The 57,671-nt window shown below is 44.2% G+C and carries 57 protein-coding genes, 1 tRNA gene and 1 riboswitch (1 of these 59 running past the window's edge); of the genes, 3 read left to right on the top strand and 55 right to left on the bottom strand.

Annotated features, from left to right (window positions below; translation table 11 throughout):
* Positions 1-336: 336 nt before the first annotated feature.
* From ftsA to PHV44_03405, 32 genes are all read right to left on the bottom strand, one after another.
* Positions 337-1,587 (bottom strand): cell division protein FtsA, encoded by a 1,251-nt coding sequence (gene ftsA / locus PHV44_03250; GenBank protein ID MDD5592301.1) that lies wholly within the window; start codon positions 1,585-1,587, stop codon positions 337-339.
* Positions 1,577-2,371: a cell division protein FtsQ/DivIB gene (locus PHV44_03255; GenBank protein MDD5592302.1), complete on the bottom strand. Its 795-nt coding sequence runs from the start codon at positions 2,369-2,371 to the stop codon at positions 1,577-1,579. Before PHV44_03255 ends, ftsA begins: the two co-directional genes overlap by 11 nt.
* Positions 2,340-3,314, bottom strand: coding sequence for a D-alanine--D-alanine ligase (locus tag PHV44_03260; protein MDD5592303.1), 975 nt, complete (start codon positions 3,312-3,314; stop codon positions 2,340-2,342). Before PHV44_03260 ends, PHV44_03255 begins: the two co-directional genes overlap by 32 nt.
* Positions 3,305-4,228 (bottom strand): UDP-N-acetylmuramate dehydrogenase, encoded by a 924-nt coding sequence (gene murB / locus PHV44_03265; protein MDD5592304.1) that lies wholly within the window; start codon positions 4,226-4,228, stop codon positions 3,305-3,307. Before murB ends, PHV44_03260 begins: the two co-directional genes overlap by 10 nt.
* A complete protein-coding gene (gene murC, locus PHV44_03270) occupies positions 4,194-5,582 on the bottom strand; it encodes a UDP-N-acetylmuramate--L-alanine ligase (GenBank protein ID MDD5592305.1) in 1,389 nt (462 codons plus the stop codon). Before murC ends, murB begins: the two co-directional genes overlap by 35 nt.
* A complete protein-coding gene (murG, locus tag PHV44_03275; protein MDD5592306.1) occupies positions 5,582-6,667 on the bottom strand; it encodes an undecaprenyldiphospho-muramoylpentapeptide beta-N-acetylglucosaminyltransferase in 1,086 nt (361 codons plus the stop codon). Before murG ends, murC begins: the two co-directional genes overlap by 1 nt.
* Positions 6,664-7,758: a putative lipid II flippase FtsW gene (gene ftsW, locus PHV44_03280; GenBank protein MDD5592307.1), complete on the bottom strand. Its 1,095-nt coding sequence runs from the start codon at positions 7,756-7,758 to the stop codon at positions 6,664-6,666. The genes murG and ftsW overlap by 4 nt, the downstream gene beginning before the upstream one ends.
* Positions 7,748-9,022 carry a UDP-N-acetylmuramoyl-L-alanine--D-glutamate ligase gene (gene murD / locus PHV44_03285; GenBank protein MDD5592308.1) on the bottom strand — a complete coding sequence of 425 codons (1,275 nt, stop codon included), beginning with the start codon at positions 9,020-9,022 and terminating at the stop codon, positions 7,748-7,750. Before murD ends, ftsW begins: the two co-directional genes overlap by 11 nt.
* 9 nt (positions 9,023-9,031) lie before the next feature.
* Positions 9,032-10,120 carry a phospho-N-acetylmuramoyl-pentapeptide-transferase gene (gene mraY / locus PHV44_03290; protein ID MDD5592309.1) on the bottom strand — a complete coding sequence of 363 codons (1,089 nt, stop codon included), beginning with the start codon at positions 10,118-10,120 and terminating at the stop codon, positions 9,032-9,034.
* Positions 10,121-10,122: 2 nt separating this feature from the next.
* The gene (locus tag PHV44_03295) at positions 10,123-11,520 is read right to left on the bottom strand and encodes a UDP-N-acetylmuramoyl-tripeptide--D-alanyl-D-alanine ligase (protein ID MDD5592310.1); all 1,398 of its coding nucleotides are present in this window, start codon (positions 11,518-11,520) and stop codon (positions 10,123-10,125) included.
* Positions 11,496-12,965 (bottom strand): UDP-N-acetylmuramoyl-L-alanyl-D-glutamate--2,6-diaminopimelate ligase, encoded by a 1,470-nt coding sequence (locus PHV44_03300; protein MDD5592311.1) that lies wholly within the window; start codon positions 12,963-12,965, stop codon positions 11,496-11,498. The genes PHV44_03295 and PHV44_03300 overlap by 25 nt, the downstream gene beginning before the upstream one ends.
* Positions 12,943-14,667, bottom strand: a complete 1,725-nt coding sequence (locus tag PHV44_03305; GenBank protein ID MDD5592312.1) for a penicillin-binding transpeptidase domain-containing protein — start codon at positions 14,665-14,667, stop codon at positions 12,943-12,945. Before PHV44_03305 ends, PHV44_03300 begins: the two co-directional genes overlap by 23 nt.
* A 68-nt stretch (positions 14,668-14,735) precedes the next feature.
* Positions 14,736-15,149 (bottom strand): hypothetical protein, encoded by a 414-nt coding sequence (locus tag PHV44_03310; protein ID MDD5592313.1) that lies wholly within the window; start codon positions 15,147-15,149, stop codon positions 14,736-14,738.
* Position 15,150: 1 nt separating this feature from the next.
* On the bottom strand, positions 15,151-16,047 hold the full coding sequence (gene rsmH / locus PHV44_03315) for a 16S rRNA (cytosine(1402)-N(4))-methyltransferase RsmH (protein ID MDD5592314.1): 897 nt from the start codon (positions 16,045-16,047) through the stop codon (positions 15,151-15,153).
* A gap of 18 nt (positions 16,048-16,065) precedes the next feature.
* Positions 16,066-16,503: a division/cell wall cluster transcriptional repressor MraZ gene (gene mraZ / locus PHV44_03320; GenBank protein ID MDD5592315.1), complete on the bottom strand. Its 438-nt coding sequence runs from the start codon at positions 16,501-16,503 to the stop codon at positions 16,066-16,068.
* Between the two features lie 129 nt (positions 16,504-16,632).
* Positions 16,633-17,565, bottom strand: a complete 933-nt coding sequence (locus PHV44_03325; GenBank protein ID MDD5592316.1) for a bifunctional riboflavin kinase/FAD synthetase — start codon at positions 17,563-17,565, stop codon at positions 16,633-16,635.
* Between the two features lie 148 nt (positions 17,566-17,713).
* Positions 17,714-18,346: a hypothetical protein gene (locus tag PHV44_03330; protein MDD5592317.1), complete on the bottom strand. Its 633-nt coding sequence runs from the start codon at positions 18,344-18,346 to the stop codon at positions 17,714-17,716.
* A gap of 226 nt (positions 18,347-18,572) precedes the next feature.
* Entirely contained in the window at positions 18,573-19,562 is a 990-nt protein-coding gene (locus tag PHV44_03335; protein ID MDD5592318.1) for a bifunctional oligoribonuclease/PAP phosphatase NrnA, read from the bottom strand.
* Entirely contained in the window at positions 19,522-19,899 is a 378-nt protein-coding gene (gene rbfA, locus PHV44_03340; protein MDD5592319.1) for a 30S ribosome-binding factor RbfA, read from the bottom strand. The genes PHV44_03335 and rbfA overlap by 41 nt, the downstream gene beginning before the upstream one ends.
* 66 nt (positions 19,900-19,965) lie before the next feature.
* On the bottom strand, positions 19,966-21,285 hold the full coding sequence (locus tag PHV44_03345) for a CCA tRNA nucleotidyltransferase (protein MDD5592320.1): 1,320 nt from the start codon (positions 21,283-21,285) through the stop codon (positions 19,966-19,968).
* 68 nt (positions 21,286-21,353) lie between these two features.
* Positions 21,354-22,241, bottom strand: coding sequence for a site-specific tyrosine recombinase XerD (gene xerD, locus PHV44_03350; protein ID MDD5592321.1), 888 nt, complete (start codon positions 22,239-22,241; stop codon positions 21,354-21,356).
* A gap of 1 nt (position 22,242) precedes the next feature.
* Positions 22,243-22,863: an MBL fold metallo-hydrolase gene (locus tag PHV44_03355; GenBank protein MDD5592322.1), complete on the bottom strand. Its 621-nt coding sequence runs from the start codon at positions 22,861-22,863 to the stop codon at positions 22,243-22,245.
* A complete protein-coding gene (locus PHV44_03360; protein ID MDD5592323.1) occupies positions 22,860-23,363 on the bottom strand; it encodes a hypothetical protein in 504 nt (167 codons plus the stop codon). Before PHV44_03360 ends, PHV44_03355 begins: the two co-directional genes overlap by 4 nt.
* Positions 23,360-25,354, bottom strand: a complete 1,995-nt coding sequence (ligA, locus tag PHV44_03365) for an NAD-dependent DNA ligase LigA (GenBank protein ID MDD5592324.1) — start codon at positions 25,352-25,354, stop codon at positions 23,360-23,362. Before ligA ends, PHV44_03360 begins: the two co-directional genes overlap by 4 nt.
* Positions 25,355-25,390: 36 nt before the next feature.
* On the bottom strand, positions 25,391-25,663 hold the full coding sequence (locus PHV44_03370; protein MDD5592325.1) for an acylphosphatase: 273 nt from the start codon (positions 25,661-25,663) through the stop codon (positions 25,391-25,393).
* Between the two features lie 8 nt (positions 25,664-25,671).
* A tRNA-Pro gene (locus PHV44_03375) sits at positions 25,672-25,746 on the bottom strand.
* Positions 25,747-25,859: 113 nt separating this feature from the next.
* Complete coding sequence (locus PHV44_03380; GenBank protein ID MDD5592326.1) at positions 25,860-26,447, bottom strand: riboflavin synthase; 588 nt, start codon at positions 26,445-26,447, stop codon at positions 25,860-25,862.
* Positions 26,448-26,613: 166 nt separating this feature from the next.
* On the bottom strand, positions 26,614-27,705 hold the full coding sequence (gene ribD, locus PHV44_03385) for a bifunctional diaminohydroxyphosphoribosylaminopyrimidine deaminase/5-amino-6-(5-phosphoribosylamino)uracil reductase RibD (GenBank protein ID MDD5592327.1): 1,092 nt from the start codon (positions 27,703-27,705) through the stop codon (positions 26,614-26,616).
* Positions 27,706-27,784: 79 nt separating this feature from the next.
* Positions 27,785-28,615 (bottom strand): PHP domain-containing protein, encoded by an 831-nt coding sequence (locus PHV44_03390; protein MDD5592328.1) that lies wholly within the window; start codon positions 28,613-28,615, stop codon positions 27,785-27,787.
* Entirely contained in the window at positions 28,612-29,028 is a 417-nt protein-coding gene (gene nusB / locus PHV44_03395) for a transcription antitermination factor NusB (GenBank protein MDD5592329.1), read from the bottom strand. Before nusB ends, PHV44_03390 begins: the two co-directional genes overlap by 4 nt.
* Before the next feature lie 17 nt (positions 29,029-29,045).
* Positions 29,046-29,513: a 6,7-dimethyl-8-ribityllumazine synthase gene (gene ribE / locus PHV44_03400; GenBank protein ID MDD5592330.1), complete on the bottom strand. Its 468-nt coding sequence runs from the start codon at positions 29,511-29,513 to the stop codon at positions 29,046-29,048.
* Between the two features lie 24 nt (positions 29,514-29,537).
* Entirely contained in the window at positions 29,538-30,749 is a 1,212-nt protein-coding gene (locus PHV44_03405; protein ID MDD5592331.1) for a bifunctional 3,4-dihydroxy-2-butanone-4-phosphate synthase/GTP cyclohydrolase II, read from the bottom strand.
* Positions 30,750-30,950: 201 nt separating this feature from the next.
* A riboswitch (FMN riboswitch) is annotated at positions 30,951-31,121 on the bottom strand.
* Between the two features lie 159 nt (positions 31,122-31,280).
* Here PHV44_03405 and PHV44_03410 point away from each other — a divergent pair.
* The gene (locus PHV44_03410) at positions 31,281-31,757 is read left to right on the top strand and encodes a CinA family protein (GenBank protein MDD5592332.1); all 477 of its coding nucleotides are present in this window, start codon (positions 31,281-31,283) and stop codon (positions 31,755-31,757) included.
* 86 nt (positions 31,758-31,843) lie between these two features.
* Positions 31,844-32,464 carry an RNA 2',3'-cyclic phosphodiesterase gene (gene thpR / locus PHV44_03415; protein ID MDD5592333.1) on the top strand — a complete coding sequence of 207 codons (621 nt, stop codon included), beginning with the start codon at positions 31,844-31,846 and terminating at the stop codon, positions 32,462-32,464.
* On the opposite strand, the gene PHV44_03420 is transcribed toward thpR, so the two are convergent.
* The 10 genes from PHV44_03420 to PHV44_03465 form a co-directional block, all read right to left on the bottom strand.
* Entirely contained in the window at positions 32,425-32,892 is a 468-nt protein-coding gene (locus PHV44_03420) for a phosphatidylglycerophosphatase A (GenBank protein ID MDD5592334.1), read from the bottom strand. The genes thpR and PHV44_03420 overlap by 40 nt on opposite strands.
* A gap of 11 nt (positions 32,893-32,903) precedes the next feature.
* Positions 32,904-33,482, bottom strand: coding sequence for a CDP-diacylglycerol--glycerol-3-phosphate 3-phosphatidyltransferase (gene pgsA, locus PHV44_03425; protein ID MDD5592335.1), 579 nt, complete (start codon positions 33,480-33,482; stop codon positions 32,904-32,906).
* A gap of 1 nt (position 33,483) precedes the next feature.
* Positions 33,484-34,737 carry a MiaB/RimO family radical SAM methylthiotransferase gene (locus PHV44_03430; protein ID MDD5592336.1) on the bottom strand — a complete coding sequence of 418 codons (1,254 nt, stop codon included), beginning with the start codon at positions 34,735-34,737 and terminating at the stop codon, positions 33,484-33,486.
* On the bottom strand, positions 34,734-35,510 hold the full coding sequence (locus PHV44_03435; GenBank protein ID MDD5592337.1) for a DUF4115 domain-containing protein: 777 nt from the start codon (positions 35,508-35,510) through the stop codon (positions 34,734-34,736). The genes PHV44_03430 and PHV44_03435 overlap by 4 nt, the downstream gene beginning before the upstream one ends.
* On the bottom strand, positions 35,507-37,687 hold the full coding sequence (locus PHV44_03440) for a DNA translocase FtsK 4TM domain-containing protein (GenBank protein MDD5592338.1): 2,181 nt from the start codon (positions 37,685-37,687) through the stop codon (positions 35,507-35,509). The genes PHV44_03435 and PHV44_03440 overlap by 4 nt, the downstream gene beginning before the upstream one ends.
* Complete coding sequence (gene pnp, locus PHV44_03445) at positions 37,674-39,752, bottom strand: polyribonucleotide nucleotidyltransferase (protein MDD5592339.1); 2,079 nt, start codon at positions 39,750-39,752, stop codon at positions 37,674-37,676. Before pnp ends, PHV44_03440 begins: the two co-directional genes overlap by 14 nt.
* Before the next feature lie 55 nt (positions 39,753-39,807).
* On the bottom strand, positions 39,808-40,077 hold the full coding sequence (rpsO, locus tag PHV44_03450) for a 30S ribosomal protein S15 (protein MDD5592340.1): 270 nt from the start codon (positions 40,075-40,077) through the stop codon (positions 39,808-39,810).
* Positions 40,078-40,287: 210 nt separating this feature from the next.
* A complete protein-coding gene (locus tag PHV44_03455) occupies positions 40,288-41,253 on the bottom strand; it encodes an ExsB family transcriptional regulator (protein ID MDD5592341.1) in 966 nt (321 codons plus the stop codon).
* A 49-nt stretch (positions 41,254-41,302) separates the two neighbouring features.
* A complete protein-coding gene (locus PHV44_03460; GenBank protein ID MDD5592342.1) occupies positions 41,303-41,440 on the bottom strand; it encodes a hypothetical protein in 138 nt (45 codons plus the stop codon).
* Between the two features lie 572 nt (positions 41,441-42,012).
* Positions 42,013-44,922, bottom strand: a complete 2,910-nt coding sequence (locus tag PHV44_03465) for a UvrD-helicase domain-containing protein (protein MDD5592343.1) — start codon at positions 44,920-44,922, stop codon at positions 42,013-42,015.
* Between the two features lie 452 nt (positions 44,923-45,374).
* Between PHV44_03465 and rpmB the strand changes: the two genes are divergently transcribed.
* Complete coding sequence (gene rpmB / locus PHV44_03470; GenBank protein ID MDD5592344.1) at positions 45,375-45,602, top strand: 50S ribosomal protein L28; 228 nt, start codon at positions 45,375-45,377, stop codon at positions 45,600-45,602.
* Here the strand turns inward: rpmB and recJ are convergent.
* The 13 genes from recJ to murA all read right to left on the bottom strand — a co-directional run.
* A complete protein-coding gene (gene recJ / locus PHV44_03475) occupies positions 45,599-47,290 on the bottom strand; it encodes a single-stranded-DNA-specific exonuclease RecJ (protein ID MDD5592345.1) in 1,692 nt (563 codons plus the stop codon). The two genes, rpmB and recJ, sit on opposite strands and share 4 nt — an antisense overlap.
* 7 nt (positions 47,291-47,297) lie before the next feature.
* Entirely contained in the window at positions 47,298-48,938 is a 1,641-nt protein-coding gene (argS, locus tag PHV44_03480) for an arginine--tRNA ligase (GenBank protein MDD5592346.1), read from the bottom strand.
* Between the two features lie 77 nt (positions 48,939-49,015).
* Positions 49,016-49,348 carry a ribosome silencing factor gene (gene rsfS / locus PHV44_03485; GenBank protein ID MDD5592347.1) on the bottom strand — a complete coding sequence of 111 codons (333 nt, stop codon included), beginning with the start codon at positions 49,346-49,348 and terminating at the stop codon, positions 49,016-49,018.
* 59 nt (positions 49,349-49,407) lie between these two features.
* Complete coding sequence (locus tag PHV44_03490; GenBank protein MDD5592348.1) at positions 49,408-49,557, bottom strand: DUF5679 domain-containing protein; 150 nt, start codon at positions 49,555-49,557, stop codon at positions 49,408-49,410.
* Between the two features lie 216 nt (positions 49,558-49,773).
* On the bottom strand, positions 49,774-50,790 hold the full coding sequence (locus PHV44_03495) for a hemolysin family protein (GenBank protein MDD5592349.1): 1,017 nt from the start codon (positions 50,788-50,790) through the stop codon (positions 49,774-49,776).
* A 20-nt stretch (positions 50,791-50,810) separates the two neighbouring features.
* On the bottom strand, positions 50,811-52,082 hold the full coding sequence (locus tag PHV44_03500) for a pitrilysin family protein (GenBank protein ID MDD5592350.1): 1,272 nt from the start codon (positions 52,080-52,082) through the stop codon (positions 50,811-50,813).
* Positions 52,079-52,864, bottom strand: coding sequence for a tryptophan synthase subunit alpha (trpA, locus tag PHV44_03505; GenBank protein ID MDD5592351.1), 786 nt, complete (start codon positions 52,862-52,864; stop codon positions 52,079-52,081). Before trpA ends, PHV44_03500 begins: the two co-directional genes overlap by 4 nt.
* A gap of 73 nt (positions 52,865-52,937) precedes the next feature.
* Positions 52,938-54,119, bottom strand: a complete 1,182-nt coding sequence (trpB, locus tag PHV44_03510) for a tryptophan synthase subunit beta (GenBank protein MDD5592352.1) — start codon at positions 54,117-54,119, stop codon at positions 52,938-52,940.
* A 104-nt stretch (positions 54,120-54,223) separates the two neighbouring features.
* Positions 54,224-54,844, bottom strand: coding sequence for a phosphoribosylanthranilate isomerase (locus PHV44_03515; protein ID MDD5592353.1), 621 nt, complete (start codon positions 54,842-54,844; stop codon positions 54,224-54,226).
* A 43-nt stretch (positions 54,845-54,887) separates the two neighbouring features.
* A complete protein-coding gene (trpC, locus tag PHV44_03520) occupies positions 54,888-55,676 on the bottom strand; it encodes an indole-3-glycerol phosphate synthase TrpC (GenBank protein ID MDD5592354.1) in 789 nt (262 codons plus the stop codon).
* Positions 55,673-56,689 carry an anthranilate phosphoribosyltransferase gene (gene trpD, locus PHV44_03525; GenBank protein MDD5592355.1) on the bottom strand — a complete coding sequence of 339 codons (1,017 nt, stop codon included), beginning with the start codon at positions 56,687-56,689 and terminating at the stop codon, positions 55,673-55,675. Before trpD ends, trpC begins: the two co-directional genes overlap by 4 nt.
* A complete protein-coding gene (locus PHV44_03530; protein MDD5592356.1) occupies positions 56,686-57,249 on the bottom strand; it encodes an aminodeoxychorismate/anthranilate synthase component II in 564 nt (187 codons plus the stop codon). The genes trpD and PHV44_03530 overlap by 4 nt, the downstream gene beginning before the upstream one ends.
* Positions 57,246-57,671 carry the final stretch of a UDP-N-acetylglucosamine 1-carboxyvinyltransferase gene (gene murA, locus PHV44_03535; GenBank protein ID MDD5592357.1) on the bottom strand. The gene runs 837 nt beyond the window's last position, so 426 of the gene's 1,263 nt are visible here — the last part of the coding sequence; its start codon lies off the right edge, out of view; it ends in the stop codon at positions 57,246-57,248. The genes PHV44_03530 and murA overlap by 4 nt, the downstream gene beginning before the upstream one ends.

Here is a 57,671-nt window from a genome sequence, read left to right on the forward strand (position 1 = left end):
GTATACCGCGTGTGCTGACTTGATTAATCGCATGCATACAGTATATCACACTTCCTACGTTATGGAAGACGCAGGAAACAGGCTCTCACCCCCGCCTTCACAGGCGGGGAACTCCCGCAGAGTTAGAAATTGTTCGGCAAAGGTGCACGAGGAATTACGTCGAGCGAAAGCCGAGCAACCTACTCTTACCAGGGTAAGGCTCGAGCGACAGCGAGACGTAAACCGAAGTGCACGGCGAACAATTTCAGCGCTCGAGGACGAACCGCTGAATTATTACTTATGTTTATGGAGAATATAAATAATAACCTCTTCCACCTGCGAAGCGGAACGGGTGGCTTAAAAGTATTCCTGGTATATCTCTTTGAATTTATTTATGGTATTCAGGATGGGGTTACGCGTAGTCTGGTAGTCAGGCAGGAACTGGGGTTTTCGCCCTCCCAGCAAATGACAAATTATCCCCAAGGAAGTAGTGTGGGTTAAATATTTCTGGCCCAGGAGCTCGTTATTATTCGCCCAGGAAATAATATGGGGGTTAGTAATGCGGCCTAATTTTACGGAAGTGCCGATAGTATTCTCAAGCGTTTCCAGGAACCCCTCCAGGAGTACGGCCCTTCCCGTAGCTATGAAATGATTCACGTCATCAATGGGGCACATCTTTGTTAATGCCTCTTTAATATCCTGGCAGATTAATTTTGCCGCGGAGGTGAGGATCTCACAAGCCGCTTTCTGATTTATGGGTTTGTACATATTGTCCTGTTTGATCAGGACCTCCTTATCATGGCCTGTCTGGCTATAATCACCTATGGCGCCATGAGACCGCTTGATATCCTCCGCCAGATCAAAGGGTATCTTGAGCTTTTCGGACAATTGCAGGGTCAAATCATCTCCGCCTACGGATAATATCCTCATATCCTTAAACACCCCGTCTTTAAAGAGAAGCAGTTCGGTAATATCCGAACCGATATCGCAAAGTATGGCCTTGCCTTTTTTGAGGTCTTCGTTGAATACTGCCTCGCTCGTACAAAGGCCGGAAAAGAATACGTCTTTTATTTCATACCCTGCCTGATTCGTGGCCCGGATAAGGCTCTGTATAAAAGAAAGCTTAGCGCAAATCAGGTATAAATCCACTTCCAGCCTGTGGCTGTATAAGCCAAGGGGATTTGAGATATTATTATTCGAATCTATGGCATAATTGTGCGTTATCTGATGGATGATCTCTTCATCCATGCTTGAACCTAATATGCGCGCCTGCTCATTTACCTGCCGTATATCGCTAGTAGTTATCACCTTATTGCCTCTCTCGGCAAGAGGTATGATTGCGCCGCTATGTTTGGTAACTATATCCAACCCTGAGATGCTGGCATAGATGAACTTGATATTCATACCGGATTTTGCTTTAAGGCTCTTTAATGTATTGCCGATGGAACCGGTCAGGTCTATGGAATTTACTACCGCGCCTTTCTTTACCCCTTTTGATGAGGCCGTTTCAAAGAAGATATTAGCAATATGCCTGCTTTTGATTTCCGCAGCGACCGCAGAAATCTTACTAGAACTTATATCTAAGGCACAAATATAATTATTGAACATCTTTAAATTTTATCACCGGTTCTTTAAACCGCAGATCAATATATTTTATGTTGCCTGATTCTTTCTTTAACTGGTTAAGCAGGTCCGCTAAAACGCACATCCTGGCATTCACGCCGTTTTGGCCAATCCTCACTTCCAGGACCTGCGGCAGCGCCACGGTATGCGCCTGCGTATTGCCCGTAGGCCCTACAGGATAAACCATAAAACAGGTAGTATTGGCAGGATCCGCTACGTCGATTCTTTTGATTTTGTAATTTTTCAGCAAAATATTTGCCCTGGCTGCTCTTATTATATTTAAAGCTATGGCCAGTTCTTTGATATTATACCTCTTGCCGGGCTTAACCCCGCTAATTTTCTTCTCCAGGCCCGCAATAAGGGGAAGTTCTCCTGGAGCCTGCCCATTCGCTATATCAAACAGCACCATTTCGTTATCTACATAAAAATACCTGTACAGCTTTACATAGGCTAAGGGAAGGCGTTGCGTAAAAACAATACACAATCTGTCCGGTAAGAGCCTGACCAGGCTGATTTTTTTATAGTCCGGGTATAGTTCTGAAATATACCTTGATTCCTTCCTTAAGTCAAGGTTAAAGATATTCCGGCCTATCAGATAAGAAAAATCAAAATTTCCTTCCGATTTATTAAAAACAACCTCTTTTATTTTAAAATAGTCCAAAGACTTTAAAGTCGCGGCGAGGTAACTGATAATAAAAAATAAAACGGTAAAAATTACTAACCCTAAAATCAGTAATTTAACCGGAAGATTTATTTTTTGCTTTCTCATAGGCTAGTTTAATCAACTTAAGGCAAAGATGCGGGAAATCTATCCCCACTATCCTGGCTGCCTTGGGCAGGAGGCTAGTCTGCGTCAGGCCGGGGATAGTGTTTATCTCCAGGATGAAGGGCATATTATCCTCACTTAAAATCATATCCACCCTGGAACAGCCGAAGCATCCTAAAAGTTTATGCGCACATAAGGCTGCCTCCTGTATTTTTTTACTGAGCGCATTCTGCAGTTTAGCGGGTATTATATATTCTGTCATACCGGCCTGATATTTGGCCTGATAATCAAAGAAGCGTTTTTTAGGGACTATTTCTATCACCGGAAGTGCCTTTTCCTCCAATATACCCACCGTCAATTCTCTCCCCTCTATATATTCCTCAATGATTACCTTTTCATCAAAACTAAAGGCCTCACCTACTGCCTTATCCAGCTGGCTCTTTGTATCGATGATAGACAGGCCGATACTGGAGCCATGCGTGGCAGGTTTCACTACTAATGGCAGGGATAAGGCCATATTATGCATCTTCCAATTTCTATTGTAAGAAAATCTATCCTCTACTTTATAGCGGGGGACATACAGGCCGTGGGCTTCAAATATCTTACGCGAAGTAATCTTATCCATTGCCAGGCAGCTAGCCATAGCCCCTGAACCGGTATAGGGAATCTTAAGGCTATCCAGGAGTTCCTGAATTTGCCCGTCTTCTCCGAAGCGGCCGTGTAAGGCGACAAAGGCCAGGCCTATCCTATAGGATTTTATCAGGCGCGTATTCTTTTTTATATTATCTGTTTTTATATCTATGGCCGCTACTTTAAACCCGAGCTTACTTAAGCTATCGCAGACTGCCTGGCCTGACTTTAGCGAAATCTCTCTTTCGGTGGACGGCCCGCCCATAAGGACGCCAATCCTGCCAAATCTATTTTGTAATTTACGGCTCAATGCCATATTTTTATCTCAGGCTTTAAAATAATATTAAATCTATCCTTTACCTTTCTTCTGGCCAAATCCATCAATTTTAAAACATCGCCTGCTTTGCCATCGCCGAGATTCAAGATAAAATTGGCGTGCTTAGAAGAGATACATGCATCTTCAACCCGCCTGCCTTTTAAGCCGCACAAATCCATTAATCTACCCGCTGAATCTCCTTCGGGGTTTCTGAAAACGCAACCTGCCGAAGGCCCTGTTAAATCCTGCGTGCCTTTACGGTAATTGATGTATTTTTTTATCCTCTCCTGAATTTTGGTTTTATTTCCCCTCGCTAACTTCAAGCGCGCGCTTAAAATAATATATTTTGCTAAGCCGGATTCCCGATAACTGAATTTTATATCTTTTTTAGGCAAGGCCTTTATGTTACCGTTGTAATCCATAACTATAACATCCTCTACTAAGTCACCGATACTTCTGGTTTTTGTTTTTCGATTTGGGATTTGGGATTTGGGATTTGGGATTTTCTCTGATATCCCCGCATTCATGGCCAAAGCGCCGCCGAGCGTACCGGGTATGCCCGCTAAAAATTCCATACCGGATAAACCATGCCCACCAGCAAAAAGAAGAGCCTTAGTTAACAAAACGCCGCTTCCTGCCTCAAGATATTTCCCACAGCAGGAGAGTTTTTTAAAAGCAGGGGCGCTTAATCTTAAGACTATGCCGCTTGTCCCCTTATCGCTTGCCAGGATATTGCTGCCTTTACCGATTACGTAAAGCGGGATCTTATTTCTTAAACTCAAGAGAAGTTTTAAGTCATCAGTATCTTCGGGCTCGACAAAGAATCTAGCCTTCCCGCCGATTTTAAAAGTAGTATGCCTTTTTAGCGGTTCCCCTGACTTAATCTTTCCTTTGAAGCATCTGTGCCAATTCATCGCAGGTTTTTACGATATCGCCTGCCCCTAAAGTTACTAAGAGGTCATGCGGCCGGATATTCTCTAAAACATGCGCCGCTATTTCTTCTTTAGGCAGGAAATGTATCTGCTTTTGCGGCGAACGTTCTTTTATTTTATCATAAATAAGCCTGCCGTCTATACCGGCTTGCGGCTCTTCCCCTGCCGGATAGATATCCGTAACAATAATATAATCCGCCAGATCAAAGCTCTTCCCGAATTCCCCTGAAAGCAGCTTTGTGCGGGTATAACGGTGGGGCTGGAATATGGCGATCAACCTGTTACTCTTTAAATTTTTTAATGCCGCGAGCGTTGCCTTTATCTCGGTAGGATGATGCGCGTAATCATCCACCAATAAATATCCCTTATCGCTGAATTTGACTTCCAGCCTCCTCTTGGCCCCTTTGTAACCGGCCAGCGTATCTTTTATTACTTTTAAATCTATCCCCAGTTCAAGCCCTAAAGCAATAACCGAAAGGGCATTAGAGATATTATGCTCACCGCCTAAGGCTAGGTAAAACCTGTCCAAAAATTTATCCTGATAAAAACAATCAAACTGCGAAGATAGCTCTTTTATTTCAATGGCCTTCGGATATATCTCGGCGCCATCTTTGAGGCCAAAGAGCAGGTATCTATTTTTATAATCTTTTATCATCTCCCTTAAATTCATATCGTCGCTGCAGGCAAACACGCAGCCGTCTGCCCTGGTATTTGTTAAGAATTTTTTGAAAGCGGCCAGGGTATTCTTGAATTCCCCGTAGTAATCGAGGTGCTCGTAATCTATGTTGGTAATTATGGAGTATTTCGGGCGATAATATAAAAAGGAACCATCAGACTCATCTGCCTCTGCCACAAAAAACTTTCCGTCTCCCAGGCAAGCGTTAGTGTCTATATTTCTTAAGATCCCGCCTACTGCTATGGTAGGCGAAAACCCCGCCTGTAATAAAAGATAGGACACTAAAGAAGCAGTGGTAGTCTTACCGTGGCTTCCGGTGACAGTGACGACAACCTCATCTTCCATGAGGCCTGAGAGCGCCTCTGCCCTCTTTATTAAAGGGATGCGCTGTTTTTGTGCCTCCTGCATCTCAGGATTGCCCCGGCAAATCGCAGAAGAATAAATAATTATATCCGCACCCTTGATATTAGCAGGATCATGCCCGATAAAAACCTGCGCCCCTAAGTTTTTTAATTCCTGCGTAATCTTGGTCTCTTTTAAATCCGAACCGCTCACACCAAAGCCGCGGCGCAGGAGCAGCCGGGCAATGCCGCTCATGCCGATTCCAGCGATACCGATGAGATGATAATGTTTATGATGAGGGGAATGAGAATTTTTCATCAGTTTAAAGATAAGACACTCTGCGTAAATACCGTATTCGTATCCACCTTAGAGAATACGCTACAATAAGAATGTATAGTTTCTAACTTCCGGGGATTCTTGGCAAAGTCCTCGATATTCTTTTTTAAAATATCGCTGTTTAAATCCTTATCCTGAATTATAACCGCGCACCCCTTACTTTCCAGCGCCCGGGCATTGGCCATTTGATGTTCATAGGCAAAGGGATACGGGATGAGTATTGCCGCAAGCCCAAAGAACATTATCTCCGCGATAGTGCTGGCGCCGGCACGCGAAATGACCAGATCAGAAACACTATAGGCATATTGCATCTCTTTTAAAAAAGCAAAGAGGCGAATATCCACGCCGGTATTCCTATAATCTTCCTCCAACGCGCTAAAATCTTTTGGTCCGGCAAGATGAATAACCTGGAATTTCGATTTATCGGACAGGGCAGAAACCGCCCCCAGGAATTCCAGGTTAATCCTGCTGCTGCCCTGGCTGCCGCCCATAACCAGCATCGTAAATTTCTCAGCGCTGAATCCGAAAAAATCCAGGGCCTCTTTTTTATTTATACGGGCCAGCTGCCTGCGCATAGGATTACCGGTAACGACCGTTTTATTTTCATATTTTTTTAAATAATCCCTGCTTTCGGCAAAAGAAAGAGCAATCTTATCGCTGAATATAGCCAGGAGCCTGTTGGCGCGGCCGGGGATTACATTTTGCTCGTGTATCAATGTTTTTATCCTGAATAGCCAGGCGAAGGTTACCGCAGGTACGCTCGCTAAGCTGCCGAATCCGACTACGATATCGGGCCGGAATGTCAAAAGCATAACCATGCTTTTCAGGGAGGCCCGGAAAAAATTAAATATAGCAAATAAATTCCTGAAATCAAGGGTTAGTTTTATGGAGGAAAACGGGATATAACACACATTATAACCGGTTTTCTCTATTTGCCCTGCTATATTACTTACCGGTAAAATTAATAGCGTCTCTATATCCTTATGATTTTCCCTTAACGTATCTAAAAAACCCAGCGCAGGAAAGATGTGCCCGCCGCTGGAACCGGTAACCGCCAGGATCCTCATGGATATTCTCCTGTGCGCGCGATATTCATCAGCATGCCCACGCTGACCATATCAAAGATAAAAGAAGAGCCGCCGTAACTGATAAAAGGCAAAGGCAGGCCCTTAGTAGGTAAAACGCCGCAGGAAACACCGATATTTATCGTGGCCTTCAGGGAAATCATTAAAACCAGGCCTAAGCTTAAAAAATAACTGAACCTATCCGGCGCGTTTTTGATTATCTTAAGGCCCTGCTGTATAAAAACCATCAATAATACTATTACGCCTACCGTACCCAAAAAACCCAATTCTTCCCCGATTATGGAAAAAATAAAATCAGTATGCGCTGCCGGCAGATAAAATAATTTTTGCCGGGAATGGCCCAGGCCTACTCCGAATATCCCTCCTGAGCCCAAGGCAACCTGCGACTGGATGACCTGAAAACCGCTGCCTCTGGGGTCCATCCAGGGGTTTAAAAATGACATAATACGCATCCTGCGGTAAGGGACATTAAATATCAATATATAAAGTAAAGGCAGGCTTCCCAGGGCTAATGACACAAGATAAGATACCCGCACCCCCGCGACAAAAAGCATGATAAATACTACCATACCCAATGCTAAGACCGTCCCTAAATCCGGCTGCGCAAGGATCAACAACGCCGTAGCCCCTAAAACGGCTATCGCAGGCGCAAACCCGTGCCAGAATGTTTTTATATCGCTGCTTTTTCTGGCGATGAAATCTGCTATGTAAATAATCACCGCCAGGTTAGCAAACTCCGAGGGCTGGAAACTGATAAATTTAAACCTGAACCACCTGCGTGCCCCTGCCACTTCCCTGCCTAATCCCGGGATTAATACCAAAACAAGCGATACAAACGATAATACCAAAGCAGGCTTGGCCCATTTGCGAAAATTCTTGTAATCGATAACCATTGCCAATAACATAAGGAATGCCCCGATAATAATAAAACTGACGTGCCTTTTTAAAAAGAAAAAACTGTCTTTGTACCTCTCCCAGGCATAGATGCTGGAAGCGCTGTAAATCATCACCACGCCGATACAGATGAGGATAAAGGTAGTAATAAAAAGATTGATTCTGGTATTACGGACCATCTTGATTTTGCGCTAAAGTAAAGACTGCTTTTTTAAAAGCCTTTCCTCTTTCTTCATAGTTAAGAAACATATCGAAACTTGAGCACATCGGCGAAAGCAAAACGCAATCACCGGGCTCTGCCCTGGAAAAGGCGAATCTGACCGCTTCTTCAAGGGTAGAAGACTCATGGATATCCGGAAATCCTTTTAAGGCATTCTTTATCTTCTCTTTCGCCTCTCCGATTAAGATAACTTCTTTTGCTTTTTTACGTATTAAGTCAGCGGCTATGCCATAATCAACGCCCTTGTGCCTGCCTCCAGCAATCAAGAGCACGGGCCGGGGAATATTGTTCAACGCCCAGATAGTAGAGTCTGCGGTCGTGCTCTTTGAATCATTGATAAAGGTAATGCCGTTTATCTGCGTTACCTCCTCCAGCCGATGTTCCAGGCCCTTAAAATCCCTGAATACCTTAAGGCAAGTTTCCTTATCTATGCCTAATATCGAGCCTACGGCTAAAACCGCAGCCTGATTGGGATTTAAATCTGGTGTTTGGGAAAAATATATCGCCCTGGCCTTTGCCTCTTTAGAAAAATCCTTAACTACCGGGTCGTCGTAATTTAAAACCAAAAAATCGGACTCATCCTGGTTCATAAATATGCGTTTTTTTGCCTTTAGGTATTCCTGCATATCCTTATGCCTGTCCAGATGATTACGGGAAAAATTTAGGATTACGGAAATTTTCGGTTTGAAATCCCGTATCTTCTCCAGCTGGAACGAACTCACCTCCAGGGACACAAAATCATCTGCCTGCATCTTCTGCACTTCGCCGCAAAAAGGATTACCGATATTGCCGCAGACAAAAACATTCCTCCTGCCTGCTTCCAATACCTTGCCGATTAAGGTAGTAACAGTACTCTTGCCGTTTGAGCCCGTAACCGCAATTACCGTCGCCGGGCATACCAGCCAAGCCAGCTCTATCTCGCTTATTATGGGTATTTGATATTGCCTTGCCAAAACGTGCGCCAATGAGGCATCGGGGATACCGGGCGAGGTAACAATCAAATCTTTATTCTTTATGAATTCCTGCGAGTGTTTACCTGTTTCAAATTTTATATCTTTTGATTTCAGCTGTGCGGCATTTGCGCGCGTAGAATCATTATCCTGGTTATCCGTGACGCTCACCCTCGCGCCCAGATCATAGAGTAGATTAGCGCAGGCAAGGCCGGAACGGGCAAGCCCGGCTACAGTAACCTTTTTATTCTTGAAATAACCTGTATCCCGCATGAAAAACAATCACCTTATCTTCAGGGTAATTATAGTCACTAGCGCCAGGAGGCTGGCGATAATCCAGAACCTTACGATGACCTTATTCTCCGGCCAGTTGAGAAATTCAAAATGATGGTGTAACGGGGCTATCTTAAAGATGCGTTTTTTAGTAAGGCGGAAGGAAAATATCTGCAAGATTACCGACAATGCCTCCAGGACAAATATGCCGCCCACGATAACTAGAAGTAACTCTTTCTTTATTAATAAGGCTACGGTCCCCAATGCGCCGCCTAAAGCCAGAGAGCCCACATCCCCCATAAAAATAGAGGCAGGGTAACAGTTAAACCATAAGAATCCCAGGCCCGCGCCTAGAATACTGGCGCAAAATACGGCCAGTTCGCCGCTGCCTTTGATATAAGGTATAAGCAGATAATTACTGAATCTCATATTACCGGATACGTAACTCAAGACGCAAAAAGCCAAAGCTACCATCACTACAATGCCTATGGCCAGGCCGTCTAACCCGTCTGTAAGATTGACGGCATTGGAAGAACCGGCTATCACTAGGACGACAAAGAGTATATACAGGCCGTCTAAATTCAAAGATACATTTTTTACGAAGGGCAGGTCCAGCCTGATATTACTGGGTGAGTCCAAGAACAAAAGGCTACCTAGTATTAAACCCAGGATAACCTGGCTGGTTAATTTTGCCGTGGCGCTTAGGCCCTTGGATTTCTTTTTTATCTGTTTTAAATAATCGTCGATAAACCCGGTTACGCCCAACCATAAAGTAACGGATAAAACAATAATAATATATTTACTCCCCACCTCCGCCCAGAGCAAGGTAGCGGAGAATATCGCCGCCAGGATAAGAATCCCTCCCATTGTCGGCGTATCCTTTTTATTTTGATGCAGGCCGTCAAGGCTTAGGCTATCTCCTTTAGCAATCTTCTCGCCTATTTTTAGTTCCTTCAGTTTCCTGATTAATATCGGGCCATAGATAAGGCTGATAATAAAAGCTGTCATAGCAGCCATTGCGGCGCGGAAGGTAATATAGCGGAATAGATTAAAGAAAGAAAATAAATCGTGCAGGGGATAAAGCAAATAATAGAGCATCTTTAGGCCTTAAAAACTTCCTCCATCTTCATTGAGCGCGAACCTTTGACCAAGACAATGTCATCCCTATTCAACGATACCCTCTTATAGAGGATGTCCCGCGCGCAAACGGCGCTCTCAGAGATAAATATATTCTTCTTATTTAATCCGGAATCTCTTGCTGCCCTAGCAGCGGCCCTGGATAATTTACCTGCCGTAATAAATATATCGCAGCATTTTGCCGCTTCCTCTCCTGCCTGATAGTGGAAGGTATCTGCGCGGCTACCCAGCTCTAACATATCTCCCATCACAAAAATCTTCCTGCCTTTAGCTTTAAAACTCTTGAGCGCATCCAGCGCCTGTTTTAAAGAAAGGGGATTGGAATTATACGTATCGTCAATGAACCTGATACTTTTTATCTCTATAAATTTCAGCCTGCCAGGAGGAAAATTAAAATCAGCCAACAACGGGGCGATATCATTATAGGCGATGCCAAAGAGCCGCGCCGTTATTATGGCAGAGAGGGCATTGTAAACATTATAATACCCTAATGTCTTTAATGTAAACCTATATTTTCCCTGGATACTAAACCTTAAACTCCGGCCTATACTTTGGATATCTAAGGCCCGGAAATCAGATTGCTTTTTTAAACTAAAACCAATAATAAAGGGTTTTTGGACGCGGCTTAATACCTTCTTTCTTAATAAGGCATCATCCGCGTTTAATATGGCAACACAGGGTTTTTCTAAGTTTTCTATCAGGCTGTATTTTTCCCTGAAGACCCTCTCTAGATTACGCAGGTATTCCAGGTGGCTGGGGCCTATGTTAGTAATTATGCCGATATTCGGCCGGCATATCCGGGTGAGATAATCCACTTCGCCGAAATGGTTCGTGCCTATTTCTAAAACAACGATATCATGGGAGTTATTCAGGCCTAATAGGGCCATGGGCAGCCCGATATGATTATTTTTTGTGCCTTCGTTCTTGAGGACGCGAAACTTTTTGGATAACAAACAACCGACCATCTCTTTGGTGGTGGTCTTGCCGTTTGAGCCGGTAACCGCAATCACGGGAATATGTAAGAATTTCTTACGCCAAAACCGGGCAATATCCCCCAGGGCCTTTGTGGTATCCTTCACTCTTATAACAGACACTCTCTTTTCACTGTGAACTGTGCCTGCCGTAGGCTGATCCGCCTGCGGCGGAAACTGTGAACCGTGAACTATTACAGCGCCTGCGCCTTTTTTAACCGCTTCATGAATAAAATCATGCCCATCAAAATTAGTTCCTTTTATGGCAATAAAGGCCTCCTGAGGTTTGATACTACGGGAATCTATGGAGATACCCTTAATATCTTTCCCCTCTAGCCGGTTGATAAGCTTACCGCCGGTAGCCTCTAATAATTCATTAATTCTAAGCATTCTTTCACTGCTTCGCAGTCGTCAAAATGAATCCTCTTGTCCTTTAATACCTGGTAATTCTCATGCCCTTTACCGGCTATCAAGACCATATCGCCTGCCTGAGCAAGAGATAAAGATTTTTTTATTGCCTCTTTACGGTCAGGAAGAATAAAATAATTATTTTTTCTTATGCCTTTTTTGATATCCCGGATTATCTTTTCCGGATCCTCGTTACGCGGGTTATCACTGGTGATAATTACGTAATCAGCTAACTCCGAAGCCGTATGGCCCATCTTTGGCCTCTTGGTTTTATCGCGTCCCCCGCCGCAGCCGAAAACTACGATGATTCTTTTATCGGATACTTCTCTTAAGGCATTAATCACGTTTTTGAGCGCATCTTCGGTATGGGCATAATCCACGAATATCGAGAAATCTCTATCGCGCCCTATCCTCTGTAACCTGCCCGGGACAGAATCAAAACCCTCCAGGCTGGATTTTATGGTTTCAGGATTCAGGCCTTCCTGAAAGGCCCAGGCATAGCTTGCCAATACGTTATATACGTTGTGCCGGCCGATGAGGCGGGTTTTAAAATGTATTTCTTTTTTAATGCCTTTTAGCATAAAGTCCGTATGCGCGATACCATATTTGATATCGCCGGCCATAATATCTGACGGCTCCTCTATGCCGTAAGTGACCACTTTGCAACCGCGGATTAATCCCTTGATTCTTCTGCCATAGGGGTCGTCGTTATTAATCACCGCGAATGCCCCGCGGCTTAATCCCTGAAAGAGCCTGGCTTTGGCCTGAAAATAATTCTCTAATGTTTTATGGTAATCCAGATGGTCCTGGGTTAAATTGGTAAAGATGGCAGAGTGAAAATCTATACCTTCAACCCTCTCTTGGGAAAGGGCGTGCGAGGAGACCTCCATCACCGCATAATTAATGCCTTCCTGCGCCATATCAGCCAGAAGCGGCTGAAGCTGACAAGGGCCCGGGGTGGTATTTCCGGAAGGGATGGTTTTATTTTTAAAACGGTAATTGACCGTGCCGATAACCGCAGGCTCAAAACCCGAATCTTTTAATAAGGATTCAAGGAGATAGGTTATCGTAGTCTTGCCGTTAGTCCCGGTAACCCCCACAACTTTTATTTTTGCAGAAGGGTTGCCGTAAAATTTCGCGGCTAATTTAGCCAGCGCCTTGCGCGTATCTTTAACTTTTATAAAAACTGCCCTTTCCTGGCCACTGGCCACTGGCCACTGGCTACTGACTATTACAGCCTTAGTCCCTCTCTTTATCGCTTCATCGATGAATTTATGGCCGTCGGCATCTTCTCCTTTTATAGCCACAAAAATAAAATTATCAGAAACACCTTGAGAATTACAGCTTATACCGCTAACCTCAAAATCCTTAAAGACAGTATAGGCTGTGTCGCTCCCTAACGATTCAATTAGCTGTTTTAGCCTCATTTAATGCCAGGTTTTCATTAAAAGGGTATTTTGTTTTCAGGTATCTTAAGGTATCTCCGGCTACATTTTTAAACACAGGCGCAGCCACCACCCCGCCGAAATAGTAGGGCCGTGGCTCATCAACCATTACAGCAATGGCAACGACGGGGTCTTCTGCGGGCGCAAAACCGATAAAAGAAGCAATAAATTTATTGTGGGAGTAGGCGCCGTTAGGCTCTAATTTCTGGGCGGTCCCTGTTTTACCGGCGGCGCTGGAACCTTCAATTCTGGCTGATTTACCCGTGCCTTCTTCTATTACGCCGGTGAGTATTTTTTTAACCCTGTTAGCAGTATCAGGCGAAATGGCCCTGCGCACCAAAACAGGGGAAGATGATTTTATTATTTCTCCATATTTATCGCGGACTTCCTTAACCACATAAGGTTTCATTAATTTACCGCCGTTAGCAATAACCGATATGCCGCAGGCTAACTGTAGCGTTGTCACTCCTACTTCCTGGCCTATGGGTATCGCGCCGATAGAGGTCCTAGACCAGAAACGCGGCTCTTTGATCGAACCAGTGATTTCTCCCGGCAGGTTAACGCCGGATTTCGCCCCAAAACCAAAGAGTTTCACGTACTTATAAACTGTATCCGGGCCCAGCATCTGCGCGACCTTGGTAGTACCGATGTTACTCGATTGCTCAATGACTTCCCTGAAGGTGAGCCAACCGTGCGGCCTGTGGTCATGCAATGTATGTGTGGCCACGCGGTAGGAACCATTTTCGCAAAAGAATTTATCCTCTTCAACTACTTTCTTCTCTTCCAGCGCTGCGGAAGCTGTAACAATCTTGAATACCGAACCGGGCTCAAATAAATCGCAGATGGAACGGTTACGCCTGGCATCCTTATCCGCGTTATTATATTCATTCAGGTCAAAGTTAGGCCTGTTGGCCATGGCCAAGATCGCTCCTGTATGCGGGTCCATGGCAACTATGCTGGCACCCTTGGCGTGATAAGCCTTATATGCTTTATCCAATTCCCTCTCGGCAATATATTGAATTACTTCATCAATAGTCAATACCAGATTATAACCGTCATATGGCAAAATCATCCTTTCTTCAAGATTTAGTTTTTTCTGGCGCGCATCCCGTAGAATCATGGCCCAGCCATTTTTACCTTTAAGATAATTGTTGTAATATAACTCCAAACCCTCCAGCCCCGTATTATCCAAACCCGAAAAACCGATGATATGGCCGGCGAGATAACCATTTGGATAACAACGTTTGCTCTCTTTCATAAAGTCTAGCCCTTTTATATTCAGCCTCCTGATTGCCTCGCTCTGTTCAGGGGTTATTTTTCTGGCCAGCCAGATAAAAGATTTCTTTCTGTACAGCCTCTCCTTTAAATAAGCGTAGTCTACCTGTAAAATAGGTAAAAGCTGCTTTATAATTATTTCCCTATCCTTATCGGCTATTACGGAGGGGCAGGCGTAGAGTGAATCTACCGAGATATTGACTGCCTGGGGTTTAAGATTGGAATCATAGATAGCGCCGCGGCGGGCTTCTAACTCTATAAAGAGGTTTTGCTGTTTTTTAGCGATCCCCGCGAAGTAACGAGAATGGAAAAACTGGATAAAGGAGAGGCGGGCTATGCAGAATAAGAGAAAGGCAATGAAGAACAAAAATACCGCATCGGTCCTGCGGCGGTAATTAACTATATACACAATTATATCTGTCGATGATGAGCTGGTTAGGTTTTACTTACAACCAACCCCTTTTTACCTAAAGCGCCTTATCTTTGCCGCTTCTGTTCTGGCTGGCCTGAATTTAACGCAGGGTTGATTGTCTTTGCTTGGGCCTCTCTCTTGATACCAAAGAGACGAAACACCAGATTTTCTTGTTTTAATGGACGGGGCTGCTTTACTACCTTAAAGACATCCTGAGGGTAAGTTAGCTTTACTAACCGGTAATTACCGGGAATTTCGAAATTAGCGTAGTTATAGACCTTGCCATCGATGCGTATTAAGGAAGTGTTTCGTTTGATATTATATCTTAAGATGGTATTCTTATCAAGACAATCTTGGAATAACACCATTTTTTTCTGGCCTACATAGGCAAGGCGGAAAATCTCTGACTGCTGATAAACGTATACCAGAGAAAAGAAGGTAATAAAAGCGGCTAATGATAAAAATTTAGGGAGTTTCATCTTATAATCTTTCTGCGACCCTTAATTTGCTGCTGCGGCTGGAAGGATTATCCTTTATTTCCTCCCCTTGCGGAGTCAAAGGTTTGGGCGTAATTATCTTTATCATGCCCTCGGCAGCAAATTTACGGAAACTGAATTTAGCTATACGGTCCTCCAGGGAATGAAAAGAAATAATACAAATCCTGCCTGACTTATCCAGAAACTCTACCGCCTTATCTATCGCCGCAGTGACAGTCTCCAATTCCCTGTTTACTGCTATACGTATCGCCTGGAAAGTCCTCGTTGCCGGATGTATACGGTAATGCCTGTATTTAGGAGGGATCGCCCTGACCACGATATCGCTTAATTGCCGCGTGGTGGTAATGGCATGCCTGGCCCTTTCCTGCACCAGGAACCTGGCAATACGGTTGTGCCATCTCTCCTGCCCGAAAGTCCAGAGCATAGCGGAGATCTCCTCCTCATTAAGGTTATTTATCAAGTCAGATGCAGAAATATAACTATTCCTGTCTAAACGCATATCTAACGGCCCGTCACCCTGAAAACTGAAACCTCGTTCGAAATCATCCAGCTGATATGAAGAAATCCCCAGGTCAAATAATATGCCGTCAATCCTGCTGATATTTAGCCCCTTCAGGATATTGTCAATAGCGATGAAATTACCGTATACGAATTCACAGGCGCCGGGATAATCGGATAGTCTCTGCCGGGCTACGGCTAAAGACTCCTCATCCCGGTCAATGCCGATAAGCTTGCCGCCCGGCATGATATGTTCGAGGATAGCCTTACTATGGCCGCCTGTACCTATCGTAGCGTCAACTATAACTTTACCCGGACCTAACCGAAGATAATCTATGACCTCTCTAAGCATAACTGGGGTATGAAATCTCTGTTGTGCCACGATAAACCCATTCAGTTTTTAGATATCTATTATTTTTTCGGCGATCTCTTCATAAGAGGGCCGCGAAGTACCGTAAAAATCATGCCACTTATCTTTCGCCCAGATCTCTATCCTGTTGGATACGCCGACGATAACGACGTCTCTTTTTATCTCTGCGAAATCCTTTAAATATTGGGGGATGAGAATCCTGCCCTGTTTGTCAGGCAAGACTTCTCCTGCCCCGGAAAAATAGAGCCGGTTAAACGTGCGCGCCTGCTGTTTGGTAAAAGATACCGCCTTGAATTTGTTCTCCTGCGTGCGCCACTCTTCTTCCGAAAACATAAAAAGGCATTTATCCAGGCCGCGCGTGACAAAAAACTTTTCTATAAAATGCGCCTTGGCAGTCTCGCGAAATTTGGCGGGTAAGATAAGGCGACCCTTGCGGTCTATGGAATGTAAATACTCCCCATAGAACATGGCTTTGTCCTTTCCACTTTACTCCACTTTTAACCACTTTGTAGCACAAGTATAGATAAATTATACAGGTTTGTCAAGTTAAAAATTTACCTAACTTAATTAAATACAAGGACTAGTGGATATGTGGGCTTAAGATGGGCACATCTTGTGGTAAAAATCGGGGTGGGAAAATAAACCTTTGGTGAGGATTATGTCTTTTTGCACCTGATTAGCCAGAGACTGCCAGGAATTAAATTTCTTTTCCTGCCTGATCTTTTTTATAAACTGTATCTCCAGATACCTGCCGTAAATATCCCGGTGGAAATTAAATATATATACCTCTATATGCTTTTCTATGCCGGATTTAAAAGTCGGCTTGGAGCCGATGTAACAGACACCCTTAAAACATTGATGATTTAAAATTACGCAAACAGCATATATGCCCGCAGGGGGTAAAACTTCATGGTGGGGATTTATATTTGCCGTCGGAAAACCTAACCGGGTGGCTAAAGAGCTGCCTTTGATTACCGTGCCGAGGATGCTCACGGGCCTAAAAAGTAATTTACGGGCCCAATCTATTCTTCCGGCGGTGATTAACCTGCGGATATAGGTGCTGCTGATGGATTGGTTATTTATCTTAACCAGCTCAAATACCTTTAATTTAAAATGGCAGGGGCCAGATAGTTTAGTTAAGATTTTAAAATCTCCTCTTCCCTGTTTTCCGAATCTGAAATTTTTCCCGACATATATATGCTTTGCGCCAATCTTTTTTGCTAAAATATCTTTTACGAAATCTTCTGCCGAAATCCAAGAAAATTTCTGATTGAATTTTATGACTATGCATACATCTATGCCAAGGCCCTCGATTAACCTTAAACGATGCTCCAGCGAATAAAGGCTTTTTTCTTTATGCGGGTCTGGCCAAAAGGTCACTACAATACTGGTACCTTTTATGCGCCTGGCCTTATCAACCGCAGCTTTCAATATACGCTGATGCCCGATGTGCACCCCATCAAACACCCCCAGCGCCACCACAGGCTTCCTGAATTTAATAATCTTATTAATGCCGTATATAATTTTCATAGTTCTGTTTTAGCGGGTCCTGCCGCGGGGGCGCCTCTCGTCAAATTTTCCTCGAGGCATCCCCCGCGTCACCCGCTAAAAATACACTCTTGCACTCCTAATAATCGTCTAGAAATGGTCTTTGAATTTTTAGGCTTAGTTTTATATTCTATACATCATTTGATTTTAAAATACTAGAGCTCTTTTTGTTAAAACGTATTAATGCTGAAGTGGAGTATTCTTTTAATGTAATAGCATCTAGATATTGGATATTGACATCTAATAACATATCTAACTTACCATCTTCAATTTCTTTTATAAGTTTTTCTTTTTGAACTGGATCTGTGGCTACGACTTCAAATCCTGCCGTGGGCCAAAATGTGTCTCCTGGCTTTATAAGAAAAGGGGTGCCAGGCATATCTACTTTCATATCTGCTTTATTCTCCGGAGCATTTAAGAATTCCGGCTTTATTGAAATTTTGTAAGCCATATTTTTGGCATCTGTTTTCCCAATATTTGTTACAGTAAGGTAACATTCCATCTTAAAACCACCATCATATCTTTCAATTTTAATTTTCGGGGGTCCTATCAAATTAATGTAAAGGTGTGCTCGTTGAGTTCCCATATTAAATTTTAGTGCCTCCTTACTAATTTTGATTGCCTCTCTTGATAATCGATTAGATTCTTTATTAAAGCTCCAATTAATAAAAATACCTATGCATGAAATAACTACTGCAGTAATCGCACTAATAAAAGCAGCTTGAATATTTCTAGATTTTAAGAAAGCTTTGATTTTAGTCATAATAGATCCTTTTTGCGGGTGGCTTGGGTGTTTTCGACAGCATGTAGTTTGTGCGAACGGCCAGGGTTCACCCGCTAATGCGGAGTCGGTGAGAGTGAGCACAAACTTCAAGCGACAAATTCCTCGGTGGGGAATTTGGAGCGGTGCTGGAGAAAATACCCAAGACAGGACCCGCAAAAATGTTATTTCGCGACTGTCAGGGACAGTCCCCTTGGTTTACTTCGGATTAGCTATCTGCGGGGACAGTCCCTTTTAGATTTTCTCTTATCTTGGCTAAGACTTTCCTGCGCACGTCGTCAATTCTGCCGTGAGTGGTCGCGCCGCTGGCAGTCTTATGTCCGCCGCCTCCGAAACATTGGGCGATCTTATTTACATCTACTTTGCCTTGCGAACGAAAGTTCATCCTGATTTCATCTTTAACCCCTAAATTTTCCTTAAATAATACTACGACCTCTGCGCCTTTTATAGCCCGGCCAAAACTCAGGATATACTCACTTATGTCAAAAGAAAAAGTTTTTCTTAACATCTTCTGCCTAACTTCAAACCAGATTAATTTACCTTCGGCCTCGCGCCTCATTCCGGGTAATATTTTACTAAGCAGCTTCATATCCTCGTAAGGTATATCCTCATAGATGTGCTTATAAATCCCCGGTATATCCAGCTTGAATTTTAAGAGCTTAGAAACTGCTTTATGCGTAAAGGCGCTGGTATTGCTATAACGGAATGAGCCGGTATCCGCAACTATACCTGTGTATAAGGCAGTGGCGGAATGCACATCCAAAGGAACGCGCATGGCTTGATAAAGTTTATAGACCATCTCCGAGCAGGAAGAGGCCTTTGGCTCTACCCAGTTTACCCCGCCGAAATTATTATTGCTGATATGGTGGTCAATATTCAGGATAGGTTTTTTTACCCTATTCAACCGGTAAACCTCTCCGGTACGGCTTAAATCCGAGCAGTCTAAGGTTACGAAACAATCAAAGCGTACCGGCGTAAGGTTATCTCTATATTTTATGATTTTTTCTTTGCGTGGCAGAAAAATATATTCTGGCGGGAGGTTGTCTTCGTTAACGATAACGGCGCTTTTGTTTAATTTTTTAAGCAGCTGATAAAAGGCCAATTCTGAGCCTAATGCATCCCCTTCCATATTCGTATGGCTGGTGATTAAAAAGGCCTTATTTCTTCTTATGCAGGCGATTACTTTTTTTAGGCTCATTTAGCTCCTTGATTTCGTTAAGGACTTCCTCTATCCTGACAGAATATTCGGCAGACCTGTCCTCATAAAAAATTATTTCGGGGACCAACCTCAATCTAATCCTTTGCCCGATTAACCTGCGGATAAACCCCAAGGCCGAATCCAGCGCTTCTTTGGATTTTTTACGCTCTTCTTCCTGGCCTAAGACGCTAAAAAATACCTTGGCGTATCTTAAATCCTCCGTCAACTCTACGCGCATAATAGTAACAAACCCCAAGCGGGGGTCATTTAATTCATCGTGTATTATAATACCGATTTCCCTCTTTAGCGCTTCACTGACTCTATCGTACCTGGCCATTTTAAATGAGCAGACAATTTACGGAGTGTAGCGACGTGAATTGTAGCTGCTTCGTTAACTAATCTATCAAGCGTCCTTACTTATCTTCCTGATTAATTCCAATTCCTCTTTTTTAGTCTTAACTATGTTGTCAAGCCTGGCGTTTAATACCCGATGGAATATCTTCTGATACTGCGGGCCGGGCACAAGGCCCAGGCGGCGCAGGTCTTCTCCGCAAATATACAGGCGCGTGCCGTTATAAGTAGTAAAGAAATCTGCGATATGTTTTCTTATATTCTTATTTTTTCCCGCATTTTGCGGGATCCCGCTTTGGCGGGAATATTTCGCCCTGATACAGATGATTATTTCGTAACTTAAGGGCTCAAGTAGGTTAAAAACCCGGGAGGCTTTAAGTTTATCCCGGCTCAATTCCGCGATAAAACCGGGCTTGATTTTTTTATAGTCCAATATCCTTTTTTCTTCGCCCCTGCGGAAAACAAATCTCCTGCAGACTGACTTAATCTTATCCATGGCCAGTGAATCTATCAGGCCGATAAAATAAATAAGCCAGCTGTCCAGTTGCCGGCGCCGGGGATAATTTTGTTTAAACCAGCTTATTTCTCTAGCGATGGCCTTCAAGAATAAAGCGGTATTCTTTTTTAAAGAAAGCCCCGGGCTGATAAATTTTAATCCGGATAATTCCTTAAGCCGCCTCAGTTGCCTGGAGGGATCTTTTTCCTTTAGCATCAAGATCAATTCATCGCGCAAACGCTGCGGCTGCACTTTTTCCAGCATTCTTAAGCTTACTGCCTCTTTTAAAAACTTAAGCGTCTTAGGTTCAATCTTAAAATTATATCTTTGTTCAAAACGGACAGCCCGTAATATCCGCGTGGGGTCATCAATAAAACTCAGGTCATGTAATACGCGTATCTTTTTAGCCTGTAAATCCTCTCTCCCTGCGAAGAAATCAATGAACCTGCCGAAATCCTGCCGGTTTATGCTTATGGCCATGGCATTTATGGTAAAGTCCCTCCTCGCCAGATCATCTCTAAGTTCTCCGCTTGTTACATCCGGCAACTCGGCAGGCTGCGGATAGCGTTCCTTTCTGGCGGTAGCGATATCTACCTTCAGATGGTTCTTCAGCACAATAGTGGCGGTTCCAAACCTCCTATGCCGGATCAATCTGGCTTTCAGCTTCCGGGTGAGCATCTCGGCGAATTTTATCCCGTCTGCCTCCACTACGATATCTAAATCCAAGTTCCTGACGTCTAAGATCAAATCCCGCACAAAACCGCCCACCAGATAAACAGGCATGTTACCAGAAGAAGCCAGCGTACCGGCTCTAGATATCAAATCCCTGATCTCCTGCGGTAGCTTATTCAAATATCTTTCAATGTGTATAAACATTATTATAAACTCCCTGAATCTTTAATAGTATATCGGATACTATCTGATACTGTTAAAGATAATTAACCCTAAGGCCGGGGGTGAAACATCTTATGTATTGCCTTAAGCCTTTCTTTACTGACGTGGGTATAAATCTGCGTGGTAGAAATATTAGCATGGCCCAGCATCTCCTGGACTGAACGCAGGTCCGCCCCCCTTTCCAACAGATGCGTAGCGAAAGAGTGCCTTAGGATGTGCGGTTTTATGCTTTTTTTAATCCGCGCCTGCCTGGCATATCTTTTAATTATCTTCCATAATGACTGCCGGGATATTTTTCTGCCGAAGCGGTTCAGGAACAAAAAATCGCTTTCTTTATTTTTTAACTGCTGCGGACGGCTGACCTCAAGATACCTTTTGATACTGCTTATCGCCTTTTTGCCTAAAGGTATAATGCGTTCTTTGCTGCCCTTGCCTAAACAACGCAAGAAACCTACGCTTAAATTAACATTATCTACTTTAAGATTCACCGCTTCAGAAACACGCATACCTGTGGCATAGAGCGCCTCTAAAACGGCCCTATCCCTTATGCCCTGTTTATCTCTGATATTAGGCTGGCTAAGCAACACATCCACTTCGTTGACCGAAAGCGTATCAGGGATCTTCTTCCATAACTTTGGTGATTCTATCAATCCGCTGGGATCGACTTTAAGAAATCTTTCCCTCACCAAAAATTTATAGAATGCCTTTATCGCTGCCAACCTGCGGGCCACGGAATTGGCGGCTAAGCCTTTGTCTTTCTGCGCAAGCATGAAGTCTGTGACATCACTCCTTGCGCCAGAAGACAAACTATCGATACGGGAAGCTTTAAGAAAATCCGCATAGGCATTAATATCCTCACGGTAGGAAATAATGGTGTTACGGGATAACCCGCGTTCAACCGATAAATAATTTAAAAAGGCCTCTACGAGTTCCTGCATCTTAATTCAGGAAAGGATTATTCTTCTTTTCTTCTCCTATGGTAGAAGACGCCCCGTGCCCGGGATAGATAACGGTATCATCGCTTAATTTGAGAAGCTTTTCTTTTATAGACCGTATAAGTAAATTTTCATCTGCACCGGGAAAATCCGTCCTGCCGATACCCCCGCAGAACAAGGTATCTCCGGTAAATAATATTTTTTCTTCCGGCTTCTTCATCAGTAACGCAATCCCTCCGGGGGTATGGCCGGGTGTATGGATTACTTCCAGCTGCATCTGCCCTAATTCTAACTTTTGTTTATCTTCCAATATCCTGATCTCTGATTTCAGGCTAAAAGAAGACATAAAGAAAGCAGATAGGTTACGCTTAGGATCTTTTAATAAGGCTGCATCCTGGCGGTGTATATATACCGGTATCCCGAACTCACCATCGCAGCCGATATGGTCAAAGTGGCCGTGGGTGTTAATAATAAATTCTGCCTGCAAATTATATTTTTTTAAAACCCGCTCTATTTTTTCTTTTTCAAAACCCGGGTCAATGATTATCGCCCGGCTGTCAGGGGCAGGGGCGAGAATATAACAATTGACCTCCATCGGCCCCAGGCAAAGAGTCTCTAAAATCATAGCAGGTAATTTTTGACCTTACTATAAGAAAAATCGCGCATGATCCCTCTTCTGATGCGTTCGGCGCTTAGGCGGTTTTGCGGCATATTGTTCCCGTATAAATCCTCTGCGATAGATTCTTTTAAGGCCTTCATCCGGTTAATATAAACGTCAAATTCCTTTTGTTTTTTTTCCTGCAGAGCCGCCCTCAGCAGCTCCAGGTTTTTTATGGCTTCGTTGGCGCAGCTTATTTGTTTCTTATGGTTTACGCTGCTTACGATAAATGAATTTATCAGTTCATCCTGCCAGCTTTTCCAGAAGATAAAATATTTACGGTAGACCTCTTCCTTAGTCATCGGCGGCGGCTTATATTCCTCGGGCATGAGGACCATTTCTGGCGCAGGTTTATCGCGTTTAGATTTACGCGTAAATTTACGCACAAAGGCATCGCAACCTAATAAATTACCTATTAAAAACAGAATAAGCGTATAGCGTATAGCGTATAGCGTATAGCCTTTCATTTCAACATACCCCCGAATTCTTTTTCATGAATAATTTTCACCCCTAATTTTTTGGCCTTATCATATTTTGACCCGGGGTTCTCTCCTGCTACTACTAAATCCGTATTTTTACTTACGCTAGAATTCGGAATCCCGCCAGAGCGGCGCACTAAATCTTCCGCGTCACTACGCGCATAACCTTTTAACTCCCCGGTAAAAACTACAGTCTTACCCGTAAAGACAGTTGCCTTGGTTTGTATATTCTCTTCTTTAAAATTTAGTCCGGTTTCCTTTAGCGCATCAATTAACCTTCGCGTATCGTCCTGCGAAAAATAATCTACGATTGATCCTGCCAATACTGCCCCTATCTCAAATATCTTATCCAAATCCTCTCTTTTTGCCCGCATTAAGTTATACATATCCTTAAACTTTCGGGCAAGCACATAAGCGGACTTCTCCCCTACGTGGCGTATACCCAAGGCATAGATAAGCCTGGAGAGGGGTTGTTTTTTGCTTTTTTGAATTGCCGAAAGCAGGTTCTCGGCCTTCTTATCCTTGAATAATTCTAATTTTAAGAGTTTTTCTTTATTTAAGGAATAAATATCCGCGAAATTCTTTACCCAGCCCTTACGGATCAACTGTTCTACTACTGCCTCGCCCATACCCTCGATATCCATGGCCAAGCGGCTGGAAAAATGAATTAACCCGCGTTCAAGCTGCGCCGGGCAAGACGGATTAATACAGCGGTAGGCGACATCTTCTTCTTTTTCCTTTATTACCTTGCCCTTACAGACAGGGCAATTTTTAGGAATTACAAAAACCCGCCTGCCCCTGTTCTGCACAACTTTGACTATCTTGGGGATGACCTCTCCTGCCCGCTCAATCAATACGCGGTCACCGATTTTGACCTTTAAACGTTTGATTTCATCGAAATTATGTAGCGTGGCATGTTTAATTATTACCCCCGCGCATTCAACAGGCCTGAGTTCTGCCACCGGAGTGATTACACCGGTCCTGCCTACCTGGAGATTAATATTTAAAACTTCGGTTGTTGCCTGCCGCGCAGGAAATTTATATGCCACGGCCCAACGCGGGCTCTTTAAGGTAAACCCTAATTTTTCCTGTTGGGATAAGTTATTTATTTTAATGACTATACCGTCTATATCATAGGTTATTTTTTCTCTCTTCTCCTGCCAGATCTTACAGTAATGAATTACTTCCTCCAAGTCCTTACAGAGCTTAGAACCCGGATTAGTACGCAGGCCCCAATTATTTAATTTCTCTAAGAATTCCCATTGAGTCAAAATATGCAAGCCCTTATGTTCTCCCAAGGAATGGGCAAAGAAGTTAAGCCTCCTCTTGGCGACCTCGCCTCTATCTAAAAGTTTTAAAGAGCCGCTGGTAGCGTTACGCGGGTTAGCAAATAATATCTCTCCTTCTTTTTCTCTCTCTTTATTCAAGGCAGCGAAATCTCTGCTTTCCATATAGACTTCCCCGCGTATCTCAATCAAATCAGGGGCATCTTCTCCCAGTAACCGCAAGGGAATAGCACGGATAGTCTTTAAGTTTTGCGTAATGTCTTCACCTGTCTCTCCGTCTCCCCTAGTGGCGCCAAAAGTTAATTTTCCTTTCTCATAAGTAAGGTTTGCGCTTACCCCGTCAATCTTAAGTTCGGCTACGTATTCTGTCTTTGCATCTATGCCTAACCCTTTATGTACACGCACATCCCAATCACGCAGTTCTTCAAAGGAATACGTATTATCCAGAGACAACATCTTCTGCCTGTGCCTTATGGTTTTGAACCCCTCCATTATGCCGCCGCTAACCCTGACTGCGGGAGAATCGTCCGTCTTAAACTGAGGATACGCATCTTCAAGGCCCTTTAACCGGCGCATCAAATCGTCGTATTCTTTATCCGAGACTTCAGGCGCAGATAATACGTAGTAAAGGTAATCGTGATGCCGTATCTGCTCCTTTAGCTTTTCTATTTCTTTTCTTATGCCGGTAGCCATTTTTTTACTGCTTACTAGGAGGGATACTGTCCTCTGTTAGAATTTTAAAGCGAATTCTTTGAATTCATCCGTAGCGGCGAGCCAATGCATTTCCGTATCCTGAATATACCTGGAGAAATAATGATTAATCTTTTCTAAAAAAATCTTGAGTATTTCTTCTTCGGCCTCAGCTACCAGTTCGACCCTTGCATCACTTAAATTTTTTACCCAACCGCAGACTCCTAATTCCCTGGCTATATCCTGGACAGTAAAACGAAAACCCACGCCTTGCACCCTGCCGCTGTAATAAACGCGGATTTGCTTTTTCATAAATTAAGTCGGGGCGAGTGGATTCGAACCACCGACCTCAGCGTCCCGAACGCTGCGCTCTAGCCAAACTGAGCCACGCCCCGTTAATCTAATAGATTAATTAGTATAACAAAAATTAAGCGGATTGGCAATAATTAGAAGTTAACATAACGTAAATCGGTAACTGGCAGGGACAGTCCCCTTGGTTTGCTTCGGATTAGCTTTCTGCGGGGACAGTCCCTACTTTAGCGAGGATGTCGAATTCGACATTCACTTTATCGGAAGGCCCCTTAAAACCTAAGGTAGTATTCTTAAGCGTATGGGGGATTATATAAACCCTAAAGGTATTGGATCTTTTATCCATAATGGTAAGGCTGATACCATCTACGGCTATAGAGCCTTTGGGAAGAATATAGGCTATGAATTCAATGGGTACGGCTATTTCAAAACAGAGATTGGCGTCTATATATTTCTTTTGCCTGATAATGCCGATACAATCGACATGGCCGGTAACAAAATGGCCCGAGAGCCTCTCCCCTATCTTCAAGGCACGCTCCAGGTTGACTTTATCTTTTATCTTCAAAGAGCCGAGATTAGTCGCCTTGAGGGTCTGCGGCATCGCCTCAAAACTCAAATCACTCTGTTCTTTTTTAACGACAGTAAGGCAGGCGCCGTTCACGGAAATACTCTCGCCTATCTTGGTATCCGGCGATATTACGGGGGCATGGATCTCCAATAAAGTAACATTACCCCGCCTGGATATTTCTTTTAATTCTCCCAACTCCTCGATAATTCCGCTAAACATAAGTGAGTGCACAATTTATGGAACGTTAGTGTCCGCCGTAGGACGGATCAGCCTTTGGCTGAAACATAAATTGTCTACACGAACTTACCCCGCTCTTTTGGGCAGGTTATGCTACGATTGCCTGCCTTGCCAAAAGGGCGGGGTTAATTCGCACACATAAGTTACGTCACTTCGTTCCGTAACTTATGTGCTCATTAACATATCCGTCTATTAAGAAATCTTCCCCTATTTTTTTCAACTGTATTCTCTTTAATTTAATCGCCTTATCTACGCGCGCTACGCCTTTTCCCATCACCGAACTGATCGCTTCTTTTCCGCCGATAATCTTGGGGCTGATAAAAAATAATACCCTATCGACCAACCCTTCATCAAAAAGAGAGCCGATTAACGTGCCCCCGCCTTCGACAAGGCAATTGCTTATCTCCATTTGCGCTAATTTCTTCAGCATATGTTTGAGATTAATCTGGCCTGCCTTTTCTCTTACTTCTAAAATTTTTGCTTTTTGGGCCAATGCCTTCCTGTTGGCCGTCTCCTGCCCGGGCTTAACCGGCAGCGTCACAATAACAACCTGGCCTTTACGGGAAAATATATTTGCCTCATCCGGAGTGCTCAACTGGCTGTCGACTATTATCTTTTTCGGCTGGCTCCCGGGAAACCAGGCATCGAGCTTAGGGTTATCCCTTAATACTGTATTGACGCCTACCATAATCGCGTCATAACCGCAACGTAAACGATGGGCGTAGCCGCGCGATTTGTCAGAGGTTATCCATTTGGAATCGCCGCTACGGCTGGCGATCTTACCGTCTAAAGACTCGCCGACCTTGACCGTTATAAAAGGCATCCTTCTGGTAATATATTTTATGAAGGCTTCGTTCAGTCTTCTTAGCTTATCTTCTAAAACCCCGGACTGGACTTTTATCCCCTGCTGCCTTAATATTTGCATACCCCTGCCATTATTTAAAGGGTTAGGATCAAGCATACCGACAATAACTTTTTTTATTCCGCTTTTGATTATTTTATCTACGCAGGGAGGAGTTTTGCCGAAATGCGCGCAGGGTTCCAGCGTAACATACAGGCTTGCGCCTTTGGCCTTTGCGCCCGCATCCTCTAAAGCCAGAACTTCTGCGTGGGCTAAGCCCGCCTTCTCGTGGTAACCTTTACCGATAATCCGGCCGTTCTTAACCACTAAAGCCCCGACCATGGGATTAGGCAGGGTTTTGCCCCGGCCTTTTACGGCTAACTTGAAAGCCAAATCCATAAAGTACTCGTGTCCTCTCAACATATTTTTTTAATACCTATGTAACAGCTGTGGGATATTCTAATGAAAGAGATGGCGCTTAGGGACGTAATGTATTCTGCTGCGCTTCTTTTAATTTATCTATCAAATCATAAGGTATTTTAATCGAACCTATTTTGGCCTCGGGTTTGGCATCGCCGTGGCAGTCTGAACCCCCGGTAACTACTAAATTATATTTCTTAGCCAACCCCAGATAAAAATTCACCATCGACTGCGAATGTTCCGGATAATATGCCTCTAAACCCATAATCCCCAAATCAATCAGGTTAAAGACGAGGTCGTCTTTATCGATAATATAGGGATGGGCCAAAACAGGCACACCCCCTGAATCTTTGATTAATCCTATCGCTTCATGCGGCGATAATCTAAAACCTAAGACATAAGCAGGGCATTTATCCCCTATGTATTTCCTGAATGCTTCAAAAATAGAACCTACCAGGCCTTCTTTGACCATGGCCCTGGCCACATGCAGCCTGCCTACTGTGCCGCCTGTGGCAATATCAAAAATACTACGGGGTTCTAATTTTATGCCTATATCCTTTAGCTTATCCGTTATTTTATAGATACGTTCTATGCGGTTTTTCTTTAAGACGGCCAATTTTTCCAATAACTGCTTTCTCTTGTAATCAATCAGATAACCTAAGATATGAATTTCGCTGCCTTCGTATTCGGCAGTAAGTTCTATGCCAGGCAGGACTTCGATATTTTGCTCCCTGGCTATCTGTAGTGTCGGCAGGATCGCCTCAACCGTATCATGGTCAACCACAGAAATAGCCGAGAGCCCGCACCTGGCAGCCTCTGAAATTAGCTTAGCGGGAGTATATGTGCCGTCGGAAAAAATGGTATGCAGATGCAAGTCGGCAAATTTCATTTTTTCTTCTCTGATTTTATTTTATCCAGTATCCCGTTGACGAATTTGCTTGCTTCTAACCCGGAATACCGCTTGGCCAGTTCTATCGCTTCATTGATAGAGACCTTAAGCGGTATATCATCCCGAAACAAAAGCTCAAAACTAGCCAACCGTAATATATTCCTATCCACTACCGCCATACGCTTGAGCTGCCAATTAGCGGCGTAGCGGGCGATATTGGCATCTATTGCCTGCAGATTAGCGATAGCCCCTTTAACTAGTTCGCTGGTAAATTTTTTTATATCTTCCTCTATATTTTCCTCGCTGTGGACCTGCCAGAAATTAGCCAAAGAAACATCGCTATCATCAGAAGTGATGTCTATCTGATAAAGGATCTGCAGGGCATATTCTCTGGCTATAGTACGTTTACGCATTCGTCGGGATTAGGTTATTATTTTATCTGTGTTAATAAATTCACCATCTCAATAGCAGAAAGGGCAGCGTCACGGCCTTTATTACCTTCCTTAGTCCCTGCGCGCTCCACTGCCTGTTCAATAGTGTCGGCAGTAATGATACCGAAGATTACCGGTAAACCCGTATCCAGCGAAACCTTAGCTATACCTTTGGCTGCCTCTGAAGCAATATACTCAAAATGAGGGGTTGAGCCGCGGATGACCGTGCCTAAACAGATTACGGCATCATATGACTTAGACTTTGCTAATCCTTGTGCTAAAAGCGGAATTTCAAATGCCCCGGGGACCCATGTAACTGTTAAACCTTCCTCACCTGCGCCGTGACGGATAAGGGTATCTAAACAACCGGCTACTAACTCCTTAGTTACAAAATCATTGAAACGCGAAGCGACGATAGCGAACTTCTTGCCTTTGGCAATCAAATTGCCTTCGATCCTCTTTGTCATTTCTTCCTCCTTCCTGTTATGCTTCTATTTTATATCCAGATTATGGCCTAGTTTTTCTTTTTTGGTCTTGAGATAATTGTAGTTTGATGAATTAGGCAGGATCTCTAAGGGGATACGCTCAACAACCTTCAGGCCATAACCTTCTAAGCCCACAATCTTACGGGGGTTATTCGTCAGAAGCCTGATATTCTTAAGGCCCAAGTCTGCCAAAACCTGTGCCCCTATCCCATAGTCCCTCAGGTCTGCTTTATGCCCCAGGGCCTCATTAGCCTCCACCGTATCAAGGCCCTTATCCTGCAAATTATAGGCCTTGATTTTATCCATCAACCCGATGCCGCGTCCTTCCTGGCTCATGTAAAGAATAACGCCTTTCTTTTCTTTGCCGATAATCTCCATGGCTTTTTTTAACTGCTTACCGCAATCACAACGTAAAGAGCCGAAGACATCGCCCGTGAGGCATTCGGAATGCACGCGCACAAGCGCGGGATTAGCGTCTAATTCACCTATGGTCAAGGCAATATGAAAATGCCTGCTGATTAAATCCCTGTATAAAATTAAACGGAATGCCCCGAATTCCGTAGGCAGAGCAGTTTCAGAAATCCTCTCCACTAATTTTTCAAACCTGCGGCGGTATTGGATGAGGCTGGCGATGGAACAAATCTTTAGGTTGTGCTGCTTGGCAAACTCTAATAATTGCGGCAACCTCGCCATGGCGCCGTTATCATCCATTATTTCGCAGATTACGCCAGCAGGATAAACCTCAGCTAACCTCATCAGGTCTACTGTCGCCTCAGTATGGCCTGCCCTGACCAAAACCCCGCCTTTAAGCGCTTTTAGCGGGAAGATGTGACCCGGACGGACTAAATCCCGGGGCTGGGTTTTGGGATCAATCAGGACTTCTATAGCGCGGGCGCGGTCATAAGCTGAAATCCCCGTAGTTATACCATAAGCCGCATCTACGGAAATCATCCAGGCAGTAGAAAATGGATCTCGCCCATTAGAGAAGCTTTTTTCTTCTAACATAGGCTGTAAATCCAGGGCCTTTAGTCTGTCTTCTTCCATAGGCACGCAGATAAGCCCCCGTCCGTATTTAGCCATAAAATTTATATCTTCCGGCTTAATAGAAGATGCGGCCATGACCAGGTCCCCTTCATTCTCGCGCTCTTCATCGTCAACGACAATGACCATGCGGCCGCGCTTTAACTCATCCAGTATTTCCGGAATTGTATTTAACATAAGTGAGTGCACCCTACCTCTAGCGGAGTCTACACGAACTTATCCGCCTTCGGCGGATTAATTCGCACACATAAATTATGTCGTAACAAACAAAAGCATTACTCTATAAGTTATGTGCTCATTAATAAAATACCCGAAGCTAATCTTCGGGTGAGAATTCTTCTCGCCATACTGCATGGCGAGTCCGCCACGCCTTGTGGCGGAAATCTTCTCCCATCTGGACTATACACCCAATCCTATTTGTTGGATTGGCCTCCGCCTGTGCGGAACCATCGGCTCTGGAATATCACCAGATCTGTCCGCCAAAGTTTTATGGCGGACTCGCGGGCTTAACCGCCGGTCGGGACTTACGCCCTTACCCCGAAGATTAATGTAGGGTTATTATAACAAGAAAACTTATCTTGTCAACACATTCGTATACAAATATTTATTTCTATGTTATACTCAGTGTTGACACTGAAGCCGTTGCGTTAAAGGTATAGCGGCTGAATGTGTCAATACATTTAAAACCGCTATAATAATATATTAACTATGCTACATATCGTAAAAAAGATACATAATCTCCTGATAAAAAAGAAAGAGGCTATTGCCGTAGCCGAATCCTGCACCGGAGGGCTCCTCTCTCAACTTCTTACCGAGTTACCCCGAAGTTCCCAATATTTCATTTTAGGGTTAGTCCTTTACAGCAATAGCGCCAAAGAAAACATTCTCAAGATACCCGCAAGTATTCTTAAAAAAAGAGGCGCAGTCTCTGAAAATATAGCGCGTCTTATGGCAAAATCAGTAAGATTATTAGCTAAGGCGGATTTTGGCATAGGCGTAACCGGAATCGCCGGCCCTGCTGGCGACGCAAAAGAAAAACCCGTAGGCACGGTATTCATCGCTATTGATAGCAAAAATAAAAAAATCTGCAGGAAATTCCGCTTCACCGGTAACCGAACCAACATACGAAGAAAATCAGCCCTTAAAACACTAGAATTATTAAAAAAATTACTGATAAATAGATGAATTTGAAGTTTTTCGAGCGAACGTCAGCATTTAGCGGGTGACGCAGGGGATGCCTCGAGGAAAATTTGACGAGAGGCGCCCACGCGGTGAGGACCCGCTACCTCACCAGCGAGAAAAACGACAGATTAATTAAATCCATGCGGACTTTTATTGCTATTGAACTTCCAGCTGAAATCAAAGACTACTTAAGCCAATTGCAGGGCGAGCTTAAGACCTGCGGCGCAGACGTCAAATGGGTTGAACCAAAAAACATCCACCTGACCCTAAAATTTCTTGGTGAAGTTGGCGATGAAAAATTAGATAAGATTACTCAAATCATTCAGGATGTAGCTTCAGAAAAGAATAGATTCCCGCTATGCATCTGTTCTCTAGGCGCATTCCCGAGGATAGAATCTCCCCGCGTAATCTGGGTAGGCGTAGATTCAGGGGATAAAGAAACCGAGCAAATAGCTAAAGAACTGGAAGAAAAAATTTCCGGAATCGGTATCCCTAAAGAAGACCGGGTATTCTCCTGCCATATTACTATCGGCAGGATAAGGACTCCTCACAATAGGGAAAAATTAGTTCGGATTCTAAAGGATAAAACAGGATCTGGCGGGAAAAACCTGGAATTTGAAGTAAATAAGATTACTCTGTTTAAGAGTACCCTCACCCCCAAAGGCCCTCTCTACGAAGCCTTAAAAGAAGCCATCCTTAAAACCACCTGAAGGATAATATTGGTGTACACCCCGGCAATGATGTCATCGCTCATAATGCCGGCGCTGCCTTTTAAATTCTGGAGGGCATTTGAGGGATAGGGTTTTAACGCGTCTAAGATACGAAATAATATAAAGGCTATAATTACCAGCTTTATATCGTAAGGGATAAAAAGAAGGGCCAGAAGCATTCCGGAGACTTCATCTATTACGATATATTTAGCGTCTTTCTTATTAAACAAAACCTCTGCCCTGCCGCTTACTAAAAATCCCAAAATCATCAAGGCCCCGGTAACCGATATATGTAAAAAGATATTGCCTTTGAGCAGGTAAAATAAGAACACGCCCGCTACACTGGCATAAGTGCCGGGTATAAAAGGCAGGTGGCCCAGGTAAAAAAATGTAGCCGCAGTCTTAATAATAATATTGCGCAGGCGCATCAATAAGATTCCTAAAGTATGGTGATTATTTTACGGTTCTCCCAGAGATAATAGAGGCCGGAATAAAGGGTGAGCCCGACAGTAAGCAGCATCAGGATATAGATACTATTACGGAAAAATGTCTCCCAGGCCGGGTTCCAGGTAAAGAAAGCCAGCATCACTTCTTTCAGGACAATAAACCCCAGGATACAGAATATCACCGCCATCTGGGATATGGTCTTGTGCTTTCCTGCCTTGGCCGCTGAGAGCACCTTTCCTTTATTCAGGGCGAATAAACGTAAGGAGGTAATTAATATTTCCCGCGAGACAATGATTACAAACATCCAGGCGTCAATAAGCTGCATTTGCACAAAGGCAGTAAAAGCCGCCAATACCAGGATTTTATCCGCGATGGGGTCCATCAGTTTTCCGAAATCCGTAACCATATTTTTCTTATGCGCAATCCTGCCATCAAAGAAATCCGACAAGGCCGCAAAGATAAAGATAACCAGGCTCAAAACCTTTGCCCACAGGCCGTGGATAAAGAGAAAAAACATGAAGACAAAAGTCAGGGCAATCCTCAACATGGTTAATTTATTAGCAGTATTCATATCAATTCAATGCCTTAGCTACTAAATCGTATTCCAAGGTATCCGTAATCTCTACCGGGACAAAATCGCCGGGTTTTAATATTTTGCTGGAATTGACATAGACGAGGCCGTCTACCTCAGGCGCATCGTATTGGGTGCGGCCTAAATAAGAGCCTTGCTCTCTCTCATCTATTAATACGCTGATAGTCCGGCCCAGTAATTTTTCGTTTATCTTACGGGAAACTTTCTGTTGCTCTAACATAAGTGCGTTGAGCCGCTCCCTTTTTATTTTAAGCGGTAGCTGCCCTTTCAGGCCGTATGCCTTAGTCCCTTCTTCCCGTGAATAGATAAAAGCCCCCAGCCTCTCAAACCTCGCCTCTTTGATAAAGGCCATAAGCTCCCTAAACTCCTTGTCTGTCTCAGAAGGAAAACCTACGATAAATGACGTACGTATGGCTGCCCCCGGGGCCTTCTTTCTGATTCCATCAATAATCCTCAAGATAGCTTCTCTGGTCGTTTGTCTATGCATTAATTTCAAAATACGGTTATTGATGTGCTGCAAAGGCAAATCAATGTATTTACAGACCTTAGGTTCGTTTTTAATCAATTCCAATAGTTCATCGCTGATACGGCTGGGGTATAAATAAAGGAGCCTTATCCAGCCGATATTTTTGGCTTTCTTGATTATCTTTTGTAAGAGCCCGGCCAACCCTAGACCGTGGCATAAATCCAGGCCATAAGCGGTGATATCCTGTCCGATAATATTCAGCTCGGAGATTTTATTTTTATCCAGTTGCCCTACCCTATCCAGTACAGAAGCTACATCAAGGCTGGTGAATTTACCTTTTATATTCGGGATGATACAATAACTGCAGTTATTGATGCATCCTTCGCAGATTTTAAGATACGCGTAATGTTTAGGCGTCAGGTTAAACGTCTTCAAGCTATGATTCAGGGAAATCTTACCCACAAAGGCATCGACTTGTGGTAATTGCCCGCGCAGGCTCTCTTTATAACGCTCGGCCAGGCAGCCATAAACGATTATCTTTTTAATCTTACCCTTCTTTTTTAAATCAATCAAATCTAATATGGCACCAATAGATTCTTTCTTGGCATCTTCTATAAAGGCGCAGGTATTCACCACGGCAATATCTGCCTTATCTATATCCACTATGGGATAACCTTTAAGGCTGAGCCTGCCTAAGACGTTCTCTGAATCCACCAGATTCCGCGGGCAACCCAGGCTTAATACCCCGATGGTAGTTTTATTTTTCATCGCTTAATGCTTAAGCCCTCTTTAGTAATCAGGATATTCTTCAGGGCCTGGCCTTTCCTGCCTAAATTCTGGATACGCTTACCGTTTACCTCTAATTCCACGGCGCCGGCATTACTTAAAGAAAACTCTATCTTATTCATGGCCTGCCAGCTTTCGGACCTGCCCTTCCTGAGCACGTTCTGGAACATCACTTTACCGTCGGTCTTAACATTTATAAAACAATCTTCTTTAGCGCGTATATCTAATCTGATTATTTTCACTACGGATGAATCTTGCGCCCTGAGGACCTTGGCCTTATTTTCCGTTTTAGAGACAACCGCGGAAAGAGAGGCCGATCCGGCCTTTTTGTACTTTATAGGACCATGCCTGGAGGAAAAAAACTTCCCTAAGTTGAATACAATAATAATAAAAGCAAATAGCAGGATGACCGTCAGAAGTATCCTGGGTTTTATGCGTATCGCCTTAAGATAAGACATCGCCAGCGGCCGTATTTTGAATAACGGCACCGGTTTATTTTTAAAATCCGATACGTATTCGACTTTAGCCTGCGGCTCCTTATAACCGGCGATATAATCTTTCGGGTCTACGCCTAAAAATTGACAATAAATCTTCAAGAAGCCTTTTATATATATGGGGCTAAAGTCTATCAGGCTATCTTCTTCTATGGCCCGCAGGATATTCAGGTGAACCTTTGTTTTTTTGTGCACCTCCTCCAGGCTCAAGCCTTTTTCCAGGCGTACTTTTTTCAGCCTTGCACCTGCCGATTCCGTCATTCTTTAATCTCCTGCGGCGGCATTATTTCCTTTTCCAGCCACGCCTCTCTGTCGATAAGGATCTTACGGGGCTTGCTTCCCTCAAAAGGGCCGATGACCCCTTCCTGTTCCATTGTATCAATAATCCTGGCAGCGCGCGTATAACCCAAACGCAGGCGCCTCTGCAGTATGGAAACCGAGGCCTGTCCGCTCTCCATGATAACCCTGACTGCCTGGTCATAAAATTCATCTTTCTGGCCGTTTACTACCAAAGATTTATGTTGTTCTTTAAGTATTTCCTCATCGTAAAACGGCTGCGCCTGGGACTTCACAAAATCTACCATCCTCTCAATCTCTTTATCGCTGACTAACGAACCTTGCGCGCGGGTTAATTTTGATTCTCCGGGCTTTAAAAACAACATATCGCCTCTGCCTAAGAGTTTATCCGCTCCGTTCATATCCAGGACCGTGCGTGAATCCACCTTAGAAGCAACCTTAAAAGATATGCGCGCGGGAAAATTAGCTTTAATCACGCCTGTAATTACGTCTACCGAAGGCCTCTGCGTAGCCAGGATTAAATGTATGCCTACTGCGCGGGAGAGCTGCGCCAGGCGGGTAATCGCATTTTCAATCTGGTCGCGGGCAACCGTCATCAAATCAGCCAGTTCATCAATGATTACCACGATATAAGGAAGCTTCTCCTGTTTTTCGTTATAAGCCTCGATATTCCTCGCCCCTACCTTGGCTAAAAGCCGGTAACGCTCCTCCATTTCGCTCACTACCCAACCGAGGGCAACCGCTGCCTTTTTGGCGTCCGTCACCACAGGACAAATCAAATGCGCCAGGCCGTTAAAGGGTGCCAGCTCCACCATTTTAGGATCAACCATCAAAAACTTCAACTCATTGGGAGTGGATTTAAAAAGCATGGATAAAATCAAACAGTTAACGCATACGGTTTTACCCGCACCGGTAGTGCCGGCAATCAATAAATGCGGCATATCGCCTAAGTCCGCTATCACCGCTTGTCCGGTAATATCCTTTCCCAGAACCAGCGTTAATTTTGACTTGGAATCCTTGAATTCCGAAGAAGCGATTACCTCCTTTAAATAAACAAAGGTGCTCTGTATATTAGGGACCTCAACGCCTACCCTGGCTTTTCCCGGTATGGGAGCCACAATCCTGACTGACTGCGCCTTCATGGCCAGGGCGATATCATCGTTTAAGGCAACGATACGGTTTAACTTTACTCCCGGGGCAGGCTCTAATTCATAACGGGTGATAATCGGCCCGCGCTCAATATCCGTAACCTTGACCGAAATCCCAAAATCATCCAGGGTCTCCTCCAGGATACGCGCATTGGCGGTAAGGTCTTCTTTGATTTGCCTGGCTTCCAATGGAGGCGGCGAATCCAATAAATCCAAAGAAGGTAACTGATAATCGCCTATATTTAGCTCCTGGGGCCTGGCCCTGGCTTCTAATTCTACGGGCTTGGCCTTTATCTGGATTTTGGGTTTGGAAGGTAACGCCGTTTTATTATTGGCATCAACTATCCTCGGCTTTACTTCAGGGAACAGAGGTTCCCTGGTTTCTTTCTTCTCCTTGGGCATTGGCTTAACCGAGACGGGTGTAACCTTCTTCTTAAAACTAAAAGCGGGTTTAAGAAAGGACTGGGCCCTGTTAAAGATATTCAAAAATAATGAGGAGATTAAAATCTCGGTAACTAAGGCCAGCGATAAGATGATAAAAGTAATAAAGATAATAAATCCGCCCAACCTACTGAAATACAAGGTAACAAAATTCGAGATAAGCGCCCCCAGGAACCCTGAGTAATAGAACCTGGTAAAATCAGTCTTTAAATTAAACATCCCGATCAGGGCGCTTATGGAGAGCAATAAAATCAACATCCCCAGGAGCCTCGGTATGCTTAAATAAGGTATGTCCTGCCGGAAGAATTTTATCCCCAAGAGGAGAATTAATAAAGGTATGAGGAAGCTTACTGGACGGCCAAACAAAAATACGGTTATTCCGCCCAGATACGCGCCGAATATGCCTAAAAGGTTTTTCGGTGGAATATTAGGATGGGAAGTATAAAACGGAAGGTCTAAACGCTCAAACCTGATGAGGCTGGCCAAAACCATCAGGCCTATTGCTACCAGGATTACGCCTTTGGCCTCATTCAGTCTTCTAACTTTTACCATCAGCTGTTTCTTCTGCCTGTTTTTTACTCAGATTAATCCTGCCCAGCTCATCTATACCAATAACCTTGACCTTAATCTCATCTCCGATTTTGACCACTTCTTCTACGCTCTTGACAAAGCGGTCGGCAAGCTCTGAAACATGCACCAGGCCGTCTTTACCGGGAGCAATCTCGCAGAATGCCCCGAAATTCGTAATCCGCTTTACTTTACCTATATATATACGCCCTACTTCTACATCCTCGGCTATTGCCTTGATCATCTTGATCGCTTCATCGGATTTAGCGGCATCGGTGGAACCAACCAGGACAGTCCCGTCATCCTGAATATCAATACTGGCTCCTGTGGCGGCAATTATCGCTTTTATGGTCTTACCGCCCGGGCCTATAAGGCCGCCTATCTTCTCCGGATTTATCTTGAGCACTTCTATACGCGGGGCATAAGACGATAATTCCCCGCGCGGCGAAGCTAAAGCCTGCTGTATTTTTTCTAAGATTATAAACCTCGCTTCTTTTGCCTGCGCAATGCACCTCTTTAATAAATCCAGGTCAATACCGTCTATCTTTAAGTCTAATTGCACTGCCGTCACACCTGTTTTTGTCCCGGCAACTTTAAAATCCATATCGCCAAAGTGGTCTTCTAAACCCGTGATATCGGTTAAAACCAATGCCTTAGAATCATCCTTAATCAGCCCTAGGGCAATCCCGCCTACCGCATCCTTTATAGGCACGCCGGCGTCCATCAACGAAAGCGTGGCCGCGCAAACCGTAGCCATGCTCGATGAACCATTGGATTCTAAAATTTCAGAGACTACCCTGATAGTATAAGGAAATTTTTCTTTTGGTGGCATAACTGGCAGAAGCGACCTCTCTGCCAAAGCGCCATGGCCTATCTCGCGCCGGCCCGGCCCGCGTACAGGCCCGGTCTCTCCCACGCTAAAAGGCGGAAAACTGTAATGCAGCATAAAAGATTTATTTTTTTCACCCTCTAATGCCTCGATGAGCTGTTCGTCTTCTCCGGTGCCTAAGGTAGTCACTGCCAGGCTCTGGGTCTGGCCGCGGGTAAAGAGGCTCGAACCGTGGGTGCGTGGCAGCACAGAAACTTCGCAGCTAATCGGACGGATATCTTTAAACCCCCGGCCATCTATGCGCACGTTCTCTTCCAAAATCTTTTTCCTCACCTGTTCTTTTTCTACGGCAACTAGGGCCATCTTGATATCAACTGCTTCATGCCCTTCCAGGGTCAGCTTGGCCTCTAATTCCTTGGCTAACAAATCTACTTCTTCTTCGCGCTCTTCTTTCTTGCTTAACTTATATACTTCTTTTAATCTTTCTATAGATAATTCTTCAACCTTATCCTGTAAAGCCGGGTCTATTTTTTTATACTCAATCTTTGCTTTGGGCCTGCCGTATTGACGGCTGAATTCATCCTGCAGGCCGATTAAATCCTGTAAATTCTCAAAGCCGAATTTAACTGCCTCTAAGAATATCTCTTCCGAGACCTCTTTAGCCTTAGATTCAAGCATCACAATGCCCTTGCTATTAGCGACCACCACCAAATCTAAATCCGAACTCTCAATCTGCGCATAGGTAGGGTTAAGAATAAATTGGTTATCTATATGAGCTACCCGGCAGCACGCCAGGGGGCCGTTAAAGGGTATGTCGGATATTGACAGGCTAGCGGAAGCCCCGACTACGGCAAGGATATCAGGGTCATTTTCTCCGTCACTGGATAAGACAATGGCCATAATCTGGACTTCATTAAAGAGCCCGGACGGAAAAAGCGGACGGATAGGCCTATCGATAAGGCGGGCGGTTAAAATCTCGCTCTCCGACGGCCTGCCTTCCCTCTTAAAGAAGCCTCCGGGTATCCTTCCGGCGGCATAAGTCTTCTCCTGATACTCTACGGTCAAAGGGAAAAAATCCCGCCCCTCCTTGGGCTCCTTGGACATACAGGCAGTAACCAGGACCACGGTCCCTCCGTATTGAACGGTGACCGAGCCGTTTGCCTGTTTGGCCATTTTACCTGTTTCTAAAATCAGGTCATTATTACCGAACTTGATCTTCATCGTATTATCCTATATTATAAATCACATTCTAAAGGGTTAATAAATAAAGACGGCCTTATTTCCTCAAGTGGAGTTTTTCCAGGACCTCTTCGTATTTCCTGATGTCTCTCTCCTTAAGATAACTAAGGAGCCTGCGGCGTCTTCCTACAAGCATGAGGAGCCCGCGGCGGGAATGAAAGTCTTTTTTGTGGCTCTTAAAATGCTCTCCCAAGATATTAAGCCTCTCGGTGATAATGGCAATCTGCACTTCTGCGGAGCCCGTATCCCTGGAATGGACCTTAAAGCTGTCGATAATCTCCTTCTTTTTGTCTTTCACTAAAACCAATTTCTTCACCTCCTTGCATTATTATTTTATACCAGAGTATCAAAGTATCATAGTATCAAGGTATCAAAGTTTTCTCTTATGACACATTGACACCCTGACACTACTTTAATTTTCTTTTGGAAATTTATTATACGCTACTTTATAATATAAGTCAACACATTCTCAATTCAATATATTGATATTATTTATGGGCGGGGCTCACTTAAGGCATCAGACCGCTTCCATGGTTGATGGCGGCTTAGTGGTGATATTATAAGTGACGCTGACTACTCCCGGGACCTCGGCAGCCATCCTTTGCGCTAAATTCTGCAATTTATCATAAGGTAATCTGGTGGGCTTGGCAAAACGGGCATCAATACTATCCCAGCACCTGATTTCAATCTGTAAACCAAAATCTCTCCTGCCACCTCTTATGCCCGTGACCCTGTCCTGATGCAGGATAGCCATATACTGAAAAGCGCGCCTTGCGGATAATTCTTCTTCAAGGATGGCGGTTGCCTGCCTGACTATTTTTATCTTTTGCGGGGTGGCCTCTCCTATAACCCTGGCGGAGAGGGCTGGCCCGGGAAAAGGCATCCTGTTGTATATAGATTCCGGCAGGCCTAAGGCGGCTGCCACCTTCCTGACCCCATCTTTACGTAATTGTACCAAAGGCTCTATAATTTTATAACCGAAAACTTTTTTGGGGTCAATGCCCAGCTGTTCAAAAACATTATGCTGCCTTTTTATCCCGGCTACGGTCTCATCAACATCGGTTAAAATAGTGCCCTGTAAAAGATGTTTTGCCTTGCTTTTTCTGACGAGCCCACCGAATACGTCTTTGTAGAATGTCTGGGTAATCGCCTCCCTTTTTTGTTCGGGATCAGTAATCCTCTTTAGCGCAGCAAAAAATTGTTTACGGGCATCGATTATTTCTACGGCGACACCCAGGCCCCTAAATAAAGAGGCGATTCTCCTGGGCTCACCCTGACGCATTAAGCCGTTATCAATAAAATAAGTTTTCAGCCTCCTGCCTAAGGCCTTATGCCCTAACATCGTCACCGCGGAAGAATCAACTCCTCCGGATAAGGCATTAATAGCCAGGCCTTCGCCTACGGCAGCAGAAATCTCTCTTACTTTTTCTGCAATAAATTTTTTAGTATCCATGCCCTGCGCTTTTATTTCCTTAATCTTCATCCTGAGCTTCTCCTCTTAAAAATATGTTTAGCCAAGATTTACGGTATAATTATTGTTTACCTTCAGCAATATCTTCATCGTATACTTGGGGGCCCACGGGGTTAGTTTCTGAATCACGCGGCGTCTCCATTTTAAAATGCGAACACCCCAGGGCTAAAAATACTAAACACAACATAATAAGCCTCATCAACCCCCTCCTTTTTTAGATTAGATTTATTTTAACCTAAAATAGCGATGAATACAATAGTAAATTTTATTTAACATAGTTTCAAGTAACGCTCTTTAGCGGCTGCCCTATCTTGCTTTCTCACATTTCCATTTTACGAGGTAGCGGGTCCTCACCGAGAGCATATTTTTCGCCGCACCGTTTCACTCGCCCCAGCGTGGCTCGCTGCACTTCGGTGAAAATTCTCGCTCTGCCCGATTTCATTTTAGCCAGGCAACCATGCCCGCTCGAATTTTCAAGATGCTCACTCAAAACATGCCTCGTCACCCGCTAAAGATAAATATGTCAATTTACAGATGAATCTGGCAGTTTTCGAGCTGGCTAAGGGTCTAGTGGGTGGCAAGGCTGTTTTCGAACAGCATGTAGTTTATGCGAACGGCCAGGGTTCACCTTCTATTTAGATATCGGTGAGAGTGAGCAGAAACTTCAAGCGAGAAATTCCTCGGTGGGGAAAATCGAGCGGTGCTGTGAGAAAATAGCCTTGACAGGACCCACTACCTCACAAGCGAGAAAACCGACAGATTTGTTTAGCTCTATCTGATCATTGCGCGGGGGCAGACCTGGTTGTAAGCGCAATATGTGCAGGCCATATAGGCAGGGGTGGCGCTAAAATCCTGTTTACGTATGCCTTCGGAGACTTCCCTTATCTTTTCTATAATCTTTTCCGGGGTTTCTTCATTTACTGCCTTAGCGCCGATAAGCCCGGATTCTAAAAAATGCAGCTCTACGCGTTTAGGCAGCTCCCCGTTTATATTTTTATAAGCAAGGGCGTACAAATCCAGCTGCAGGCTCTCTTTTGTGCGTTTATCCGCTTCAGCCTGTTTAGTAATTTCAGAGGTCTTAAAATCAATAATCACTGCCTTACCCTCTTCCATATCCACTCTATCGAAGCGACCGGCGATCTTGTTATTCTCCAGAATAAAAGAGAAACTTTTCTCGATATAGGCAGGCTTTGAGTTTCTGGTTTTTTCAGCCTTATAAAACCTGGCCAATGCCTCTTTGCCGATACGCAGGCGCTCTTGCTGGTGTTTTTCGTCCAAAAAACCCTGCGGCTGGAAGCTATTTTTAAAAACACACAAGAGTTCATCTAATCCCATATCACGGCCGGATATTTTATACTGGAAAAAATTACAGACCGCTTCATGCATTGCCCGTCCATAAATAACCGTATGGTGTTCCATAATGGGCACGCGCAGAATATTGACGTATTTATATTTTAAGGGGCAGGTCAGATAATCATCAACCTGATAATAGCTTAAATTTATCAGTTGATCTTGCGGGATTTTCTCTTTATGCGCCTTTTTAGATTCCTTACTGGGCGCGAAACGCTCAATAGCTTGCGCCGGATGGGTCTTTATTTTTTCTTTCTCCAGTACTTCTTTGCCTAAAACCTCAACTACAAACTGGCTGATACGCCGGGTGCGTTCTCCGCCGTAATCCGAAGCAGAAGTAAGATAAAGGGCTTCTTTTGCCCTGGTCATGCCTACATAAAAGAGCCGGCGTTCCTCCTGTATATGAAAATCGCCCGAAGGTAATATTTCCTTTATCAGGGAATCAGGCAGCTCAATAGACTGCCTGCGCCGCGGCACCGGAAAGCGTCCGTTCACCAAGCTGACTAAAAATACTATTCTAAATTCAAGGCCCTTGGCCTTATGTATAGTCAGCACATTGACAGCGTCGCTATCTAAGTCAGCTTCCACCGTCGGCGGGTCATCCCCGGCATCGATTAAAAGATTAAGGTAGCGGGTAAAATTAATCACCCGGTCTTCCCGGGCGACCAGTTCAAAATCCCTGACGATATTAAAAAACCTGGCCAGGTTCTGTATTTTGGTTTCGTTTTCCAGGCTTTGCTCGCGGGTGAGTTTCTTTAAATAACCGGTTTCGGTAAGAAAGCTATACAATAGCCTTCCCGTAGTCTGGTTACGGGAGGCCTCCATAAATTTATGCAGGTCATCCATGAGCTTCTTTATTTTTTCGCGCGAATCAGGGCTTATCTCGCTAAGCTCGGTTATATTATCTAAATCTTTGAATGCGCTATAAAGAGATTTATTCCTGCGCCTAGTATAATGCATGCATAAAGTCAAATCCGCTAAATTTAAATTATAGATTTCGCAGCTGGCCAGATAATAAAGCTGTAGGGAATCGGAGTGATTGGAAATTACCCGCAAGAAACTAATGCAAAGTTTGACTTCCTGCCGGGAATAAAGGCCCTGGTTACCGCTGAATTGCCAGGGTATATCCTGCATATTCAGCGCCTGCAAATAGGCCTGGGCATCGGAATTAGAACGCACCAGAATCGCGAAATCTTTATATTTGTAATGGCCGGCCTTAACCTTTTCTTTAATCGTGGCGGCTACCCAGTCCGTCTCCGAAGAATTGGTATCAAAGTGCTTATGCTGCGGGGGTTCTCCGCTTCCAATTACAGCCACAAGCTTTTTATTGATATTGGCTTTTATCTCGAATCTCTCGGGGTTGTTATTCTGGATAAGCCGGTAGGCGCTATCCAGTATCGCCTGGCCCGAACGGTAATTCTGGATAAGGCTGACCTTTTTGGCTTCGGGGAAAGTCTGCGTAAAATTCAAGACGTTGCTGTATGCCGCTCCGCGCCACCTATAAATACACTGGTCATCGTCGGCCACGACGGCAATATTTTTGTTTGCCTGCGCCAATAAATTTATGATCTGAAATTGGGCAAAGTTAGTATCCTGGAATTCATCCACCAGGATATATTTAAACTGCTGTTGATATTTATTCAGGACCAGCGGGTGCGCCCTTAAAAGCTGTAATGCCATATAAAACTGGTTCCCAAAATCCACCAGGCCTTCCTGGCGTAAAAGCTCCTGGTACTTAGCGTAGGCATGCGCGAGTTCAATCTGCGCAAGCGCCTCCTCCTGCTTTATGGGATCAGTGGCTTTAAGTTTTGCCTTAAGCATAAGGTCTTGAGCAAAATTAAAATATTCTTCGGGCGAAATATCTTCGTCTTTAGCGCGGTTAAATAAAGATATCAGGGCTTCAATAAAACGCGTAGGGTCTGAAAGAGGACGGTAGTAATCAAGGATAAATTCAAAGAGGTGCTCGCGGAAAAAAACCGCTGCCTCCGGACGGGTCAGGACCTTAAAATCCGGATTAATGCCGGTAACTAACGCATTTTCTCTTAAAAGTCTGTCTCCGAAAGCGTGAAATGTCGAAATCCAGATATCCGTATAGCCATAAGGAACCAGGGTATCTACCCGCTCCAGCATCTGGCGCGCCGCCTTATCGGTAAAGGTAAGCGCCAATATTTCATCGGTCTTGCATAGGCCTTCGGATAAGAGCCAGGCAATCCTGCGGGTAATTACCGTGGTCTTTCCCGTGCCTGCGCCGGCAATAATTAAAAGCGGCCCCTGCCGATGCGTGACCGCATCTAGCTGCTCCTTATTCAATCCTTCAAGAATACTGTTCATGATCGATTTATTTAGCGGGTCCTGTCTTGGGTTATTATTTTAGTGTTTCGCTTCCGCGTGCTGAAAATCTTTGCCGTGCACTGCGGTTTACGTCTCGCTTTCGCTCGCGACTTACGCTGGTAAGATTAGGCTACTCAGGCTTTTAGCTCGACGTAATCCCTTGTGCACTTTTGCCAAAGATTTTCTAATGCACGCTACAGCAAAACACTAAAATTTATTCTAACTACTTACTCACAAATGAATCTGGCGAGCCTTCGAGCTAAGGTTAGGGTCTAGCGGGTGACGCGGGGGATGCCTCGAGGAAAATTTGACGAGAGGCGCCCACGCGGTGAGGGCCCGCAAAACCCGAAATTGTTAACGAACGGAAAAAGCGACAGATTCATTGCTTTATTTTACCTTGACAACATCCTATTTTCAAGTATACTCTGATTTCTATAGAAGAGGTGAAAAAAATGCTAAAAATCTGTGCTTTATGCGGCAAAGGGCAAATGGCAGGAAGAAGTGTTGTCCGTAAGGGCCTGGCTAAGAAAAAAGGCGGCACGGGCAAAAAAGTAACCCGCACCACTGCGCGCAGCTTCCTCCCTAACCTGCAGAAGATGCGTATTTTAATAAATAACCGGCCCGAGAGAGCCTACGTCTGCACCAAATGCATAAAAAAAGGCCGCGTGCGAAAAGCCTAATTAAAAAATACGTCTTCAACCTCCAGAAGGACCGTTTCCTCGCCGCGCCAATCGTCTATTTTCGGCTTATAAACTAAATCAAAAAAATGCGCTTCGGTGAAGCTCTCCTTAAAACCCGCCATACCGAACCCGATTGCCTCAGAAGTAACCTCACCGTCGGTAACCCAGAATTTAAGCGTATCCCTGCCTAATACCTGCGGCTCGCCTTTTAGTTTAAGGTTTCTGGTATAAAATAAAGGCTCGGGGTTACCCGCTCCGAAAGGCTCTAAAGATTCCAATTCCCTGATAATTTCTTCGTTTAGGTCCGCTAATTTTAACTCCATATCTACTTCCAAAGTAGGGAGTAGATCCTCCAGGAGCAACTTTTCTTTGGCCAGGCGATTAATCTTTTTTCTAAACTCCTCTATATTATCCCTGGCGATCATCAGCCCGACAGCGTGGCTATGCCCGCCGAAATTCTGCAAAAATTCCCGGCACTCTAACAACGCCTCGAAGAGATGGAAATTCTTTATAGAGCGGCCGGAACCTTTGCATAAATCTTCAGTCAGAGAGATAACAATAGTGGGCCTGTAGAACTTATCCGCCAGTTTTGAAGCCACTATCCCCAAAACGCCCTGATGCCAATTTTCTTTGGCGATAACAATAATTTTATGTTCCTTGAAATTAACCTCGCGGCCGATTAAATCCTGCGCCTCTTCCGATATCTTGCCTTCTATCTTCTGGCGCTGGCGGTTGTGTGTTTCTATAATTTTAGCCAGCTTATCCGCCTCTTCCTGTTTTACGCTCATCAATAAATCCAGGGCAGTCTCGGCGGTATCCATACGGCCGCTGGCATTAATCCGCGGCCCGAGTATATATCCTACAAACCTGGAAGTAATCTTTTTGCCTTTTATGCCGCTAATTTCTGTTAAGGCCTTCAGGCCCGGGCGTTTTGTCCGGCCGAGCCTTGCTAAACCCTCTTTTACCATAATGCGGTTTTCGCCCGTTAAAGGAGCGACATCGGCAATTGTGCCTAAACAGACTAAATCCAGTTCCTCCGGTAATGTTTTAGCGGTAAGCGCCTGGCAAAGCTTATAAGCCACGCCTACACCGGCTAAATCCCTGTATTTATACCCGGCATTTTTAATTTTAGGGTTTATCAGCGCGCATCCGTCCGGCAGGGCCCCTGCCTTATCCGGCTCATGATGGTCGGTAACTATGACATTTATTCCGTAATGCTGCAGTTCTTTTATCTGCTCATGGTTATTCGTTCCGCAATCCACGGTAATTAAAAGCTTCACCCTTTTTTCTTTGGCACAATGCAGGATATTTTTATTCAGGCCATAGCCTTCTTTTATCCTATGGGGTATATAGTGAGAGGCGTTTATCCCCATTTCAGAAAGCGTCCCTTTTAATAAGGTAATAGCGGTTAAGCCATCCACGTCGTAATCGCCAAAAACCATTATCTTCTGCCTGTCCTTAGCCGTATCCTTGATAAGCCTAACGGCACGGCGCATATCCGAAAAAGAATAGGGGTCTAAAAGATATTCTAAGCCTGCGCCTAAAAATTTTCCCGCTTCTTCTTTGGTATTGATGCCGCGGTTTATTAATAGCTGGGAGAGGATTTTGGAGATGCCGAGTTCTTTACTGAATATGCCCTGAAGGCGGGTATCGGCCGGGGCGACCTTGAGTATCTTATGGTTTTGCACTTTTAAATTACATCTTGGCGGGCCGTGAAACGCCCAGCAACTCTAACCCTAAAGCCAAAATAATCCTGGTTGCCTGAATCAGGGCTATCCTTGCCTTGGTCAATTTTTCATCCTGGCCCAAAACGCGGTGCTTATCGTAGAATTTATGAAAATCCTCGGAGAGCTCCTGCAGATATACGGTCAGCATATAAGGGTCCAAGGTCGTATAGCAGATATTTAAAATAGAGGAGAATTGCCAGAGTTTCTTTATCAGGCCCATCTCTTCTACTTCTTTAAGCAGGGTCAAATCCAAATTACCGGGTTTTATCTTTAAGAAGCTGCCCTCTAAAATGCTGCAGATCCTGGCATGGGCATACTGTACATAATAAACCGGATTTTCCTGTGTTTGTTTTTTGGCAACGGCTAAATCAAAATCCAGATGGCTTGAGGTGCGGCGCATCAGAAAAAAGAACCGGGAGGCATCCAGGCCTACCTCATCCAGGACTTCCCTAAGCGTTATATACTGGCCCCTGCGCGTAGACATCTGGACGGGTTTACCCTCCCTGAATATGGAAGCTAACTGCACTATAATGACCGAGAGAGAAGCCGGGTCCTTACCCAGCGCCTCAACCGCTGCCTTCAATCTATTTATGTAACCGTGATGGTCAGGCCCCCAGAGGTTTATCAACCAGCTAAACCCGCGCTTGAATTTATCCTGATGATACGCGATATCCGGAGCCAGATACGTATAACTTGTGTCGCTCTTTACCACTACCCTGTCCTTATCATCCTTAAAAAGGGTGGATTTAAACCAGAGCGCGCCATCCTGTTCATAGATAAAATTTTTTTTCTTTAAAAACCCCAGCGCTTTTTTTATCTTGCCGCTCTCCCTAAGCTTCTTTTGGCTATACCAATAATCAAACTTAACCCCGAAATCTGCGAGCTCTTTTTTTATGATACCTAATATATATTTTACGCCGTATTCGCTTAAATTTTGCACTTTTCGTTTTGCGCTTTGCACTTCCTTCGCTATATCGTAAATATATTCTCCCTGATAATGGTCTTCAGGAAATACTATCTGCTCTGCGGATAATTCCTTGAGCCTTAATTCTATAGACTCACCCAATATATTAATCTGGTTGCCTTCGTCATTAAGGTAATACTCCCTTTTTACCCTGAATCCTAAAAAGTCCAGGATATTAGCTAAGGCATCCCCTACTGCCGCCTGCCTGGCATGGGCAACCGATAAGGGGCCGGTGGGGTTAGCGCTGACAAACTCAATAAGCACGCGCCTGCCTTTTCCTAAATTCGCCCTTACGGAATTTTTATCTTTTAGGATTAAGTTACGCAGCTGTTGATAAAAATAATTCGCGCTGAGATAGAAATTGATAAACCCGGCTCCCTCGATCTTAATCTCCCGGATGTCATCTCTTACGGGGCTCTTTTCTAAATGCCTCTTTATATTGGCTACCAAGGCCGTAGCCACCTCAAGAGGGGATTTACCCGTCAGTTTACTTAACCTCAGGGCAATATTAGTAGAGAGGTCGCCAAAGCGGATATCCTGGGGGAAGTCTAAATAAAAAGGTTCCTCATAGGGCCTGCCGGCAAGTAAGTCCTTCAGTGAATTTTTTATTAGGGGTATGAGAAAATCCTTGATATCCTTTTTCATCTTATTTTTTATCGGCGAGCATTAAATTGCGAAAGGAAAAGAGGAAAGAAATTATTGCCGCACTTGAGGTGGAAAAATTATTTTTCCCGTGCCCTGGGGATCCTTACCCTCTTGGCGTCTGACCAGAGGCGCTCTAAAGAATAAAACTCTCTCATCGGTTTATAAAAAATATGCGCCACAACAGAGGAATAATCCAGGACTACCCATCCTGATTCATCGTTAGGGCAAACCTTAGAGAGAGATTTTATCCTGCATCCGGCTAAATCTTCTTCTATAGCTTGGGCAATGGCGTTAGCCTGCCTTAAGGACGTGGCGCTTAGGATGATGAAATAATCGCAGAAACTACAGACCTTGCGCATGTCCAGAATAAGCGGCCTTTGCGCTTTTTTAGATTTAGCGACCGCCGCAATACGCAGTGCTATATTTTTCGGCTCTGTTAGTACCTTACCACCCCTTAGAATATCTTAAATTATTTTTTTCCTAAAATCTTGTACATGCCTGTGTTGCAATCCGGGCACTTGCCTTTTGCTGCCGCGCGGCCGTTCTTCATAGTGACCTTCTGCTCATCCTTCATTTCTTTCATTTTTTTGCATTTTACGCAATATCCCTTTTCTGCCATTTCCCTTCCTCCTTTTTAAATGAGCACATAATTTATGACGTATTAATTTTCTTTATCCCCGGCATAAATTATTTGTGCGAATTTAACCCGCCAAAAAACTTTGGCGGGTAAGTTCAAACTTATAAGTTATGTCGGATACATCCAAAATTATATACTCCATAACTTATGTTTTCACTTATATTATCACGCGTTCGCTGATGTGTCAATTAATTCTTGCTATGGAGAATGTTTGTGCCGCTCCTCCCCTACCTCTCCGACAATCTCTTCGGTCAAATCTTCCAGCGTCACGATGCCAGAGGCCTTCTTATGCTCATCAACTACAATAGCAATCTGAATTTTTTCCGTCTGAAATTTCTTCAGGACCTCGCTCACGCGCATAGTAGCGGGCACATAACATACGCTGTGCAGAAGATCCTCTAGAACAAATAATTTCTTATCCCTGAGTATATAAAGCAGGTCACGGGCGTAGATTATGCCGATGATATTATCAATAGAGCCCTCATATACCGGAAGGCGCGCGTGCCCTTCTTCGGCAAAAATATTTAGCAAGTTCTCTGCGCTGGACTTGGAATCTACCGCAATAATTTTATCTTTTGTAATCATCACCTCCCCGACTTTTATATCCCCGAATTCAAAAATACGGTGCAGCATATTCCTCTCTTCATCACTTAAGACCCCCTCTTCCTTGCCGATTTCTATCATCAGGCGCAATTCTCCTTCGGTTATCAGAGGCGACCTTTTGGTGGGTTGTATCCGCAAAATCTTAAGCATACGATTACTTATTCCTATAAATACGTGGGTAACCGGCCCGGCTATGCTGATTAATGCTTCCATAAGCGGGGCGCTAAAGAGGGCGACCTTTTCCGTGTGTTTCGTCGCTAAAATCTTGGGGGTTATTTCGCAAAAGATGAGTATAAAAAACGACGTAATCAGAGTAGCGATAATTACTCCCCATCTATAACCTAATACTTGAACCACTATTGCCGTGATTATGGCTGATATAGCTACGTTGACAAAATTATTCCCGATTAAAAGAGTAGCGATAAACTTATCCAGTTTTGTCACCAAACGGTGGACATTCTGTGCTCGTTTAATACCCTTGGTGAGCATATGGCGCAGGCGTAACTTGCTTAAGCCGATGATTGCGGTTTCAGAAGCAGAGAAAAAAAACGAGAGTAACGCCAGAATGAATAAGGATATTAATATTACGGGTAGCGAAAGTGTATTATGCATTTTTTAAATACGGCTTTAGTTTAATTCAGCTGGCGGTATATCTCTTTTTCTTTATCTTTAAGCGGGCCGATCAAAGCAAGATTTAATCTTCCTTCCTGTAATATGGATTCGGCTGCCTCGCGGATATTTTCCCGTTTTACCTTCCGCACCTCTTTGATGATATCCTCAAGGGAATAAACCTTATCCAGGGTGGCGAGAGATTCGCCTATCCAGAGCATATGGTCAAGGGTGTCCTCCAGGGCAAGCATGAGCTGGCCCAGATAAAATTCTTTTGCCCGTTTAAATTCGGCAGCAGTAACCAGCTTATCCTTGGCCTTCTTCAGCTCTTTGAGGATAAGCTTTATGGCCTCGCTGACGTTGCGGTTATCAATTCCGGCATGGACGATAAATGCCCCCGTATCCTGAAAATATTTCACCTGCGTGCCTATCTCATAAGCCAGGCCATTCTTTTCCCTGACTTCATTAAAGAGCCGGCTGGACATATTTGCCCCCAAAACTATATGCAAGAGCCCCAGGGCATACTTTAAAGGATGCTCCCTCTTAAACCCGCGAAAGCCTAAAGCCATATGGGTCTGTTCCGTCTCTTTGTATAAGAGTTTTAATTTTGGTTTGAATTGCTGCTCCCTTACTTTCGAGAAGGCATTTATATTTTTATCCTGTCCTGCGGAAAATATAGCGCTTACCTTGTCTGTGAATTTATCAAAATCCAAAGCACCCGCAACACTGATGATAATATTGGGCGCGGTATAATACCTTTCTTTAAACAGGGAGAGTGAGCCTCTCTTGATTTTATTCACGGAATCAGCCGTACCTATAATAGGCGCCCCTAACGGCTGATCAGGCCAGAGGAGTTCGTCCAATAATTCATAGACATAACTCTGGGGCAGGTCTTTATACATCTTTATTTCTTCCAGGATTACCGTCCTCTCCTTGTTTATTTCTTTTTCCAGCAACAGGGGGTTTCTCACCATATCCGAAAGGACATTCAGGGCGATATCCAGATAGGAATAGGGGATTTTTACCAGATAGCAAGTCAACTCTTCCGAGGTGAACCCGTTTAAAGAGCCGCCTACTCCTTCGATTGATTCTTTTATCTTACGGCAGGAGTAATTCTTCGACCCCTTAAAGACAAGGTGCTCTAAGAAATGGGCTATGCCTTTAAATTCAGCGGACTCATACCTGCCGCCTACCCTGATCCAGATACCTATGGCCACAGACTGCATCTTACTCATAGGATGCGCCACTATCCTTAGGCCATTATCCAATATTTTATTTTTATAAATCCGGCTCATATTTTCAGTTTACGGATAAATCCGCCTACCCTCTTTACTAAATCAGGCCTGCCGATATTTTCTTTAATCCTCCTGATAATAGCGCTGCCTATGATTACGCCGTCGGCAATTTTATAAATCTGCCTTACCTGCTTAGCGCTTGATACCCCAAACCCCACGCAAACGGGTTTACGGGTATTTTTTTTCACTGCCTTGAGGTTATTTATCAGGTCCGAAGGCAACTTTTTACGCACTCCGGTAACTCCGGTCAAGGAAACATAATAAATAAAACCCCGGGAGACACCGGAGATAAATTTCATCCGCTCTTTAGTGCTTGTGGGTGCTAGAAAAAAGATAATATCTAAATCATATTTTTTCGCTGACTCTATAAAAGTCGCGGCTTCTTCAGGAGGCAGATCCGGTATAATCACGCCGTCTACTCCTGACCCCGAGGCCTTCCTGGCGAATTTTTCTTCGCCAAAACAAAATATGGGATTGTAATAAGTCATCAGGCACAAAGGGATATCCGTATCTTTCCTTAACGTCTTGACTAACTTTAATATATCGTTAAGATTAACACCCCTCTTTAAGGACTCCTGCGACGCTTCCTGGATAATCGGCCCGTCTGCCATAGGGTCAGAAAAAGGAACGCCTAATTCTACAATATCCACGCCGTTTTTAGCAAACTCCAATACTAGTTTTCGAGTGGTATCAAGGTTCGGGTAGCCGGCAGTAATAAAGGCAATAAATGCTTTCTTATTTTTTTTCTTTAAATCCTTAAATTTTTTATCAATACGGTTCATCCCACACCTTCTCTCTTATTCAAGAATTCTGTTTATTTAAATCCCACATCCATGCAATTAGAAGGCGTGGGATTCATAATTTCAATCCTTTCACTACAATATCCAAATCTTTATCCCCCCTGCCTGAAAGGCAAAGGATAATTATCGCGTCTTTATTAATTTTTCCTGCCAGCCGGGTAAGATAAAATACGGCATGAGCAGGCTCTAAGGCCGGGATTATACCTTCGGTTTCCGATAATAATTTAAAGCCTTCCAGGGCTTCTTTGTCGTTGACTGCCACGTAGGTAGCCCGGCCTGTCTTTTTATAATAAGCGTGCTCCGGGCCTACGCCGGGATAATCTAAACCCGCGGCAATAGAGTGGGCAATTTTTACCTGGCCGAATTCATCTTCCAGGAGCCCGGATTTGGAGCCATGTAAAACCCCTGTTTTTCCACCCACTAAAGTAGCAGCATGTTTTCCTGATGCTATACCCAAACCGCCTGCTTCTACGCCGATAAATTTGACTCTGCGGTCATTATAAAAAGGATAGAATAAACCCATAGCATTGCTACCGCCGCCTACACAAGCTACCAGATAATCCGGCAGCCTTTTTTCTTTTTTTAATATCTGCCGCCTTGCCTCGCGCCCGAGCACTGATTGGAAATCCCTGACCATCACTGGATACGGATGCGGCCCGGCAACAGAACCGATGATATAATGGGTGTGGCGCACATTAGTTACCCAATCCCTTAAGGCCTCGGTCATAGCATCCTTAAGCGTCTTTGAGCCGCTGCTCACAGGCACAACCCTGGCGCCTAAGAGTTTCATACGAAAGACATTTAACCTCTGCCTCTGGATATCTTCCTCACCCATATAGATATCGCACTCCAGCCCGAACATAGCGGCAACAGTAGCTGTGGCTACTCCGTGTTGCCCGGCGCCGGTTTCGGCAATAATGCGTTTCTTTCCCATCCTTAGCGCCAGAAGAACCTGGCCCAGGGTATTATTTATCTTATGCGCGCCCGTATGCAACAAGTCCTCTCTCTTAAGATAAATCTTTCTGATACCCAGATGTTTGCTTAAATTCTTAGCGAGATACAATGGCGTGGGCCGGCCGGCATATTCTTTAAGATAATAATCGAGTTCTTGATTAAATTTTCTATCGCGCCTGGCCTTCTTATACTCTTTTTCCAGCTCATCCAGGGCATGTATCAGCGTCTCAGGGACAAACCTGCCGCCGAAACCGTCAAAATGTCCTTTTTTATCGGGTAACATATCCACCTCTTCAATTTGCGTTATTATAAGTTAAAAATAAAAAGCCGTCAACGGGCATCTAAAAAGTAACCTTATGCCCGCGCAATACGGGCATTTTTCCATCTCTAACTCTTCTCCCTTACCGCCTTAATGAAACTCTTGGCTTTTTTATAGTCTTTCTCACCCGGTTTTATTTCTACACAGCTCGATACGTCTACCCAGTCCGGATGCGCCTGTTGTATTGCCTCTTTGGCGTTCTGGGCATTCAGCCCGCCGGATAAAAATATGGGCTTATGAAAACCGCTCAAATGCCTTATCAGCTCCCAGTTAAACCTCTTGCCTGTGCCGCCTATCTTTGATTTTACAAAGGTATCAAAAAGATAAGCATAAGTTCTATACCTCAAGATACCCCTGAAATCTACCCTGTCTTTTATCCTGAATGCCTTGATTATTTTATAACCTTTGAATTTGGCGCAAAATTCCGGCGATTCATCGCCGTGAAACTGCAGCATATCCAGCTTTAAATCTTTGGCAATGCGTTTGATGTTATTTTCCTTTTCGTCAACAAAAACCCCCACCTTCTTAATTGATTTAGGGATATGCCTGATGATTTCTCTGGCCTTATCCGGCCGGATATACCTGGGGCTCTTCTGATAAAAAACAAACCCTAAGGCATCGGGTTTAAGCCCTGCGATTTTTAGCGCATCCTCTAAATTCGTTATCCCGCATATCTTTACTTTTACCATCACACCTCAACTAACAACTAACGACCAACGACTAACGACTAAATTACCATCCCATCAGCTCTTCTATCTTCTTCTTTATATCCTGCGCTTCCATAATCGCTTCGCCGATTAAGACCGCGCTGACCCCCAGGATCTTTAAAAATAATATATCCTGGCTGCTCTTGATACCGCTCTCTACTACCACCACCTTACCTTTTGGGATAAGGAGAAATAAATTCTCCGTAGTCTTAAAATCTACCTCTAAAGTATGTAAATTGCGGTTATTTATCCCGATTAAAGGCGCCTTCAGGCTTAAGACCTTTTTTAATTCCTTCTCATCATGGACTTCTACCAAACAATCCAACCCCAGGCTTTCGGCTATCTGCATCAGCTCGGACAGCTTCTCCTTAGACAATAAATCCGCAATCAGCAATATGGCATCCGCGCCGTAGAATCTGGACTCATAAACCTGGTATGGCTCTAAAATAAAATCTTTTCTTAATACGGGGCATTGCACAATATTTTTCACTTCATTGAGGTAAGATATGCTGCCGCCGAAATAATCCTCTTCGGTCAATACCGATACTGCCGTAACTCCTGCCTCCTGATAAATACGGGCAATCTGGGCAAGATTGAATTCCTGGCGGATGATACCCCGCGAAGGGGATTGTCTTTTTATCTCGGCAATCAGAAAAATCTGCCTTGGCTTACTTATGGCTTCCATAAAAGGGCGCGTAGGCATAAGGCCGAGCACTTTAGCCTTTAACTCTTCCTCGGGGAGCTGCTGCTTGGTTAAAATAATCTTTTCTTTCTTTTTCTCTACAATTTCTTTTAGGATATCTGCTTTTTTCATTTATTTTTTTGTGAATACTCTTTAAGCGCTTCCAGCTTTTCTAATGCCTTACCTGAATCTATGGATTCAGAAGCCATCTTTATTCCCTCTTCAAGCGATTTGGCCTTATCGGCAGCGTATATGGCAGCTGCGGCGTTTAATAATACTATGTCCCGCTTAGGGCCGGCTTCCCCTTTTAAAACATCAAGCACGATCCGGGTATTATCGCAAACCTCTTTGCCTCTTAAGTCTTCTAACTGCACTTTGGGAAATCCGAAATCCTGCGGATTTATTTCGTAATCTTTTAAGCTGCCCTGATATGTTTCACTCACGTAGGTCCTGGCAGTAGTGCTTACTTCATCAAGGCCGTCCTGGCTGTGCACGACGAGCGCATGCGTTGTCCCCAGGTTACCCAGCACCGTGGCCAATATCTTTACCCAGCGTATTTCATATACGCCCAATAATTGATGCGTTGCGCCCGCGGGATTGGTTAAAGGGCCTAAAATATTAAATATGGTCCGCACCCCCATTTGTTTTCTCGCCGGCATGGCGTATTTCATCGCCGGATGGAGATTAGGCGCATAGAGAAAAGCAATCCCGATATCATTAAGGCATTCTTCTATATTTTTTTTGGGCATATTGATATTGACCCCTAATGCCTCTAATATATCCGCGCTGCCGCAGGAACTTGACACCGAACGGTTACCGTGTTTGGCTACGGTAATCCCTGCGCCAGAGGCCACAAATGCCGCTAGCGTAGAAACATTAAACGTCCCTTTTTTGTCTCCGCCTGTCCCGCAGGTGTCCAAAACCACATCTTTATCTGTGCGGATTTTAGTCACGTGGTTACGCATGACCGAGACCGCAGCGGTGATTTCTTCTACTGTTTCGCCTTTCTTATTTAAGGCGTCCAAGAAAGAAACAATCTCAGCCGTCTTTGCTTTACCGGTCATAATTTCTTCCATGACCTTGCGCATTAAATCCGGCGTAAGATTATTTTTTAAGGAGAGTTCGTTTATCGCCTCTTTAATCATATGGCTAAGAAATTAGCGAGGATATCCTGCCCTACTTTGGTTAAGATAGATTCAGGGTGAAACTGCACTCCCCATAAGGGATATTCTTTGTGCTTTAGGCCCATAATCTCTGATTCTTTTGTCCAGGCAATTATCTCTAAACATTCAGGCAGGGTTTTCTTTTCTACCACCAGAGAATGGTAACGTGTAGCTTCAAAAGGATTAGGTATGCCGCGGAATATAGTCTTTCGGTTATGATAAATAAGCGAGGTTTTTCCGTGCATCAGCCTCTTTGCGCCGATAATGCGGCCGCCGTAAACATAGCCCAGGCACTGGTGGCCCAGACACACCCCTAATATAGGAATTTTACCGGCAAATTTTTTAATCACCTCGCAGGAGATACCCGCGCCTTCCGGACGGCCCGGCCCGGGTGAAATCACAATTTTCCCGGGCTTAAGTTTCTTAATTTTATCTATGCTGATTTTGTCGTTCCTGAATACCCTGATATCTGCGCCCAGGGCCCCTAAATATTGGACGAGGTTATAGGTAAAGGAATCGTAATTATCAATCATAAGTATCATTCTTTTTCTCTCCAGATTTTTGCACCCAACCTCTCTAATTTTGCTTCCATATTTTCATATCCGCGCTCCAGATGATAAATCCTGGATACTGCGGTCTTGCCGCGTGCCACTAATCCGGCCAAGACTAAACAAGCAGATGCGCGTAAGTCCGAGGCCATGACCGGAGCGCCCGATAATTGTTTTACGCCTTCAACAATCGCATGCGGGCCTTCTCTTTGGATGCGCGCGCCCATACGGTTAAGCTCAGCCACATGCATAAACCTATCCGGATAAATCTTCTCGGTAACTACGCTTATGCCGGCAGTAACGCTCATTAAGCTCATCATCTGCGCCTGCATATCCGTAGGAAAACCCGGATAAGGCAAGGTAGTAATATTTATGGGCTTTAGCCTGCGTTTAGGGCAGACGCGGATTGAATTATC

This window comes from Candidatus Omnitrophota bacterium (assembly GCA_028717245.1).
Lineage (GTDB): Bacteria > Omnitrophota > Gorgyraeia > Gygaellales > Profunditerraquicolaceae > JAGUYA01.

Excerpts from the sequence above, each read along its gene's own strand:
- pnp (MDD5592339.1), bottom strand. The coding sequence starts at position 39,752 with ATGAAGATCAAGTTCGGTAATAATGACCTGATTTTAGAAACAGGTAAA.
- PHV44_03460 (MDD5592342.1), bottom strand. The coding sequence starts at position 41,440 with ATGAGGCTTATTATGTTGTGTTTAGTATTTTTAGCCCTGGGGTGTTCG.
- PHV44_03495 (MDD5592349.1), bottom strand. The coding sequence starts at position 50,790 with ATGCATAATACACTTTCGCTACCCGTAATATTAATATCCTTATTCATT.
- PHV44_03410 (MDD5592332.1), top strand. The coding sequence starts at position 31,281 with ATGCTACATATCGTAAAAAAGATACATAATCTCCTGATAAAAAAGAAA.
- PHV44_03515 (MDD5592353.1), bottom strand. The coding sequence starts at position 54,844 with ATGGTAAAAGTAAAGATATGCGGGATAACGAATTTAGAGGATGCGCTA.
- nusB (MDD5592329.1), bottom strand. The coding sequence starts at position 29,028 with ATGCGTAAACGTACTATAGCCAGAGAATATGCCCTGCAGATCCTTTAT.
- PHV44_03335 (MDD5592318.1), bottom strand. The coding sequence starts at position 19,562 with ATGAGCCTAAAAAAAGTAATCGCCTGCATAAGAAGAAATAAGGCCTTT.
- PHV44_03330 (MDD5592317.1), bottom strand. The coding sequence starts at position 18,346 with ATGACTAAAATCAAAGCTTTCTTAAAATCTAGAAATATTCAAGCTGCT.
- PHV44_03530 (MDD5592356.1), bottom strand. The coding sequence starts at position 57,249 with ATGATACTTATGATTGATAATTACGATTCCTTTACCTATAACCTCGTC.
- rbfA (MDD5592319.1), bottom strand. The coding sequence starts at position 19,899 with ATGGCCAGGTACGATAGAGTCAGTGAAGCGCTAAAGAGGGAAATCGGT.
- PHV44_03435 (MDD5592337.1), bottom strand. The coding sequence starts at position 35,510 with ATGACGGAATCGGCAGGTGCAAGGCTGAAAAAAGTACGCCTGGAAAAA.
- xerD (MDD5592321.1), bottom strand. The coding sequence starts at position 22,241 with ATGCAGGAACTCGTAGAGGCCTTTTTAAATTATTTATCGGTTGAACGC.
- PHV44_03370 (MDD5592325.1), bottom strand. The coding sequence starts at position 25,663 with ATGAAAAAGCAAATCCGCGTTTATTACAGCGGCAGGGTGCAAGGCGTG.
- mraY (MDD5592309.1), bottom strand. The coding sequence starts at position 10,120 with ATGCTCTATTATTTGCTTTATCCCCTGCACGATTTATTTTCTTTCTTT.
- ligA (MDD5592324.1), bottom strand. The coding sequence starts at position 25,354 with ATGGCTACCGGCATAAGAAAAGAAATAGAAAAGCTAAAGGAGCAGATA.
- PHV44_03345 (MDD5592320.1), bottom strand. The coding sequence starts at position 21,285 with ATGTTTATACACATTGAAAGATATTTGAATAAGCTACCGCAGGAGATC.
- PHV44_03360 (MDD5592323.1), bottom strand. The coding sequence starts at position 23,363 with ATGAAAGGCTATACGCTATACGCTATACGCTATACGCTTATTCTGTTT.
- ribD (MDD5592327.1), bottom strand. The coding sequence starts at position 27,705 with ATGGATTTGGCTTTCAAGTTAGCCGTAAAAGGCCGGGGCAAAACCCTG.
- murG (MDD5592306.1), bottom strand. The coding sequence starts at position 6,667 with ATGAGGATCCTGGCGGTTACCGGTTCCAGCGGCGGGCACATCTTTCCT.
- PHV44_03255 (MDD5592302.1), bottom strand. The coding sequence starts at position 2,371 with ATGAGAAAGCAAAAAATAAATCTTCCGGTTAAATTACTGATTTTAGGG.
- ribE (MDD5592330.1), bottom strand. The coding sequence starts at position 29,513 with ATGACAAAGAGGATCGAAGGCAATTTGATTGCCAAAGGCAAGAAGTTC.
- PHV44_03420 (MDD5592334.1), bottom strand. The coding sequence starts at position 32,892 with ATGCGCCTGCGCAATATTATTATTAAGACTGCGGCTACATTTTTTTAC.
- rpmB (MDD5592344.1), top strand. The coding sequence starts at position 45,375 with ATGCTAAAAATCTGTGCTTTATGCGGCAAAGGGCAAATGGCAGGAAGA.
- PHV44_03310 (MDD5592313.1), bottom strand. The coding sequence starts at position 15,149 with ATGAAACTCCCTAAATTTTTATCATTAGCCGCTTTTATTACCTTCTTT.
- ftsA (MDD5592301.1), bottom strand. The coding sequence starts at position 1,587 with ATGTTCAATAATTATATTTGTGCCTTAGATATAAGTTCTAGTAAGATT.
- PHV44_03295 (MDD5592310.1), bottom strand. The coding sequence starts at position 11,520 with ATGCTTAGAATTAATGAATTATTAGAGGCTACCGGCGGTAAGCTTATC.
- PHV44_03455 (MDD5592341.1), bottom strand. The coding sequence starts at position 41,253 with ATGAAGATTAAGGAAATAAAAGCGCAGGGCATGGATACTAAAAAATTT.
- mraZ (MDD5592315.1), bottom strand. The coding sequence starts at position 16,503 with ATGTTCTATGGGGAGTATTTACATTCCATAGACCGCAAGGGTCGCCTT.
- trpA (MDD5592351.1), bottom strand. The coding sequence starts at position 52,864 with ATGAACCGTATTGATAAAAAATTTAAGGATTTAAAGAAAAAAAATAAG.
- PHV44_03430 (MDD5592336.1), bottom strand. The coding sequence starts at position 34,737 with ATGAAAAATAAAACTACCATCGGGGTATTAAGCCTGGGTTGCCCGCGG.
- PHV44_03300 (MDD5592311.1), bottom strand. The coding sequence starts at position 12,965 with ATGAGGCTAAAACAGCTAATTGAATCGTTAGGGAGCGACACAGCCTAT.
- PHV44_03260 (MDD5592303.1), bottom strand. The coding sequence starts at position 3,314 with ATGGCATTGAGCCGTAAATTACAAAATAGATTTGGCAGGATTGGCGTC.
- PHV44_03405 (MDD5592331.1), bottom strand. The coding sequence starts at position 30,749 with ATGTTAAATACAATTCCGGAAATACTGGATGAGTTAAAGCGCGGCCGC.
- PHV44_03325 (MDD5592316.1), bottom strand. The coding sequence starts at position 17,565 with ATGAAAATTATATACGGCATTAATAAGATTATTAAATTCAGGAAGCCT.
- PHV44_03465 (MDD5592343.1), bottom strand. The coding sequence starts at position 44,922 with ATGAACAGTATTCTTGAAGGATTGAATAAGGAGCAGCTAGATGCGGTC.
- PHV44_03355 (MDD5592322.1), bottom strand. The coding sequence starts at position 22,863 with ATGATTTTAGAGACTCTTTGCCTGGGGCCGATGGAGGTCAATTGTTAT.
- murD (MDD5592308.1), bottom strand. The coding sequence starts at position 9,022 with ATGCGGGATACAGGTTATTTCAAGAATAAAAAGGTTACTGTAGCCGGG.
- PHV44_03440 (MDD5592338.1), bottom strand. The coding sequence starts at position 37,687 with ATGGTAAAAGTTAGAAGACTGAATGAGGCCAAAGGCGTAATCCTGGTA.
- trpC (MDD5592354.1), bottom strand. The coding sequence starts at position 55,676 with ATGAAAAAAGCAGATATCCTAAAAGAAATTGTAGAGAAAAAGAAAGAA.
- ftsW (MDD5592307.1), bottom strand. The coding sequence starts at position 7,758 with ATGGTCCGTAATACCAGAATCAATCTTTTTATTACTACCTTTATCCTC.
- murC (MDD5592305.1), bottom strand. The coding sequence starts at position 5,582 with ATGAAAAATTCTCATTCCCCTCATCATAAACATTATCATCTCATCGGT.
- trpD (MDD5592355.1), bottom strand. The coding sequence starts at position 56,689 with ATGATTAAAGAGGCGATAAACGAACTCTCCTTAAAAAATAATCTTACG.
- PHV44_03490 (MDD5592348.1), bottom strand. The coding sequence starts at position 49,557 with ATGGCAGAAAAGGGATATTGCGTAAAATGCAAAAAAATGAAAGAAATG.
- pgsA (MDD5592335.1), bottom strand. The coding sequence starts at position 33,482 with ATGAATACTGCTAATAAATTAACCATGTTGAGGATTGCCCTGACTTTT.
- PHV44_03390 (MDD5592328.1), bottom strand. The coding sequence starts at position 28,615 with ATGAAATTTGCCGACTTGCATCTGCATACCATTTTTTCCGACGGCACA.
- argS (MDD5592346.1), bottom strand. The coding sequence starts at position 48,938 with ATGAAAAAGGATATCAAGGATTTTCTCATACCCCTAATAAAAAATTCA.
- murB (MDD5592304.1), bottom strand. The coding sequence starts at position 4,228 with ATGAATTGGCACAGATGCTTCAAAGGAAAGATTAAGTCAGGGGAACCG.
- PHV44_03380 (MDD5592326.1), bottom strand. The coding sequence starts at position 26,447 with ATGTTTAGCGGAATTATCGAGGAGTTGGGAGAATTAAAAGAAATATCC.
- PHV44_03500 (MDD5592350.1), bottom strand. The coding sequence starts at position 52,082 with ATGAGCCGGATTTATAAAAATAAAATATTGGATAATGGCCTAAGGATA.
- trpB (MDD5592352.1), bottom strand. The coding sequence starts at position 54,119 with ATGTTACCCGATAAAAAAGGACATTTTGACGGTTTCGGCGGCAGGTTT.